The sequence below is a fragment of the Raineyella antarctica genome (assembly GCF_900092135.1).
Classification (GTDB): domain Bacteria; phylum Actinomycetota; class Actinomycetes; order Propionibacteriales; family Propionibacteriaceae; genus Raineyella; species Raineyella antarctica.
Map to the genome: position 1 here is coordinate 169,214 of NZ_FMYF01000006.1, position 56,773 is coordinate 225,986.

Sequence of the window (56,773 nt, forward strand, 5' to 3'; positions counted from 1 at the left end):
TCTCGTCGAGGGCCGGCGGTGCCACGGCGGGCTCCCCGTGGCTGACCCGCTGCACGGCGGTGGCGGTGGTGAGCTCGGCCAGGTCGGTGAGCAGGCGCTGCGGGCGCCCGCTGGTCGGCGCGTGCGGCAGCCGCCGCAGGGCGGCGTCGATCCGCTCGACCTGGAAGGCCACCGAACGGGGATTGGTCCGGTCGGAGACCAGCAGGTCCAGCGCCGTGGACAGCTCGGGCCGACCGCCATGGCGGCGTCGGTGGGTGACCACGCTCTCGGCGGCCGTCATCGCCGCGGCCAGCACCATCTGGTCCGGCGGTGTCGACCAGCGGCCCTGTTCGTCGGCGGTGACACCGCGGCGCAGGGCGGGCACGGTGAAGCAGGTCTGCAGCAGCCCGACGACCTGGATCGCCCGTTCCAGGGCCCGGCCGGTGTCGAGCAGCTGCCAGCCGGCGTCGCGGACCATGTTCTCCGCGGTGATGCCGTTCAGCGCCAGCAGGGCCACCAGGCTGTGCTCGGCCGCATCGCCCAGGGCACTGGAGTCGTCGAGGCCGCGGCGGCGCAGCTGGTCCAGGGCCCGTTCGGCACCGGCCAGCACCACCCAGACGTCGGAGGACAGCTGGTCGCGTACGCCGTCTGCGGCGTGGCTGAGCCGGGCCAGCGAGCGGGCCACCGTCCCGCGACGGGAGCGGTTGACCAGCAGCGTCCGCAGTTGGCGCAGCACGCTGGTCGCGTCGGCAGGTCGCGGGGTGGTGGTCATCGCGTACAGCGAGTCCAGCAGGGTGTCGACCGGCGAGCCTGGTCGGGAGACCATGTTGAGCTCGACCAGCACGTGGTGGGTGGCACTGACCAGCCGGACGGTGTCCTCGGCGCGCTCGGCGTAGCGGCCCATCCAGAACAGGTCGTCCAGCACGCGCGGCATCATCGCCCGGGTGCCGGCGATCATCTCGGCGACCATGTCGCCCTCGTCCCCGGAGGCCGGCGGCAGGTCGTCACCGGAGACGATCCACAGGTCCTTGGTCGGTCGGCCCGAGACGGTGTGCGGGCCGTACGAGACGGCGACCGGCTCGGTGCGGATCTCGCCCAGCCCGCCGGGCAGGGCGGCGTACGTGCTGCCGTGCCGGATCAGGTAGCCGGTCAGGTGGAAGCGTTCGGGCACCAGGCGCCCCTCGCGCACCGACGGGGTGGTCGAGAGCGGCAGCGGTTCGTGCCCGACGTACAGGTGCGGGTCGGCCTCCACCCGGCGGCGCAGGGTGTCGCGCTCCTCCGCCGACAGCAGAGACCCCTCCCAGACCTCGCCGGAGCCGATCTGGGCGACGCGGAGCCGGTCGAGCTGGGTCACGACGTGGCTGCGGGAGGCGGCCTCCCCGCACCACCAGGACGGCAGGGAGGGCAACCGGAGCGGCTCCTCCAGCAGGTGGTGGCAGATCCGGTCGTCGAAGGCCATCAGGCCGGGGTTCTCCAGCACGCCGGTGCCCAGCGAGTTCACCACCGACACCGCGCCACGGCGGACCACCTCGGTGAGTCCGGCCACCCCCAGCCGGGACCCCGGCTGGAGCTCCAGCGGGTCGGTGGCCCGCGCGGACACGTGGCGGAAGATCACGTCGACCGGCTCGAGCCGGCCGAGCGATCGCAGCCAGACCCGGCCGTCCCGGACGACCAGGTCGTTCCCCTCGACCAGCGGAAAACCCAGCCGGCTGGCCAGGAAGGCCTGGTCGAAGGCGGTGGCGGCATGGGTGCCGGGGGTGAGGACGACCACGTGCGGGTCCTCGACGCCACGGGGCCCGGACTCGACCAGCGCGGCACGCATGGCCTGGTAGAAGGGTGTCAGCCGGACCAGGTCGGCCTCGCGGTACAGCTCGGCATGAACCCGGGACAGCACGCGACGGTTCTCCATCGCATAGCCCGCGCCGACCGGCGCCTGGGTCTGGTGCGCGCCGACCAGCCAGCCGCCGTCACCGGCGCGCCCGAGGCTCGCCCCGACCATGAACAGGCCCCCGGCCTGCCGGGCCCCGACCAGCGGACGCAGGTAGCCGGGGTGGCCGAGCACCAGCTCGGGGGGCAGCACTCCGTCGGTGAGCAGGCGGCGGTCGCCGTACAGGTCGTGGAAGATCGCCGACAGCAGCTCGGCGCGTTGCACCAGGCCCCGCTCCACCTCGCGCCACTCCCGGGAGTGCAGCACCAGGGGCACCGGGTCGAGCCGCCACGGCTGGGGCTCGTCGACGTCATCGTCGTCGTCGAACCGGGCCTCGCCGGCCTCCCCGTCGTCCTCGTCGGTGGTCCAGGGCCGGAACGTCACGTTGTCGTCGGCCAGGCGGCGGTCGACCTCGTCCTGCAGCCGCGCCCAGTCCAACGGCGCCTCGACGAGGGCTGCCAGCTCGTCCCAGCCGACCCGCAGGGTGCCGTCCGGGGTGCGCAGCTCGTCGAATGTCGGGCCGGGAACGGCCCCCGGTACGGGACCGGGGGCCGCCGGCGGCAGGCTCATCGCCAGGTCCTCAGTATCGGTAGAAGTCCGGCTTGTACGGTCCCTCGACGGGCACGCCCAGGTAGGCCGCCTGCTTGGGGGTCAGCTTGGACAGGCGGACGCCGAGCGAGTCCAGGTGCAGCCGGGCCACCAGCTCGTCCAGGTGCTTGGGCAGGCGGTGCACGCCGACCGGGTAGGTGTCGTGCTTGGTCCACAGCTCGATCTGGCCGAGTACCTGGTTGGTGAAGGAGTTGGACATCACGAAGCTGGGGTGGCCGGTCGCATTGCCCAGGTTGAGCAGGCGCCCCTCGGACAGGACGAGGACGCCGTGGCCGTCGGGGAAGATCCACTCGTCGACCTGCGGCTTGATGGTGATCCGCTTGATGCCGTCCCAGGCGGCCACGCCGGCCATGTCGATCTCGTTGTCGAAGTGGCCGATGTTGCCGACGATGGCCTGGTGCTTCATCTGGCTCATCTGCTCGGCGGAGATGACGTCCAGGTTGCCGGTCGCGGTGACGAAGATGTCACCGATGCCGACGACGTCGTCGAGGGTGGCGACCTGGTAGCCGTCCATGGCCGCCTGCAGCGCACAGATCGGGTCGATCTCGGTGACGATGACGCGCGCACCCTGGCCCCGCAGGGACTGGGCGCAGCCCTTGCCGACGTCGCCGTAGCCGCAGACGACGGCGACCTTGCCGCCGATCAGGACGTCGGTCGCCCGGTTGATGCCGTCGATCAGCGAGTGGCGCACGCCGTAGATGTTGTCGAACTTGGACTTGGTGACCGCGTCGTTGACGTTGATCGCGGGCCACAGCAGGCTGCCCTCCTGGGCGGCCTGGTAGAGGCGCATCACACCGGTGGTGGTCTCCTCGGTGACGCCCTGGATGCTGCCGGCGACGGCGACCCAGTCGACGATGCCCTCCTCCAGCGAGGTGCGCAGGGCGCCGAACAGGGCGCGCTCCTCGTCATTGGTGGCATCGGCCGGGTCGGGCAGGGTGCCGGCGCCCTGGTGCTTGGCGGCCAGGTGCACCAGCAGCGTGGCGTCACCCCCGTCGTCCAGGATCATCGTCGGCAGCTGTCCGTCGGGCCAGCGGAAGGTCTGGGTGGCGGCCCACCAGTACTCGTCCAGCGACTCGCCCTTCCAGGCGAAGACCGGCTGGCCCTTGGGGGCGTCGGTGGTGCCCTGGCCGACCGCGATCGCGGCGGCGGCGTGGTCCTGGGTGGAGAAGATGTTGCAGGATGCCCAGCGGACCTCGGCACCGAGCTCGACCAGGGTCTCGATCAGCACCGCAGTCTGGATGGTCATGTGCAGGGAGCCGGCAATCCGGGCACCCGCCAGGGGCTGCTGGGGACCGTACGTCACCCGCATCGCCATCAGCCCGGGCATCTCGTGCTCGGCGAGGGTGATCTCGCGGCGGCCGAAGTCGGCCAGGGAAAGGTCAGCGACGCGGTAGTCCATGGTGGGCAATGCTACTCGGTGTCGGCGACCGGTTCGGGGCACAGCCGCGGGCGCGGTCACGGCGGTCGGGTCGGGACTCGTGTGCTTCATGGTTGGTGCGCCTCTCGGCTCGGGACGGACAGGGCGATGGGCCCCCGGGGCATCCGGAGGCCCATCGCCCATCGGCATGCGGGTCAGTAGCCGGGGCCCTGACCGCCGGTCACGTTCCCCTTGGCCCGGGCCGCGTCCTGCTTCACCGTGTCGGCACTTGACCGGGCGTCCTCACGAACCGTCTCGGCTCCGGACCTCGCGGTCTCCTGCACGGAGCTCATCGCGTCCTGGGCGACGGGCTTGACGTTCTCCACTGCCTCCTGGGCGACAGCCTTGGCCTCCTCGACGAGGGGGGCGGCCTGCTCCTTGACCCGCTGCGCCGCGCGGCGCTCGGGCTCGGAGGCCGGCATCAGGGCTGCCACCACCCCACCGAGGCCGAACGCGACCAGCCCGAGGGCGAGCGGGGCACCCTGGGTGCGGCGCCGCAGCTGGCGGGGTGCATCGGCAGCGGCATCACGTACGCCGTGGGCGACGTCGCTCACGCCCTCGCGGGCCTGGTGGGCGATGCCCGACACCCCGGACGAGGTGTCACCGGAGCCGAATCCGGTGTCGTGGTAGCGCTCGTACCCGTACGCGTCGTAGTAGATGTCGTCATCGTCGGAGCCGAAGAGGCGCTCGCGCAGCGAGCCTGCGCCGGAGCGGACCTTGCGGACCTGTCGTCGGGCGATCTGTCGGGGGCTCGCCTCGTCGGCCAGCGCGTTCACGTCGTAGCTGAGGTTCGCCCGGGTCCGGTCGATGTCGCGGCGGATCTCGTCGGGATCGTTGGTACTCATCGGTTGTTCTCCTCGTGGCCCTTGAGGGCATCAGGGATCTGGGTCAACGTTTCCTTGGTCTGCGGAACGCCCGCCGCCTTCTTCATCTGGGACCGGCCTACAACCGCGAGGATCGCGGCCACCACGGCCCAGATCGCCGCCACGATCAGGCCCGAAGGGGCCAGGGCGGGGGCATCGGCAGTGCCGATGGCGCGTCCGATGACCCACCACAGGGCCAGGGAGACGAACGTGGCCACCATCAGGGCTGCCACCGCGGCACCGGCGAACATCCCGGCGCCGGCACCCGCGCGCTTGGCCGTCTCGCTGGCCTCCGCCTTGGCGAGGGCCACCTCCTGGCGCAAGAGCGTGGACAGGCCCTCGCCCAGGTCGCCGACGATCTCGCCGATCGACCGGTCGTCCCCGGGCACGCGGGCAGGCTCCACTGTCGCGCCGGACGGCGTGACGCCCGAGGCCGCTCGCGGCGGTGGGCTGCTGTACTGGCTCGGCTGGCTCATCGTCGGGTGTCTCCGATCGAACCGGGATCCATGGGACCTGTCCCCATCGAACCGGTACCCATCGAACCGGTACCCATCGAACCGGTACCCATCGAACCGGTGCCGAGGGAACCGCTCTCCCCGGTCAGCCCGCTGGCCGAGGCCGGGCCGGTGGTCGGTTCCACCAGCCGGTCGTACGGCTCGGTCTGGGCACGCACCGGTCCCTGCTGGAGGTAGCCGGGCTCGCCGTACGCAGACCGTCCGCGGAGCTGGGCGTTGCTGTCCTCGGCCGGCGAGCCCGCCTGCAGTGCGCGGGCGAAACGGCCGACGACCAGCCCGGCCCCCGCGGCGGCCGCGAGGAAGCTCACCGGGTTGCGCCGGGCGTAGCGGCGGACCGCTGCCAGCGCCTCGTCCGGGCCGTGCTGCTCCAACCAGTCGGCCGCCCGGCCCCCGCGCTCGGCGAGGTCGCCGGCGAACTGGGTGGCCGGTCCTGACTGGTCGGAGCCGGCAGCCATCTGCTGGACCTCGTCCGCCAGCTCTCGCAGCCGACCACCGAGGCGGGTCATCTGGGAATCGGCCTGGGTGCGGGCCTCGGTGACGCTCTCGTCGAGGAGTCGTCGGGCCTGCGCACCGGTCTCGGCCTTCACCTCCGATGCCTGGTCTCCGACGGTCGACATCACCTTCTTGGCCTCGTTCTGGGCGCTGTCTGCGGTCTCGCGCCCCGCGTCCGCCAGCGAGCCGCTGTCGCCGGACCGCGACCCGGTGCCTGCTGGTGAGCCTGTCCCGGCGAGCGAGCCGGTACCTGCCGGTGCGCCCATCCCGGCCAGCGAGCCGGTGCCGTCCGGTTGGGCGCTGGGGTCACCGAACGCCTGGGACTCGGTCGGATCGTAGGGAGCGGTGCCGGTCTGGTAACCCGTGGGGCGGGTGGGTTCATTCGGGGTCGTCATCGCGTCTCCATTCCTGCCGTCGGCACCGTGCGGTGCCGGGTAGGAACAGTTTGTCGATTCATGGACCCAACAAAAAACATCCCATCGGGTGTGTCTCCGGTCACATCATTGGGCCTAGGGTTACCCGGGCCGGTCGCAGCGGCTCAGCCGTCGAGGCTGGCACCCAGGCCGATGCCGAGGTAGGCGGCGACGAAGCGTCCCTTCTGCAGCAGCGTGACGTAGCGGGCCAGGTCCTCACCGTCGCCGGCCTGAAGGGTGTCGCTGCGTACGTCGACCCGGTCGCAGGCCACCCGCAGGGCAGTGGCCGCACGGGCGACGTCGACACCGGACTCGCCGTCGTCCATGATCAGCAGGCACGGGCGCCGGTCGGCCTTCGGGCCGTCCTCGAACGGGTCGGCGAACGGATTGACCGGCTCGGTCGCCCGGATGACGGCGATCAGGTCGTCGGCATCCGCGGAGAGCGCGGCCCGTCCGGTCACCGCCCGCAGGGCGGAGGCCACCCGGCGCGCGGCGCGGGCGGACAGCACGGATCCGCCCCACACCAGGGGTTGGGCGTCGGCGACGGCACAGGCCAGCCCCTTGGCCGAGTTGGACGACAGGTCCACGAACGGTGACGCGGCCTCGGCGACCATGTCGGCGGCGTCGGCGACCGACTCCACCGACACCGGGGGTCCCAGGTGCAACTCGTGCAGGGCAGCCAGCACCAGCATCGCGGCGGCGAGCGGGTCCCCGGTGCTGGTCCCGACCAGGGTCGTCGAGCGCGAGGCTGCGAACTCCGCCACCGAGGAGGCCTCGGGGGCGGCGATCAGGATCCGGGCGCCGCGACGGGTGGCCTCCTGGGCCGACTCGATCAGGGCCGGAGCCGATCCCTCCGTGGCGAGGATGAGGACCAGGTCGAGCGGTCCGACCCAGCCGGGCAGACCCGGCCAGGGCCAGGCGACGAACGGGACCGGGCAGACCGGCTCCAGCACGGCCCGGATCAGACGACCCTCCGAGCCGACGGCGATGACCGCACGCGGCCGGTCCTCCTCGCGCAGTCCGAACACGGTATTGGAGGCGCTGAACCACTCGGTGCGCAACCGGGCGCCGCACTCGGCCAGTCGGCGCAGCTCCGCGTCGTACGTCTGCAGGACCTCACGGTCCTCGAGTCGGGAGTCGTCGAAGTCTGCCATGGTGTCTCCTTGCGCCTGGGGGGACCGGTCGCGGGTGGCTAGTGGTCCTGGGTGCCCGGGGCACCGTGGCCGGTGTCGGCGCCATGGGGGTTGCGGGCCTCGTCGACCAGCAGTACCGGGATGCCGTCCCGGACCGGGTAGGCCAGGCCGCAGCCGTTGCCGGTGCACACCAGCTCGTTCTTGTCGTGGTCCACCGCCAGCGGTGCATGGCAGTTGGGGCAGGCCAGCACGTCGAGCAGTGCCGGGTCCAGGTCGACGGCCATCTGTTCCTCCTCGGGGCCCGCCGGGGTCGGCGGGCGGTTCGTGTACGTCAGTGTAGGAGCATTCCCGGCACCGTGCCCCTGCCAGGATGCGCACCTGCGGCGTCCCCGGGCCGGTCCGGGATCAGGAGCGAATCAGTGCGAGCACCTCGTCGCGCACGGACTCCATCGTGGTCCGGTCAGAGGCCTCCACGTTGAGCCGCAGCAGGGGCTCGGTGTTGGAGGGACGCAGGTTGAGGCGCCAGCCCGCACCGTTGACGGTCAGCCCGTCGATCCGGTCCGCGCTCCCGCGGCCGTCGAAGGCCGCGGCGACGACGTCCATCGAGGCCTGCTGGTCGACCACGTCGGAGTTGATCTCGCCCGAGGGGACCCGGCGGGCGAACTGCTCCACCAGCGCCGAGAGCGGCTGGTCGGAGTGGCCCAGCAGCGAGAGCACGTGCAGCCCGGCGAGCATGCCGGTGTCGGCGAAGTAGAAGTCGCGGAAGTAGTAGTGGGCCGAGTGCTCCCCACCGAAGATGGCGTTGTGCTCGGCCATCAGCGCCTTGACGTACGTGTGGCCGACCTTGGAGGTGACCGTGTGCCCGCCGTGCTCGGCGACCACCTCGGGCACGGAGGCGGAGGTGATGGTGTTGACCACGATGGTGCCACCGGGCTCGCGCTCCAACTCCTGGACGGCGATCATCGCGGTGATGGCCGAGGGTTCGACGACTGCACCGGTCTCGTCGATCGCGAAGCAGCGGTCGGCATCGCCGTCGAAGACCAAGGCCAGGTCAGCGCCGGTCTCGACGACCCGACGCTGGGCGTCGACGAGGTTCTCCGGCACCAGCGGGTTGGGCTGATGGTTCGGAAACGAGCCGTCGAGCTCCCCATAGAGGACGTCGAGGTCCAGCCCCAGCGGCCCGAGGACGCTGGGGGCGGTGTGACCTGCCATGCCGTTGCCGGCGTCGACGACCACCCGGAGCGGGCGGATGCCGTCCAGCGGAACCAGGGAGTGCAGGTGCGCGGCGTACTCCTGGAGGTAGTCCTGCTCGCGGTAGGAGCCGTTCCTGGCTCCGGCGGCGGCCACCGTGGCGAGGTCGGGACCGGCGGCGTCGAGGGCCATCGCCTCGGTCCTCAGCCGGGTGAGGAACTCGGCGGTCACCGGGCGCGCCCCGGACAGGCAGAACTTGATCCCGTTGTAGTTCGCGGGGTTGTGCGAGGCGGTGAACGTCACCCCCGGCAGGTCGAGATAGCCGGAGACGAACCACAGTTCGTCGGTGGAGGTGAGTCCGGCATCGATCACCCGGGCGCCCTCGCTGCGAGCACCCGAGACGAAGGCCGCCGCGAGCGCCGGACCGCTGTCCCGCATGTCGCGGCCGAGGACGAACTCCACCGGCCCGTCTTCCAACCCCTTCATCAGGCGGGCGTACGTGACGCCGAGCGCGGTGGCACCCGCGACATCCCACTCGGGGGTGTCCCCCGTGGTCACGCCGCGGATGTCGTTGGCCTTGAATATCTGTTCCTGGAGCATCGCCGTGATGCTATCGCCTGGCGGGACGCAGCGCAGCCGATCGTCAGCTGCGTCGCGGCTTGCCGCGATGCGAGCCGGCTTCGTTGGCGGCATCCTTGAGCATGGTCAGGTGGCCCTTGTGGGCAACCTCACGCACCCCGGAGCGCTCGGCATAGTCACCTGGCTCGGAGGGCTGGTCCTCGGCCAGGCCGACGCGGCGCACCGCATCCGCCAGGGCCATCAGGTCGTCACTGTCACGTTGGTCCGGCTCCCCGGACAACGGCAAGCGGATCACGTCCCACCCCCGGGGGGCGGACAGCCGCTGGGAATGCTCCTGGCACAGGTCGTACGCCACCGGGTCCGCCCGCGCCGACAGCGGACCGAGGACAACCTGCTGGTCGGAGTAGGCGAAGGTCAACGTCGCCACCGCCGCTCTGCCGCAGCCCGATCGCGTACACCGCCTGGTCGTCACCCCTGAACGGTACCCCTCCGAAACACGACCGGGTGGATTGCCTGGATCGTGTCGTCGCGCCTCCCCTGCCGGTGGTGGCAGCGGCTATCCTGCCGACATGCCCACCCCCCGCCGACGTGACCGCCACCAGCGTGGCCTGCGCGGGCCGATGGCGTTGCCGAACCGGTGGACCGGCCGCCCGGTCCGGGTGCCGCGCCGGCCCGACGACCGGGAGTTCTTCGCCCAGGCCCTGGCCGAGGCGATCGCCACGATCGCGAAGAGCTGCCCGCGGGCCCTGGAGGGGATCAGCGTGTCGATGGCGGACGTCCCCGACCTGCCGGCGGCCTGGCGCCACCACAGCGTCCCGCTCGCGGCAGCGGTGGAGTCACCCGACGGCCGGGCGGCCGAGGTGGTGGTCTACCGGCGTCCGCTGCAGCTGCGGGCGGCCTCCCGGGACGGCCTGCGGATCCTGGTCCGCCGCACCCTGGTCGAGCAACTGTCCGTCGTCACCGGACTCCCGACCGAGGAGATCGACCCCGAGGGCTCCCCCACGCCCGACGACAACGATTGAACCCGCCAGGATGAAGAACGACAACGATTGAACCCGCCAGGATGAAGAACGAGAGAGAGGCACCCGCCGGGGTGCCTCTCTCTGCTGGGGTCGTGCTGCGTTTCAGGTCGTGCCGTGCTTCAAGTCGATGTGTGCTGCGGGTCGTTCTGTCCTCGTACGAAGCCCTGCGGGGGGAAGCCGGCTCCAGACGATTCGTCCTTTCAGACGATGCACTTCTTCAAACGATGCTCTTCTTGAGCTTGCGACGTTCGCGCTCGCTCAGTCCACCCCAGATACCGAAGCGCTCGTCGTTCGCGAGCGCGTAGTCGAGACATTCGGAGCGGACGTCGCAGGACTGGCACACAGCCTTTGCCTCGCGAGTCGATCCACCCTTCTCGGGGAAGAATGATTCTGGGTCTGTCTGAGCGCAGAGGGCGCGCTCCTGCCAGCCCAGAATTCCCTCGTCCCCACCTCCGTCGAGGACGGTCAGCCACTCGTCCATGCGTTCCTCCTGGTTTCCCGGATGAACTGCCCGTGGGGGTCGGACAGCCGATGCTTTGTACAGATGGCCGGACGTCAAATCCGGCCATTGTGTCTGGATACACTGCGCCATTGCTCGGTGGTCCATCTGGTGCATCGCACTCGATGCCGTCAGAATCACAGGCATGTAGTTAACGGTGCCCTTCAGACATTACGACATCGGCCCGAGGCTCCGCAACGCCCATCCACAACATCTCGGCAACATTCCGCGTGTCGGATGGCCCTGACCCAGCAATACACCCTCGGATCCGACCGGATCCCAGTGCGCTGTCAGTCCTTGTCCCGGCCGGAGCCCTCCCAGAGCCCGCGATCCAGCTGGCCGGGGGCTGCCGAGGGGCGGTTCGGCGTGGTCGGGCCGGTCGGCCCTCCAGCCGGGGCAGACCCCGCGGCCGGCGGTCCTGCGGGCCCCTGCTCGAGCCCGGGCCGCGAGGTCGACGGCTCCCAGCCGAACGGCGTGCTGTCGTCACCCCAGGCCGCGCCACTGCCACGGGCTGCGTCCGCGGCGGTCGTCCAAGCGGCCCCCGATGCCTCGTCGGGCGCCCAGGTCGGAGCGGAGCCGTCCACGGCAGCGCCTGCGCTCCCGGCTGCGGACGCCTGCTCTGCTTCCGCTCCGGCCGTGACCGCGGGCGCGTCCGCGGAGGACTCGACCGCTCGCCCGGCCTGGGCACTCGCGCGCCGTGCGGCGCCGGTGACCGTCCCGAGCGCCACGCACAGCAGGACCGGCACGACCGAGGAGACGATGATGTCGGCCACCTCGATGGCCCGGTCGGGTCCCCGCAGCTGGGGGGCCCACAGGCCGGCGATGCCGACCCCGATCGACACCGCCACCGCCACCGAGGCCGCCCAGGTGGCCGCGACGGCCAGGGCGGGGGCGTTCTCGAGGCGCGGTCGGACCCAGACGTCGGCGACGACGAAGAGCAGCAGCACCAACAGCACCGGCACCGAGACGAAGTCCTGGGCATGGCGGCCAGCAGCCTCGAGCGGCCCCAACCCGCCCTGGATGGCGAAACCGATCCGGACCGCACCGAGCACCAGCCAGGCGACCACCAGCCCGATCACGATCCGGGTGAACGGTCCGCGGCGCTTGCGCACCTCTGTCAGGACATCGGGCATCAGCACTCTCCTGGGGGAAGGACGATCAGGGTGGGTCGGCGGCAGGTCAGACGAAGGACTCCCCTGCCTCCTCCCGTACGGCGGCGACGAGGCTCTTGATCCGCTCGGTGTCCCCCTTGGGGCACACCAGCGTGACGTCCGCGGTCCGTACGACCACCATGTCCGACAGGCCGACGGTGGCCACCAGGTGACCGTCCCCGGTCCGGTTGATCACCAGTGTGTCGCGACTGTCCAGGTGGACCACCGGCCCCTCGCCGGCGTTGCCCTCCGCATCGTGCGGCAGCTGGTCCGCCAGGGCCGGGAAGCCGCCGATGTCGTACCACTGGATCGGCAGCGACACGACCAGCACCCGGGAGGGACCTCCGGCTCGCGAGACGGGCTCCATGATCGCGTAGTCGACACTGATCTTGGGGGCCTGCAGGAACAGCTCGTCGACCCGCCCGGGATCCTCGGCGATTGCCGCGACGATGTTGTACGACTCAGGTGCCAGGACCCGGAGCTGGGCCAGGAAGGTGGCGGCCCGCCAGACGAACATCCCGGAGTTCCACCAGTACTCCCCCGACGCCAGGTAGCGCTCGGCGGTGGCCCGGTCGGGCTTCTCCCTGAACTCGCGGACCGTGGTGACCTCGGCGAAGCCGGGGACCGGTTCTCCGCGGTGCAGGTAGCCGTAGCCGGTGTGCGGGGTGGTCGGCACGACGCCGAACGTGACCAGGGCCTCGGGTTCGGCGTCGACGACCTCGAAGGCCACGTCGAGCCGCTCCCGGAAGGTGTCGTCCGGGCGCATGATCTGGTCCGCCGTCACCACGGCGACGGTGGCCTCGGGGTCGAGGCGGTCCAGCACGGCGGTCGGCCAGGCCATCGCGTTCAGCGAGTCCCGCCCGACCGGCTCACCCAGGATGTGGGAGGGATCGATCTCGGGCAGCTCGGCCTCCACCACGTCGCGGTAGGACCGGCCGGTGCAGACCCAGACGTGGTCCGCGCCGACCACCGGCGCGACCCGCTCGTAGGCGATCCGCAGCAAGCTCTTGTCCTCCACCAGGTGCAGGAGCTGCTTCGGCATCCCCTTGCGCGACAACGGCCACAGCCGTGTCCCCGACCCACCGGCAACGATCACCACATGACGCATGGCGCCAGCCTAGGGGATGTGGATACCGTGGCCGCATGCGCAATGCCGGTGAGCACCTGTCCTTCGACCACGCCCTGCGCGACCGGGTCCGCCGCCGAGGCGGGGACCCGCTGCTCACCTACTACGCCCCCTCGAGCGGGGTGCGCATCGAGCTGTCGCCGCGCACGTTCGTGAACTGGGTCGACAAGACCGCCAACCTGCTGGTCGACGAGCTGGACCTCGCCGAGGGCGACTCGGCGGTGCTGCCGCTCGCCGTCGCACACCCGGGCCACTGGACCACGCTGGTGTGGATCGCGGCGCTGTGGCAGGTGGGGGTGCTGGTCCGTGGTCCCGGGGCCGTGGTGGCCGCGGGATCCCCGGACCTGGTGGTGACCGGACCCGAGGAGTACGAGCACGACTTCCCCGGTGCCCGGGCGCTCGGGGCGCGCGCGGTGGTGGCATGCTCGCTGCACCCGTTCGGCCTGGGCTTCCCCGGTCCGACCTCCCCCGGCGTGCTGGACTTCGGCGCGGACGTCCCCTCGCAACCGGACGTGTACATCGCCGCCCCGGCCACCCCCGGAGCACCGCTGTGGCAGGACAGCGAACGGACGCTGGACTGGGCCGGCGTCCGGGACGCGGCGGGCTCCCTGCTGGCGGCCGACGGGACGTACGGGCGCCGGACGGTGCTGCCGACGGCGGCCTATCCGACCCTGCTCACGGCCCTGGTCGGGCCCGTCCTGGGCGACGGATCGGCGGTCATCATCGACGGACCGGTCGAGGACCGGGCCGTTGCGGAGATCTCCGCGGCCGAGCGCTCGGAGGCCTGAGGGGTCGGGTCAGAGCGGGCCGGACGGCCCCTCCGGGCGCTCCCCGGGACACAGGCCGACCAGGAAGCCCAGGCCCCAGCACATGTGCATGGTCGCGAAGACGAGAGGGAGCCGGGCCCGGACCGGCCAGGGCAGGTCCCGGCGCAGGGCGGCCGCTCCGGCCACGACCATCGCGAGGTAGCCGAGCGGGGCCAGCCAGCCCAGGCGCATCGGGCCGACCCGGTGGTAGCTGCCGTGGGCGCCGACGGCCACTCCGCCGACCACCGCTACGACGGCCAGCGGCGAGGCCAGGTACCGGGCATTCAGGGTCTCGGGGTGACGCCGGACGACCTCGCGGCGCCACTTGCCGGTCTCGTAGAACTGCTCCGCAAGGGCCCGCAGGGTCGATCGCGGCCGATAGGTGACCCGCAGCTCGGGGGTGAACCAGACCGTCTCGCCGTGCTGGCGCAGCCGGTAGTTCAGCTCCCAGTCCTGGGCGCGGTACAGCGTCTCGTCGTAGCCGCCGACCGCCTGGAGCGCATCCTTGCGGAAGCTGCCCAGGAACACGGTGTCGGCCGGTCCCTGCGGCGAGGTCCGCAGGTGGAAGGTGGAGCCGCCCAGCCCGAGCCTGCTGGTGTACGCCACCGCGACGGCCTGCTCGAAGGGTGTGACGCCCTGGGCGTCCATGATCCCGCCGACGTTGGCCGCGCCGGTGCGCTGCAGGGTCTCCACCGCTGTCGCGACGTAGCCGTCGGCGAGCTCGCCATGCCCGTCGACCCGGATCACGATGTCGTGGCCGGCCGCCGCGATCGCCATGTTCAGGCCGGCCGGCGTACGTCCGGTGGGGTTGTCGACCAGCCGTACGCGTGGATCGGTCGCGGCCAGCCGCTCGGCGATGGCATGCGTGTCGTCCGTGCTGGGCCCGACCGCGATGACCACCTCGAGGGTGCCGGGATACTCCTGGCCGAGGACGCGGGTGACGGCGTTCTCCAGATGGCGCGACTCGTTGCGCACCGGCATCACGATGCTCACCGGCGGGTACTGGGCCGGGGTCACCGGCTGCTGCGCGCTGTCGCTCATCATCGTCCTCACTCGTGGTGGCGCTGGCCGCGCCACACGCTACCCGGCCGAGGCTACTCGGCAGATGACGTCGAGATCGTCGGTCTCCGGAGCGGTGGACGCCGGCGCGCCGGCCTTCGCCGCCGCGGCCTTGGTCTGTTCGGGAGCCCCGCTCGTCCGGGTCGGCGCTACGGGGGCCGGAGCGGTGGAGTTGGGTGCGGTGGAGGCCGCTGCGACCGGTGCTGCCGCGGGGGCCGTGGTACGGGGAGCGGTCGAGGCAGCCGCCGAGGTGTGGTCGCGCTGGGCCTGGCGGTCCAGGTCCTCCGCCGTCCGGATGTGGTCCTTCACGGTGGTCCGGACCACGTCGAACTTCGGGTTGCCCGGATAGACCAGCGGTGGGACGAAGCTGACGCTGGTGATCGGCAGCGCCCGCGACTTCAGGGCCAGGTCGGAGAGGCGGCCGACGTCACTGCGCGGGACGTCTGTCACGACGATCCGGCCGCCGGCGGTGGCCAGCTCGTCGAACTTGGCGACCATCGTCACCGGGTCGGCCTGGTGCAGGACAGCGGCCATCACGCACTTCTGCCGCTGCATCCGCTCGAAGTCGTTGGACCCCTCGCGGGAGCGGGCGAACCAGAGCGCGTGGTAGCCGTCGAGGTGCACCCCCTGCCCGGCCCGGATCCAGCCCAGGATCGGGGAGCTCCCGCCGCCGATCGGTACGTCGCGGGTGATGTCGAGGGTGATCCCGCCGAGGGCGTCGACCAGGCCGCTGAAGCCGGCCATGTCGACCATGGCGTAGTAGTTGATGGTCAGGCCGGTGGTCGCCTCCACCGCCTCCTTGGTCGCCTGCGCGCCGGGATCGGCGACGCCCTTGTAGACCTTTGGGTCCTGCTCGGCGGCCTGCGTCGCGGTCGTGTACACGGCATTGAGCAGGCACGAGTGGTCCGGGCAGCTGAAGCCGTCGGGGTAGCGCTCGTGCATCGGCGAGTCCTCGGGGAAGGGCACGTCCTCCAGGTTCCGGGGCAGGGAGAACAGCACCGTCCGTCCGGTACGGACGTCCACGCTGGCCACGGTGATGGAGTCCGGCCGCAGGCCCACCCGGCTCTGGCCCGCATCGGCCCCCAGCAGCAGCACGTTCACCCTGCCGTCGGTGGCACGGGCGCTGCCGCCGCCGGTGAAGACCGCCCCCAGGGTCCGGGTCGAGCTGACGGCCGCCCGGGCGCCGAGCCCGTACGACGAGCCGACCAGGACGACCAGGGCCAGGGTCACGGCGGCGAAGACCTGCCGGTGGCGCCGGTCCATGCCCGGCGGGTAGCTGAGCCGCCACGCGTCGATGAACAGGACGATCCAGCCCAGGGCACCGCCGACCAGTACGACGACGAGCAGGGCCAGGACCAGCGGGTTGGCCACGACGGTGACCAGGGCGGACCAGGAGAGCAGGCCGATCAGGGCCAGTAGCAGGCCCAGTCCGAGGACGGCGCCCCAGATCCGCAGGGCGAGGCGTCCGACGCGCCGGTGTCCCACCGCCAGCTGCGCGGAACCCGGCGCGATGGCGCTGAGCAGCAGGAGTCCGACACCACGGCGCACCCGCACCGCCTCGGCGGCCCGATCGGGATCGACTGCACGCGCACTCGCTGGTGGGGACACTGCGGGGACTTTCCATGAGAGGACGACTGTCGGTGCCGGGGCACCGACGACGCTAGGGCAGGAGGTGGGGCCTCGCACGGCGCCACGCCGCTGAGGGGGCAAGTCGGGGTGACCGGGCACTCAGCAGGCCCTAGTACCCTCGTCGCCATGGCAGGACGCGACGACGACCTCGACTGGCTCTACGGCCGGGGCGAGGACCACGCGCCGGACTCCCGGCCCTTCGGGGAGGAGCCGGCGCCCTCTTCGGCGCCCCCGCCACCACCCGATCCGTACGAGCATCCCGCCCCTCGCCCGGAACCGTACGGCCGGGCGGAAGGGCCCTCGGACCCCTACGGCCGCTCGCAACGGCCCGATCGCTACGGGCGGGCGGAGCTGCCGCCGGACCCGCACGTCCGTCCGGTCCCGGCGCCCCGGGCCTCTCCCCCCCAGGGCGAGCGCCCCCCGGACGCCCCGCCGCCACCCCCGCCGTCGGCGATGCGCCGACCTCCCCGCCCGGCGGGCAAGCCGCGCGACGCCCGTCCGCGCAAGCACCCGCGGACCCGCCGACAGCTGCAGGTGGTCATCGCCGTGCTGCTGGTCTACCTGCTGGCCTTCCCGGCCTGGGCATGGTTCGGGTCGGGCCGCGTGGACGCCACCTCCGCCGGCAACCGGCCACACCTGCAGGCGGGCATCACCCTGCTGATGACCGGGTCCGATTCCCGGGCCGGGATGACGGACGCGCAGAAGCGTGCGCTGGGCACCGGCAGTGCCGCGGGCGAACGTTCCGACACGATCATGCTGCTGCACGTCCCGGTGCTCGGCGCCCCCACCTTGCTGTCCATCCCCCGCGACTCGTACGTCTCGGTCCCGGGCCACGGCAAGAACAAGATCAACGCCGCCTACTCCATCGGTGGGCCGGCGCTGCTGGCCCAGACCATCGAGGAGAACACCGGCGTACGCATCGACGGCTACGTCAGCCTCGGCTTCGACGGCTTCGTCTCGGTCATCGACGCGCTCGGCGGGATCAGGATGTGCCTGCCCGCACCGATGAAGGACGCCAAGGCGCACATCGACCTGCCCGCCGGCTGCCAGGTCCTGACCGGCGCCAACGCCCTGGGCTACGTACGGATGCGCTACTCGGACCCGCGCGGCGACATCGGCCGGGCCGAGCGGCAGCGCCAGATGGTCGCCGCCACGGCGAAGAAGGCGCTCTCGCCGCTGACACTGATCAACCCGGTGCGCTGGATCAGCCTGAACAACGCCATCCGTGGCGCCGTCTCGCGCGGCCAGGACACCGGCCCGCTGGATGCACTGGCGCTGGTCTACGGGGCCGGGTTCATCGGCATGGGCGGTGGGCACACCTTCGCAGTCCCGGTGTCCAACCCGGACTACAAGACATCTGTCGGCGAGGCCGTGCTGTGGGACCAGGCGAAGGCGAAAGAGGTCTTCCACGCGTTCGCCACCGGCAACACGATCGGCCTGGGCCGGTTCGACGCGGGCAACTGACCCGCGGCGAACCGGCCCGCACCGACCGAGCTGCCTTGGATCAGTGCTGACGGACTCAGTGCTGCCGGGCTCAGTGCTGCCGGATCTTCTCGCCCTTGGACTCGGCCGTGGCGCGCAACTCGTCCTGGAACTCCAGCATCCGGTCGGTCAGCTGCGGGTCGCCGGCCGCGAGGATACGGACCGCCAGCAGGCCGGCGTTGCGCGCGTTGCCGATGGCGACGGTCGCGACGGGGACACCGGCGGGCATCTGGACGATCGACAGCAGCGAGTCCATCCCGTCGAGGTACTTCAGCGGCACCGGCACCCCGATCACCGGCAGCGGCGTCAGGGCGGCGAGCATCCCGGGCAGGTGGGCGGCCCCTCCGGCTCCGGCGATGACCACCTCCAGGCCGCGGCGGTGGGCGTTGCGGCCATAGGACAGCATCGCCTCGGGCATCCGGTGCGCGGAGACGACATCGGCCTCGTACGGGATGCCGAACTCCGACAGCGCGATCGCCGCCGGTTCCATCACCGGCCAGTCGGAGTCAGATCCCATCACGATGCCGACGCGGGCGTGGTCACTCATTGCGGTTCCCCCTCATTGCGGTTCCCCCTCATTGCGGTTCCCCCTCATTGCGGTTCCCCCTCATGCCGTTCCCCCTCATGCCGTTCCCCATCAGTCCAGGTCTCCCATCAGGTACTGCGCGGCGTGCTGCGCGCGGGCGCGTACGTCCTCCAGATCCGGGCCGTACGCGGTGACGTGCCCGACCTTGCGGCGCGCCTTGACGGCCTTGCCGTAGAGCTCGACCTTCAGCTGCGGATCCCGGGACAGGACGTGCAGCAGGCCGTCAGCGAGGTCCTCGCGCGAGCCGCCGAGCACGTTCACCATCACCGTCCACGACGCTCGCGACGCGGGATCGCCCAGCGGCAGGTCGGCGATGGCCCGCAGGTGGTTCTCGAACTGCGAGGTGTGCGCGCCGTCGATCGACCAGTGGCCGGTGTTGTGCGGGCGCATCGCCAGCTCGTTGACCAGGATGCGACCGTCGCGGGCCTCCATCAGTTCCACGGCCAGCACTCCGACCACGCCGAGTTCCTCGGCGATCCGCAGCGCCATCTGCTGGGTCGCGACGGCACGCTCGTCGGTCAGCCCGGGGGCAGGGGTCAGCGTCTCGGCACAGATGCCGCGGTCCTGGTAGGTCTCGGAGACCGGGTAGGTGACGCCCTGGCCCGAGGGGGAACGGACGACCAGCGCGGACAGCTCGCGGGTGAAGTCGACGAACTCCTCGGCCAGGATCTGCACCTCCCCGCTGGTGCCGGACCCCGCGGTGGTGCCGCCCCCGGCCTCGCCGGAGGCCAGCGCCTCGAACGGCTCGCCGGCCTGCTGCGGCCCGTCGATCTTCCACACGCCCTTGCCGTCGTAGCCGCCGCGGGAGGTCTTGGCGATCACCGGCCACCCGATCCGCTCCCCGAAGGCGGCCAGCTCCTCGGCCGACGCGACCACCTGGAACGCCGGGCAGGGCATCCCGAGCGCGGACAGCCGCTCGCGCATCACGACCTTGTCCTGGGCGTGCACCAGGGCCGCCGAGCCGGGACGTACGGCGATGCCGCGCTCCTCCAGCTGCTGCAGCAGGGTGGTCGGCACGTGCTCGTGGTCGAAGGTGATCGCGTCACAGCCCTCGGCGAAGGCCAGTACGGTCGCCGGATCGGTGTAGTCGCCGTACTCGACGTCGTGGGCGACCTGGGCCGCGCTCACGCCGGGCGCCTCGGCCAGCAGCTTCACGTGCAGGCCCAGCCGGATCGCCGGCCCGTACATCATCCGGGCCAGCTGGCCGCCACCGATGATTCCCACCACGAAGGGTCGCGCGTCACTCACGGACGACAAGGCTACCCCGCGCCCACCGTCCTGCTCGGGACGTACGTCACGCGGTCCACCGACGTACGTCCCGGCCACTGCGTTCCCTCCGGGCCGGCCGCCGGGAACGGTGAACACCCCGACCGCCCCGGCACCGGGGTGTGAGAACATTCACCCGATGACCGAGAACATGTCGCAGACCGACGCACCTGCCCCCGATGCCGCCGCCCCCGAGGTGGACCGCACCGGCCTGATCGCGCGCGAGCAGGACGTGCTCGCCCACCCGGAGCGCTACCGGATCCTGACCGGTGACCGCCCGACCGGTTCGCTGCACCTGGGCCACTACCTGGGCACCCTGCAGCGCCGGGTGCAGTTGCAGGACGCCGGCGTCCCGACGGTCCTGGTCATCGCCGATTTCCAGGTGATCACCGACCGGGAGGACCCGGGCGACATCCAGCGCAACGTCTACGAGATCCTCAAGGACTACCTGGCCTGCGGCATCGACCCGATGAAGACGGTCGTCTTCACGCACTCCTCGGTCCCGGCGCTCAACGAGCTGCTGCTGCCCTTCCTGTCGGTGGTGAGCCTGCCGGAGATGGAGCGCAACCCCACGGTGAAGTCCGAGCTGGCCGCGTCGGGCCAGCGGGTGCTCAACGGCCTGCTGCTCACCTACCCGGTGCACCAGGCCGCGGACATCCTGTTCTGCAAGGGCAACCTGGTCCCGGTCGGCCGCGACCAGCTGCCGCACGTGGAGCAGACCCGGGTGATCGCCCGGCGGATCAACGACCGCTACGCCGGCGGCCGTGAGGTGCTGCCGGAGGCGCAGGCGCTGCTCTCCCCCGCCCCGCTGGTGCTGGGCATCGACGGCGACAAGATGTCGAAGTCCCGCAACAACTTCATCTCGCTGTCGCACACCGCCGACGAGACCGCGAAGCTGTTCAAGAAGGCCAAGACCGACGCGGACCGGCACATCTCCTACGAGCCCGACACCCGCCCCGAGGTCTCCTCGCTGGTCCTGATCGGCGCCCTGCTCAGCGGCCAGGAGCCCGAGGACTTCGCAGCCACGATCGGGGACAAGGGCGGCAAGGCCCTGAAGGACGCCGTCACCGAGGCGGTCAACGAGCACCTGGCCCCGATCCGGGCCCGCCGGCTCGAGCTCGCCGAGGACCAGGCCCACCTCCGCGCGGTCCTGCGCGACGGCAACGAGCGCGCCAACGCCCTCGCCGAGGCCACCCTGGCCGAGGTCAAGGAAGCTCTCGGGATGGTCTACTACTGATCGACCCCCGGCACGTACGTCCCGACTCGGGGGCGTACGACCGGGCTCAGGCCTCGGTGGCTTCCACCCCGGCGGAAGCCGTCCCGGCCGCGACCACTGCCTGCCCGGACGTCGGCCGGAAGATCAGCCAGCGTTGCAGGCTGAAGTTCGCGACGGTCGCGGCGCCCTGGCCGAAGACGAACGAGATCGCCTGGACCACGAACTGCGGCAGGTGCTCCGCGGCCAGCAGCGGGAAGAGCTTGCTGAAGATCCCGACCTGCAGCGCGAACGTCAGCACGTACGTGAGCATGGTCAGTACGAACCGTCGCCTGGACGGTTGCGCCTTGAACGTGAACCGGCGGTTGAGTGAGTACGCCGTCACGGTCCCGGCGACGAAGGAGACGGCCTTGGCCGGTGTGTAGCCGAGGCCGATCGCCATCAGGATGAGGAGCAGGCCGAAGTCGACGACGGCCGACATCACGCCGGTCCCGAAGTACCGGATCACCTGCTGGACCAGGCCGACCCGCTCGATGTCCGGTGCGGCCGGGGGTGCCTGCACAACCTCCTGTGCCTGGCTGCTCCCGGGATTCGTCACCGACCCAGCCTAACCCGGGCGCAAGCCTGACCCGTGTTGCGCCTGCCGCGGTCCCGGGCTCACCTCAGGTGGGTGACGTCCCCGGCGGCGAAGCCCTCCACCCCGCTCGGGGTCCGGACGAGCACCTCGCCGGTGGGTCCGATCCCCACCGCGACACCGGTCACCGTCCGGCGACCGCCGCCTGGCGCGTCCAGCAGGACGCTCACGTCGCGGCCGATGGTCGAGCAGCTCTCCTCGTACGCGGCACGCAACTCCTCGAGCCGCCCCTCGTCCCAGAGCCGGTACATCTGCGACCAATCGGCCAGCACCTCGGCGACCAGGTCGGCCTTGTCCACCTCCACCCCGCACAGCGCCAGCGAGGTGGCGGTCGGCACCGGCAGCTCGTCCATGTCCAGTGACACATTGATCCCGAAGCCGACGATGCAGCCCGCCCCCGCCTGGCCCTCCACCCGCTCGGACAGGATGCCGCAGATCTTGCGACCCTCGACCAGGACGTCGTTCGGCCACTTCAGGGTGGCATCGACCCCGGTGGCCCGCCGGATCCCCCGGGCGATGGCGACCCCGGTCAGCAGGGAGAGCCACATCCACTCCAGGATCGGGCGGCGCGGCTGCACCACGACCGAGACGGCCACCGCGGTCCCCGGGGGCGCCTGCCAACGCCGGTCGAACCGGCCGCGCCCGGCGCTCTGGTGGTCGGAGACGAGCACCAGGCCCAGGCCGTTCCCGGCCCGCCACCGTTGGCTCGCATCCGCATTGGTCGAGCCGGTACTCGCGACCACCTCCACGGTTCGCCACAGGCCGGCGCCGGATGTCGGGTCCGGGCCGGTGGCCGGGCCCAGCAGGCGTTCGCGCAGGCGGACGGGATCGGTCGGTGCTGAGAGGGGCATGTCGGCCAGAGTAGCGGCGTTCCCGATTGTCCAGAGGCCCTGCAGGCGAACCCTTGACACGATAGAGTCACCTCCAGTCCGCCCTCGGGGTCAGGCGCGGCGCGCCCGTGACCCCCGGAGCGGTTGCATACATCGGAGTAGGCACCTCGAGGCGAAGGTTTTTTACAGCATGGACGTCGACATCCACACCACAGCCGGAAAGCTGGAAGATCTCAAGCGACGCGTCGATGAGGCGGTTCACGCGGGATCTGCAGCGGCAGTGGAGAAGCAGCACGCCAAGGGCAAGAAGACGGCCCGCGAGCGGATCGAGGCGCTGCTGGACGAGGGGTCGTTCGCTGAGCTGGACCAGTTCGCCCGGCACCGCTCGACCGCTTTCGGCCTGGAGGCCCGCCGCCCGTACGGTGACGGCGTCGTCACCGGCATCGGCGCGATCCACGGTCGTCCGGTCTGCGTGTTCTCCCAGGACGTGACCATCTTCGGCGGCGCCCTCGGCGAGGTCTACGGCGAGAAGATCGTGAAGATCATCGACTTCGCGATGAAGACCGGCTGCCCGCTGATCGGCATCAACGAGGGCGGTGGCGCCCGGATCCAGGAGGGCGTGGTCTCCCTCGGCCTGTACGGCGAGATCTTCCGCCGCAACACCCTCGCCTCCGGTGTCATCCCGCAGATCTCGCTGATCATGGGTGCCGCGGCCGGTGGCCACGTCTACTCCCCGGCCCTGACCGACTTCACCGTGATGGTCGACCAGACCTCGCAGATGTTCATCACCGGTCCGGCCGTGATCAAGACGGTCACCGGCGAGGACGTGTCGCTGGAGGACCTGGGCGGTGCCCGGACGCACAACACCAAGTCCGGCAACGCCCACTACCTGGCCGCCGACGAGGCGGACGCCCTGGAGTACGTGCGCGACCTGATCTCCTACCTGCCGCAGAACAACCTGGAGGACCCGCCGTACTACGACGAGGACGCCGACCTCTCGCTGAGTGAGATCGACCTCTCCCTGGACACCCTGATCCCGGACTCCCCGAACCAGCCGTACGACATCCGACGGGTGATCGAGGCTGTCCTGGACGACGAGGAGTTCCTCGAGGTCCAGGAGCTGTTCGCCCAGAACATCGTGGTCGGCTTCGGCCGGGTCGAGGGCCGTACGGTCGGCATCGTGGCCAACCAGCCGATGCAGTTCGCCGGTTGCCTGGACATCGACGCCTCCGAGAAGGCCGCTCGTTTCGTCCGTACGTGTGACTGCTTCAACATCCCGATCGTCACCTTCGAGGACACCCCGGGCTTCCTGCCGGGCACCGACCAGGAGTGGCAGGGCATCATCCGCCGCGGCGCCAAGCTGATCTTCGCGTACGCGGAGGCCACCGTCCCCCTGATCACGATCATCACCCGCAAGGCCTACGGCGGCGCGTACGACGTGATGGGGTCCAAGCACCTGGGTGCCGACATCAACCTCGCGTGGCCGACCGCCCAGATCGCCGTGATGGGCGCCGAGGGCGCGGTCAACATCCTGTACCGCAAGCAGCTCGCCAACGACGCCGATCCCGAGGCGCTCCGCAAGACGCTGATCGACGACTACAACGACACGCTGGCCAACCCGTATGTGGCGGCCGAGCGCGGCTACATCGACCAGGTCATCCAGCCGCACGACACCCGCCAGGAGATCGTCCGCGTGCTGCGGCTGCTGCGCTCCAAGCGCGAGAGCCTGCCGCCGAAGAAGCACGGGAACATCCCGCTGTGAGCGCCGAGGAGACGACAGTGGCCGACCCGACGACGGTGGCCGACGCGACAACGGTGGCCGACCCGACGACGGCTGTCGAGGAGCCCAGGCAGGCGGCGTTCCGCGTGGTCGGCGGCGCGCCGACCGAGGAGGAGCTCGCCGCGATCACCGTGGTGTTCGCGGCCCTGTCCGGGCCGGGGGCCCGACCGGGCAACGCCACCCAGCCGCGTTCGTCGCGGTACAACTCGTACTGGCGGGCGGTGCGGCGCACCTTCGCCACCGGCCGGGAGACGTGGAACTCGGGGATCCGCCAGTTCTAGTCTTGCGGTCGTGAGCAACGACACCATCGGACGGGCCGGGGCGGCCTCCCGACGACCGAGCCACCGCTTGGTCCTCGGGTCGGCCTCCCCGGCCCGTCTGTCCACCCTGCGCGCCGCCGGCCTGGATCCGGAGGTGGTCGTGTCCGGGGTGGACGAGGACCTGGACGACGACCACTCCCCCGCCGAGCTGGCCGGAACGCTCGCGCGCCTGAAGGCGCAGGCCGTCGCGCCGGTCGTGGCGGCCGACCCCGTCGACCGGCCCACCATCGTGGTCGGGTGCGACTCCGTGCTGGAGTTCGGCGGGCATGCGTACGGCAAGCCGGGCAGCGCCGAGGTCGCCATCGCCCGGTGGCACCAGATGCGCGGGGCGACCGGCGTGCTGCACACCGGACACCATGTGATCGTGCTGCCGGCCGGCCCTGTCCCGCTCGGCCCGGGTGGTCGCGACGGCACGGGCCCGGCCCGCTCCGCTGCCGCCGTCGGCAGCACCCTGGTCCGGTTCGCCTCCCCCACCGACGAGGAGATAGCCGACTACGTCGCGACCGGCGAGCCGCTGCGGGTGGCCGGTGCGTTCACCCTCGACGGGCTCGGCGGCGCCTTCGTCGCGGGCGTCGAGGGCGATCCGCACAACGTGGTCGGCATCAGCCTGACCCTGCTGCGCGAGCTGCTGGGGTCACTGGGAATCGGTTGGACACGGCTGTGGCAGTAGGCTGACGCCATCATGAGCACCACATCCGACGCCGGAACGACCGCCTCACCCCTCGCACCGGACTCGAGGCCACGTACGTTCCTCCCCGCCTGGCTGCGCGCCATGCGCCCCAAGCAGTGGGTCAAGAACATCCTCGTCCTCACCGCCCCGCTGGCCGCCGGGCGGATCTTCGAGGGCGGGGTGATCGTCGCGACCCTGCTGGCGATGGTCGCCTTCATCGCCGTCTCCTCGGCGATCTACCTGCTCAACGACATCCATGACATCGAGGCCGACCGCCAGCACCCCAAGAAGCGGTTCCGCCCGATCCCGGCCGGGGAGCTGCCGATCTGGCTCGCCTGGCTGCTGGCCCTGGTGGCCGCCGGCGGTGGCCTGGCCCTGGGCTTCTGGGTCTCGGTGCCACTGGGCATCACCCTGGCCAGCTACATGGCGATCCAGTTCCTGTACTCCTACCTGCTCAAGGACTTCCCGGTCGTCGACCTGGCGGTGGTGGCCTCCGGCTTCCTGCTGCGCGCGGTCGCCGGCGGCGTGGCCACCGGTATCCCGCTCAGCCAGTGGTTCCTCCTGGTCGCCTCCTTCGGGTCGCTGTTCATGGTCGCCGGCAAGCGCTACTCGGAGATCCGCCACCTCGGCCCGGAGGCGGGCACCCGCAAGTCGCTGGCCTCCTACACCGAGAGCTACCTGAAGTTCGTCTGGGAGCTCGGCGCCGTCGCCGTGGTGATGTCGTACAGCCTGTGGGCCTTCGAGCAGCGGGTCGCCGGTGGCGGTCGGGCGCTGTGGGCGGCCATCTCGATCTTCCCGTTCACCCTCGCGATGCTGCAGTACGCCTTCCGCATCGACCGGGGCGAGGGCGGCGCCCCCGAGGACGTCGTCCTGCACGACCGCGCGCTGCTGGTGCTCGGCCTGACCTGGCTGGTCACCATCGGCCTGGCCGTCTTCCTCTGACCCCTAGGAGTCCGACATGCTGGATGCCACCGCCAACCCCCGCTCGCTGCTGCTGCTCGGCGGCACCTCGGACATCGCCCTGGCGATCGCCCGGGCGTACGCCAAGGAGAGCCCGGCCCTGGACGTGGTGCTGGCCGCACGACCCTCCCCGGGACGATCCGCCGCCGCCGACGCGTTGCGTGCCGAGGGCGTCCGGGTCCGCGAGGTGGACCTCGATGCGCGCGCCACCGACACCCACGCCGCGACCATCGACGCCGCCTTCGCCGAGGGTGACGTCGACATGGCAGTGGTCGCCTTCGGCATCCTCGGCGAGGCCGAGCGCGCCTGGCAGGAACCTGCCCATGCGCTGGAGATGGCCGAGGTCAACTTCACCGCCCCGGTGCACCTGGGGGTCATGCTGGCCGACCGGCTGCGCGCCCAGGGACACGGCCAGATCGTCGTCCTCTCCAGCGTGGCCGGGGAGCGGATCCGCCGCTCCAACTTCGTCTACGGGGCCACCAAGGCCGGCCTGGACGGCTTCTACCGCGGCCTGTCCGAGGCCCTGCGCGGCTCGGGGGTCAACGTCATGGTGGTCCGGCCGGGCTTCGTGAAGTCGAAGATGACCGAGGGCCTGCGCACCGCTCCGCTGGCCGTGGTGCCCGACCAGGTGGCCGTCGAGGTCGTCGAGGGCGTACGCCTGCACCGCAGCGTGGTCTGGGCGCCCAAGCTGTTCCGCCTGGTGATGCTGGTGCTGCGCCTCGTGCCGCAGCCGATCTTCCGCAGGCTGCCGTTCTGAGTCCCCTCCCCCTTGCCGCCAGGTCCGGCCCGGACCTGGCGGCAAGGGCGGGAGCGGACCCGGGGTATCCTCAGATGACCGTACAGGGCACGTCGCTGACGCGACTGGCCGGATGAGAAGGCTGATGCAGTGCAACTAGACCTCAACGCGAGATTCGGCGAGTCACTCCGCCCGGAGAACCTCCGCTCCGACGAGGCGGTGCTGCCGTATATCTCCAGCGTCAACCTCCCCGGATGCCTGCACGCCGGCACCCCGCGCAGCGTCCTCGCAGCGATCCGGCGGGCCCTGGCGGCGGGCGTCCAGCTGGGGGTGGCGGTGGGCTACCGCGACTTCCTCGGCGGCGGCGACCGCTACCTCGACGTGGCGTACGAGGACCTGTACCCCGAGCTGATCTACCAGATCGGCGCGCTGGACTCGCTGGCCTTCTCCGAGAACGGCCGGCTGTCCTTCGTCCGACCGACCGGGGCGCTGGCCCGGATGGCCGGCCGCCGCAAGGACCACGCCGAGGCGATCGTACGCGCCATCGCGGCGTACGACCCGGACCTGCCGCTGGTGCTGCACCACAGCTCTCCCATGCTGGAGGTGGCCGCCGAGGCAGGACTCAACGTGATCGTCGACTATCCGGCCACCTCGGTGGAGCGGATGCGTACGTCGGTGGGCCGGATCGCCGCCGACGGACGGCCCGAACACTCGGTCTCGCTGAACCTGGACCCGATCACCGCGCCGGTCGTGGTGAAGACGCTACGCGAGCTCGGTCACACCTGTGGCGCTCCCCAGCCCGCACGACGCGGTATGTGAGCCTCCACCCGCTAGTCTGACCTGGTAGAGGTCGGCTCCCGGTTGCCCAACCTGCCACGACACGGAGCTCGAGGCCATAGACTCTGGCCCGAGACAGTGCCGTCGCGGCTTGGTGTCGTGGGGCGGTTCAGAGTGGAACCCAGGAGGAATAGTGCCCATCAGTAAGGTGCTCATCGCTAATCGTGGCGAGATCGCTGTCCGTGTGGTCCGAGCGGCGCGCGACGAGGGAATCGCCAGCGTAGCGATCTATGCCGATCCGGACGCCGACGCACTGTTCGTGCGTCTGGCCGACGAGGCATACGCGTTGGGTGGTGCCACCCCCGCAGAGTCCTATCTTGACATGGGCAAGATCATCGACGTGGCCCGCCGCAGCGGTGCCGACGCCATCCACCCCGGCTACGGCTTCCTGGCCGAGAACGCCGACTTCGCGCAGGCCGTGATCGATGCCGGCCTGATCTGGATCGGCCCCTCCCCGCATGCGATCCGCAGCCTGGGCGACAAGGTGGCCGCCCGCCACATCGCCCTCAAGGTCGGCGCCCCGCTCGTCCCCGGCACCCCAGATCCGGTCGCCGATGCCAGCGAGGTGGTCGCCTTCGCGAAGGAGTTCGGCCTGCCGATCGCGATCAAGGCGGCCTTCGGTGGTGGCGGCCGCGGCCTGAAGGTCGCCCGCACCCTCGAGGAGGTGCCGGAGCTGTTCGAGTCCGCCACCCGTGAGGCCGTCACCGCCTTCGGCCGCGGCGAGTGCTTCGTGGAGCGCTACCTCGACAAGCCCCGCCACGTCGAGACCCAGTGCCTGGCCGACCAGCACGGCAACGTGGTGGTCGTCTCCACGCGTGACTGTTCCCTCCAGCGCCGCCACCAGAAGCTGGTCGAGGAGGCCCCCGCCCCGTTCCTGACAGAGGACCAGGTCGAGCGCCTCTACTCCGCCTCCAAGGCGATCCTGCTGGAGGCCGGCTACGTCGGTGCCGGCACCTGTGAGTTCCTCGTCGCCCAGGACGGCCTGATCTCCTTCCTGGAGGTCAACACCCGCCTGCAGGTGGAGCACCCGGTCTCGGAGGAGGTCTCCGGCATCGACCTGGTCCGCGAGATGTTCCGCATCGCCGACGGGGCCGAGCTCGGCTACGACGACCCGGAGCTGCGCGGCCACTCGATCGAGTTCCGCATCAACGCCGAGGACCCGGGCCGCAACTTCATGCCCGCCCCCGGCACCGTCACCGACTTCGTCGCCCCGCAGGGGCCCGGCATCCGCTTCGACGACGGCTACCGGACCGGCATGACCGTCCCGGGCTCGTTCGACTCCCTGGTCGGCAAGCTGATCGTCACCGGCTCCACCCGCCAGCAGGCGCTGCAGCGCTCCCGGCGTGCCCTGGACGAGCTCGTCCTCGAGGGGATGCCGACCGCCGTCCCGTTCCACCAGGCCGTGATCAACGATCCTGCCTACACCGCCGAGGACGGCCACTTCGGAGTCCACACCCGCTGGATCGAGACCGAGTTCGACAACCAGATCCCGCAGTACGAGGGCGCCCAGGGCCAGGCCCCGGAGGCCGGCGAGAAGCACACCGTCGTGGTGGAGGTCAACGGCAAGCGCGTCGAGGTCAGCCTCCCCGCAGGCCTCGGCTCGATGAGCGGTGGTTCCAGCGCGGCCAAGAAGCCGAAGCGGCAGAAGTCGAAGGCAGCCGTCAAGGAGGCCTCCGGCAACTCCGTCACCGCCCCGATGCAAGGCACCGTGGTCAAGGTCGCGGTGACCGAGGGCCAGGAGGTCACCGAGGGCGACCTGGTGGTGGTGCTGGAGGCGATGAAGATGGAGCAGCCGATCAACGCGCACCGCACCGGCACCATCAAGGGCCTGACCGTCGATGCCGGGCAGTCCGTGCAGTCGGGTGAGGTCATGTGCGAGATCCTCGACGCCGACTGAGTCGAGCGATCCGGTAGCGGACACGCGCCGCCGGAGCCCGTCCCTGGTGGACGGACTCCGGCGGCGTTCGCCGTCTGCCGGACCGCACGGACCGCTGTCCGCAGGCCCAGCGCGGACCGGCGTAGGCCAGCGCGACGCACGCCTCCCTGCCCTCTCTGGGCGCGTCGGAGATACCCGCGCCCCCCAGACACCCGAAGGGCCCTCCCGGTCGCGGGAGGGCCCTTCTCGGGGTCGTACGGGGACCAGGGTCAGTTGGTGAGCTCGGCGGTGGCCATCTTGCCGTGGTTGTGCAGGCGGCGGGCCGCCTCGGCGACCGATCCGGACAGTGAGGGGTACACCGTGAAGGCGTGCGCGAAGTCGTCGACGGTGATCCGCTGCGAGACTGCCAGGGAGACCGCGTGGATCAGCTCGGAGGCGGTCGGTGCGACGATCACGCCACCGACGATGATCCCGGTGATCGGCAGGCAGAAGAGCTTCACGAAGCCGTCGGTGAACTCCTGCATCTTCGCGCGGGCGTTCGAGGCCAGCGGCAGCATCAGGACGTCGGCGGTGGACCGGCCCTCGTCGACGTCCTTCTGGGTGACCCCGACGGTGGCGATCTCGGGTGCGGTGAAGATGTTCGAGGCGATGGTGTCCTGCTTGAGCTGGGGCACGGCGTCGCCGAGCGCATGCCACATCGCGATCCGTCCCTGCATGGCGGCGACGGAGGCGAGCGCGAAGACGCCGGTGCAGTCACCGGCCGCGTAGATGCCCCGGGCCGAGCTCCGCGAGACCTTGTCGACGGTCACGTAACCGCGCTTGTCCAGCGTGACGCCGGCCTCCTCCAGGCCGATGCCGGCGGTGTTGGGGATCGAGCCGACGGCCATCAGGACGTGGGAGCCGCGGACCTCGCGGCCGTCCTCCAGGCCGACCACGACGCCGTCACCCTCGCGACGGGCGGACATCGCACGGGCCTGGCTGATGATCTCGATGCCCCGGCGCTCGAAGACGTCCTGCAGCACCCGGGCGGCGTCGGGGTCCTCGCCCGGCAGCACCATGTCGCGCGAGGAGACCAGCACGACCGGTACGCCCAGGGCGTCGTACGCGTTGGCGAACTCCGCGCCGGTGACACCGGAGCCGACGACGATGAGCCGCTCGGGCAGGTCGGTCAGGTTGTACACCTGGGTCCAGTCCAGGATCCGCTCCCCGTCGGGGATGGCGTCGGGCAGTACGCGGGGGTGGGTGCCGGTGGCCACCAGGACCACGTCGGCCTCCAGCCGCTCCTCGCCGAGGCTGGTGGTGGCGACGATGGTGCCGACACTGACCAGGCGGCCACGGCCGCGGACGATCCGGACGCCCTCCTCGACCAGCCGGGTGGCGATGTCGCCGGACTGGGCCTGGGCGAGGTGCAGCACGCGGGTGTTGATCGCACCCAGGTCGGTGATCACCGTGCCGGAGAGGTCGTCGGCGCCGTTCGCGGGATGCAGCCCCAGACCGGTCGCCTCGCTCATCGCCGACAGGACGTCGGACGTCGCGATCAGGGTCTTGGAGGGCACGCAGTCGGTGAGGACGGCCGATCCACCGATCCCGTCGCTGTCGACCAGTGTCACCTCCCCGCCGAGCTGGGCACCTACCAGCGCCGCTTCGTATCCGCCTGGGCCACCGCCGAGAATCACAACCTTGGTCACATCGGGCATTCTTCCATGAGTGCGGGGTCGGTGCGTCCCGGTCGCCTGCCGCGTGCCACAAGGACGTGACAGACTCGGCCCATGAGCCGCGACACCTACGACGCCCGGGACGCGCTCACCGCCGCCGGGTCGCAGACCGCCCATGAGGCCGCCGTGACGGCGGCGGATGCGCTGCGCGAGGCCCTCGGGATCGAGCGGGCGGACCTGGCGGTCGTGCTCGGGTCCGGCTGGTCCGGTGGCCGCGACGCCATCGGCACCGAGATCGCCGCCGTGGCGCTGGAACGGGTGCCCGGTTTCAGCGCCCCGGTCGTCCCCGGGCACGGCGGCGAGGTCGTCGCGGTGCGTACGCCCGCCGGGGCGACCGCCCTGCTCTTCACCGGCCGGACGCACCTGTACGAGGGCCGCGGGGTGGAGGCGGTCGTGCACGGCGTCCGGACCGCCGCGGCCGCGGGGGCGACCACCCTGGTCCTGACCAACGGCTGTGGCTCGGTGCACCCCGAGTGGTTGCCCGGCACCCCGGTGGTGATCCGCGACCACATCAACCTGACAGGTGCCACGCCGCTGCTGGGCACGTCGTTCGTGAGCATGTCGGACGCCTACTCACCGCGGCTGCGCGCTGCCCTGGCAGCGGTCCGGACCGACCTGCACGAGGGTGTCTACGTACAGTTCCGCGGCCCCCAGTACGAGACCCCGGCCGAGGTGGAGTACGCCCGCCGGATCGGTGGCGACCTGGTCGGCATGTCGACGGCACTGGAGACGATCGCGGCACGCGAGGCCGGCCTGGAGGTGCTGGGCCTGTCCCTGGTCACCAATCCGGCGGCGGGTATCGCCGACCACCCGCTCGACCACGCCGAGGTGATCGCCGCCGGCCACGAGGCGGAGCCGCAGCTGCGCGCCCTGCTGGCCGACCTGGTCGGCGTGCTGGGATGAGCGGCCAGGGTCCAGGCCCCGCCCCGGACCGGGACCGGGAGCGGCTCCTCGCGCAGGCCACCGCCTGGCGGGCCGAGGATCCCGATCCGCGTACGGTCGGGCAACTCGACGACCTGCTGGTCCGGGTCCGCGATGGTGACGCCGACGCGCTGGCGGAGCTGGGGGGGGCCTTCTCCGGTCCGCTGGAGTTCGGCACTGCAGGGCTGCGCGGCCCGATGGGGCCCGGCCCGGCCCGGATGAACCGCGTGGTGGTGATCCGGGCCAGTGCCGGCCTGGCCCGCTACCTGCTCGACACGGGCCGTTCCGCCGGTCCGGTGCTGGTCGGCCACGATGCCCGGCACGGCTCCGCGGCGTTCGCCCGGGACACCGCCGCGACCATCGCCGGCCACGGCCTCGACGTCCTGCTGGTGGACGGACCGATCCCCACCCCGGTCGTGGCGTACGGGATCCGTGCCCTCGGCTGCGTCGCAGCCGTGGTCGTGACCGCCTCGCACAACCCCGCCCCCGACAACGGGTACAAGGTCTACCTGGGCGACGGCTCCCAGATCGTGCCGCCCGCCGACGCCCGGATCGCGGCCCGGATCGCCGAGGCCGGCGCCCTCCCGCTGGCGACACTCCCCCGGTCCGACGACTGGCGGGACGCCGGACCGGAGCTGCTCGACGGCTACGTCGCCCGCGCCGCCGGCCTGGTCGCCGCACTGCCCGCGGCGCTGTCCGCGTCCGCCTCCCGCCGGCTGCGCTGGGTCTATACGCCGATGCACGGGGTCGGGCTGGCCACCGTCCGCCGGGTGGTCCGGGCCGCCGGCCTGCCGGAGCCGGCCGTGGTCGAGGCGCAGGCCGATCCGGACCCGGACTTCCCGACCGTGGCCTTCCCCAACCCCGAGGAGCCCGGGGCACTGGACCTGGCGATGGGCCTGGCCCGGGAGGTCGGGGCCGACCTGGTGGTCGCCAACGACCCCGACGCCGACCGGTGCGCGGTCGCCGTGCCCCGCCCGGAGGGCTGGCGGATGCTGCGCGGGGACGAGCTCGGAGCGCTGCTCGGGGCGGACCTGCTGCGCCGTGGCGTTGCCGGCACGTACGCCAGTTCGGTGGTCTCCTCCACCCTGCTCGCCACGATGGCCCGCGCGGCCGGGGCCCCGTACGTCACCACGTTGACCGGCTTCAAGTGGATCGGCCGGGTGCCCGGCCTGGTCTACGGCTACGAGGAGGCCCTGGGGTACTGCTGCGACCCGGCAGCGGTCGCCGACAAGGACGGCATCACCACGCTGGTCCGGGTGCTCGACCTGGCCGGCAGGCTGGCCGACGAGGGTCGTACGCTGACCGACCTGCTCGACGACGTGATGCGCACCCACGGGCTGCACGCCACCGACCAGCTGGCCTTCCGGTCCGACCGGGTCGAGGTGATCAGCGGGGCGATGCAGCGTCTGCGGACCTCGATGCCGGCCACGCTGGGCGGTGAGCCGCTGACCGTCACCGACCTGGCTGCGGGTACGGCGGACCTTCCGGCGACCGATGCCGTCGTGCTCCAGGGCGGTACGCTTCGGGTCGTCGTGCGACCGTCCGGCACCGAGCCGAAGCTGAAGTGCTACCTGGAGGTCCGGTCGGCACCGGAGGCATCGGTCGACCTCGAGGCCGCACGGATACTGGCCGCCGGACGACTCCGGGTGCTGCGGACCGAGGTCGCGGAGGCGCTCGGCCTGGGCTGAGGACCCGCTCACCGTGCCTCAGGGGTGCCCGGAACCCGCCCGGAGGCGGCGCCGGATCCAGGCCGGAGCGACCCCGGCGGATCCGAGACTTGGGGGCATGGACATCCCGGCTCGCCCCGCCCTGCCCCCTTCCCTCGCCTCCTCTCCGCTGCGCCCGGATGGTCTGGGGCCCGACTCACCCTCCGGTTCGCGACGATTCCGGCACAACCCGGTGGTGCGGGCTGTGTTGATGGCCGTCCTCGTGCTGGGACTCATGCAGCTCTGTGCGGCGGTCGCATCCCGTTCCGGCTCGTCGGACGCCTGGCTGATCGTCCTGATGGTCGTCGGTGCGGTGCTCGGCTACCTCATCATGGCGCGTGCCGTCGACGGTCGACGCCGACCCTTCGAGCTCGACCCGGGTCGATGGAGCGGGGTGCTGTGGGGACTGCTGCTCGGGGTGGCGCTCTTCACTGTGTGCTTCGGGATCCTGCTGCTGACCGGGGTCTACCGGATCACCGGCACCGACACCGCCGGACCCTGGCTGGTCCCGGCCCTGACGATGGGCCTGATGGCCGGCGTCGTGGAGGAGATCCTGCTCCGGGCCGGGCTGCACCGGCTGGTCGAGCAGGGACTGGGCACCTGGGGGTCGGCGGTGGTGTCCGGCACCTTGTTCGGACTGCTGCACCTGGTCAACCCGGACGGCAGCCTGTGGGGAGCCATTGCCATCGCACTCGAGGCGGGGCTGTCGTTCGCGCTGCTCTACACGCTCACCCGTTCACTGTGGGTGGTGATGGGACTGCACGCCGCCTGGAACCTCACCCAGGGGATGCTCTTCGGCGCGGTGGTGTCGGGCAGCGGTGGCAACGAGCTCGGGCTGCTGGTCTCGGAGCCGGTCGGACCCGATTGGCTGTCCGGTGGCAGCTTCGGTCCGGAGGCGAGCCCGGTGACAGTGGCGGTGATGCTGGTGTGGACGGTCGGCCTGGCGGTGCTCCTCGTACGTCGCCGCCTGGTGGTGGCCCCGATCTGGGAGCGACGCCGCCGCTCTGCCTCGGCCCGGGACACCGCACCCCAGGCCGAGCCGTCGTACCTCACGCCCTGACCCGCCCGATACACCTGGCACCGCACGACAGCCGCGATCCAGACGACGCGTTGTGCACAGGGGCCGACACACTGGGGCCGACACGACACCGGGGCCAACACTGCATAGGGGCCAACACTGCATAGGGGCCAACACTGCATAGGGGCCGACACGACACAGGGGCCCGGACCGACGATCGGTCCGGGCCCTGTGGTCGGGGTTGTCGGGATCAGTGGACGAGGGCCTCGCCGGCGCCCAGACCGGTCATGGAGCGGACCTCCATCTCGGCCTGCAGCCTCGGGTCGGCCTTCTCCTTGGCGGTCATCGTGCCGATCCAGCCCATCAGGAACGCCAACGGCAGCGCCACGATGGTCGGGTTGGTCAGCGGGAACCACGCGAAGTCCGCGTGCGGGAAGAACGCCGACTTGGCGCCTGAGATCGCCGGGGAGAAAGCAATCAGCACGATCGAGGTGATCAGGCCGGTGTAGATCGACCAGACCGAGCCTCGGGTGTTGAACTTCCGCCAGTACAGCGTGAACAGGATGGCCGGCAGGTTCGCGGCCGCGGCCACGCCGAAGGCCAGCGAGATCAGGAAGGCGATGTTCTGGCCGTTGGCGAAGATGCCGCCGACGACGCCGAGGACGCCGATGATGACCGAGGTGATCCGGGCGACCCGCACCTCGGAGCCCGCGTCGACCTTGCCGTCCTTGAGGACGCTGTTGTAGATGTCGTGCGCGAACGATGCCGAGGCGGTGATGGTCAGACCGGCGACGACGGCCAGGATGGTGGCGAACGCGATACCGGAGATGATGCCCATCATCACCTCACCGCCGAGCTGGAGCGCCAGCAGGGGTGCCGCGGCGTTGGCCTTGCCCGGAGCACCGGCGATGATCTCGTTGCCCATCCCACCGGCGCCCTGGCCGACGAGCCAGATGGCGCCGTAGCCCAGGATGAAGGTGACGATGAAGAACAGGCCGACCATGTTGATCGCCCACACGGCCGAACGACGGGCCTCCTTGGCGGTCGGAACCGTGTAGAACCGCATCAGCACGTGCGGCAGGCCGGAGGGGCCGGTCACCAGCGCGATGGCCAGGGAGATGAACGACAACTTGGTCGCCCAGTCCTTGCCGTACTGCAGGCCCGGCCGGATGATCGCCTCACCACCGGTGTGGTGGGCGATCGCCTCACGCAGCAGGCCCGACACGTTGAAGTTCGCGTAGACGAGGACCCACAGCGCCATGATGGTGGCGCCCGAGACGAGCAGCACCGCCTTGATCATCTGCACCCAGGTGGTGCCCTTCATGCCGCCGATGAGCACGTAGGCGATCATGATGGCACCCACGACGACGATCACGAGGTTCTGGCCGATGGTGGACTTGACGCCGAGCAACAGGGCGACCAGTCCACCCGCGCCGGCCATCTGCGCCAGCAGGTAGAAGAACGAGATGGCGAGCGTCGAGATGGCTGCTGCCGTCCGGACAGGCTTGGGCGACATCCGGAACGAGAGCACGTCGGCCATGGTGTAGCGGCCGGTGTTGCGCAGCGGCTCGGCGACCAGGGTCAGCGCGATGATCCAGGCGACGAAGAAGCCCACCGAGTAGAGGAAGCCGTCGAAGCCGTTGATGGCGATGGCGCCGGTGACGCCGAGGAAGGCGGCCGCCGACAGGTAGTCGCCGGTGATGGCGAGGCCGTTCTGGCGGCCGGAGAAGCCTCCGCCACCGGTGTAGAAGCTGGAGGCGGCCTTCTTGTCGGCGTTGCGGCTGACGCCGATGACGACCGAGAGGGTCGCGATCACGAAGACCGCGAAGATGGAGATGTTGATGATCGGGTTGCCCGTCTGGGCGGTCTCGAGCAAGGTCAGCATCAGAGTTCGCCCTTCTCCAGGCGCTCACGCAGCGCGGTCGATCGCGGATCGAGGTTCTTGTTGGCGTGGCGGACGTACGCCCAGGTCACGAACCAGGTGGAAGCGAAGGCCAGCAGGCCCAGCGGCACGCCCCAGGGGATGTAGCTGTCGCCGATCCGGGCACCCACCACCTTGGGGGCGTACGTCGCGAGCAGCACGAACACGAAGTAGTAGCCGACGAAGATGGTCACCATCGGGAAGGCGAATCGCGTGAAGGAACTGCGCAGTTCGCGGTACTCCGCCGAGTTCTGCACCGCGACGAAGTCGATCCCGCTCGGGTCGTGGGCTCCCTCGCGATCCTTGTCCCAGATCTCCGGGAGGGGCGCATGGTGCTTGGGGAGGTTCGCCTCCACTTCCGGTGTTGGACCGGTGTGTAGCGGTGAATGGGTGTGCGGCGTCATTGTCGCTCCTCATGATCAGCGGGGAGAATTTCCCCGTTGTAGATGCTGCAAAATATCCCATCAGCTGGGTCTCAGGTCAATACACCTACGGACCCAATGCTTGTGATTCCGGTCACAAACATAAGCCAGGGGGCCGTGATAACCTCGGGGGGATTATCCACGGGAGTCCGCGCCATATGGCGGGCTGAGAGGGTCGAGTGCCGCAAGGCGGGTCGATCGACCGGACGAACCTGACCGGGTCATGCCGGCGTAGGGAGAAGAAGCTCCATGACTGTTGATTCGCAGCAATTGACGAGCCCGGACGCGGGACCCAAGGCCTCCGAGGCGCCGCTGACGCTGAGCACCGAGCCGCCCCGTACGTTCGGGGTCTGGGCGCAGACCGCACTCTGGGGCAACCTGGGCATTTCGCTCTTCGGGCCGCTGACCGGCGCCCTGATCGGCCTGTCGGTCGGGACCGTCGCCGGCGGCATCCTGGCCACGGTGGTCGGCTGCCTCATCGGCGCCCTGATCCTGGGGGGCTCGGCAACCTTCGGCGCCGTCACCGGCGCGCCCTCGATGGTCGCCCTGCGTGGCCTGCTGGGCCGGCGCGGTTCCGTCGTGCCGACCATCCTGAACATCCTGCAGAACATCGGCTGGGGAACGATGGAGATCATCGTGATCTCCACCACGGCCGCCTCCATCCTCGGCAGCGACTGGCGGTGGCCGTTCGTCGTGCTCACTGGCATCGTCACGACGGTGATGGCGATCCGACCGCTCGGCTCGGCCAAGCTGTTGCGTACGGTGATGGTCTGGCTCGTGCTGTTGTGCTCGGTCTACCTGTTCGTGGTGGTCCTGCGCCAGCCGGTGCACCCGATCGACCAGTCCGGCGTGATCGGCTTCTGGCCCGGTGTCGACCTCGCCGTCGCCGGTGTGGTCTCGTTCGCCCCGCTGGCGGCGGACTACTCGCGGCATTCGCGGTCCACCAGCGCCGCGTTCATCGGTGCGGGGGTGGGATACGGCCTCGCGGCGATCGCGTACTACGCCCTGGGCGTCCTCGCCGTCGCGCACCTGACCGGCGACCTGTCCGACGCGAAGCTGATCGGCGCCCTGGTCGCCCTGCCGGCCGGCGGGATCGCGCTGTTCCTGCTGATGGTCGACGAGGTGGACGAGGCCTTCGCGAACATCTACTCGACCACCATGTCCGTCCACAACATCCTGCCGAACCTCGACCGCCGGATCATCTCGGTGGTCATCGGAGTGATCGCCACGCTCCTGGCCGGGCTGATGGACTTCTCCCGCTACCAGAGCTTCCTGTTCCTCATCGGCTCGTTCTTCGTGCCGCTGTTCACCGTCGCAGTGGTGGACTTCGCCCTGATCCGCCGCGGTCAGTGGGACGTCTCCGATCGTGCCCCCTTCCGCTGGGTGCCTGTCGTGGCCTGGCTCGCCGGCTTCGTGGCCTACCAGCTGATCTACCCCGGTGACATCCCCGGCTGGTCCTCGCTGTGGGCCGGACTCGCCGCCGGCCTCGGCTTCGTCGCTCCCTCCTGGCTCGGCTCCTCGGTCGGCGCGATCCTGGTGTCCGGCATCGTGATGGCCGGTCTGGGCCAGCTGGAGCGCCGCCGGGCCTGAGTCCCGGCCCCACAGCCGGCACACCCGAAGGTCTGCGGGAGCCCCACGAAGGGTTCCCGCGGACCTCGGCGCGTGTTCCGGGAGCTTCTGGACAACTTCCCGCGGACCTTATGGCGTCGGCGCGGACCTCCCCCGTGCTCGAGTCCTTCCCGCGGACCTTCATGCCTAGCCGCGGATACCCTCATGTCCGCGGGAATCCACTAGCGTCCGCGTGCTCGAGCACTTCCCGGGTCGGAGGTGTCGGCCCCCCACCGCTGCTCGCCACGCAGGAAGGCCTGCCGCAGCTCCTGCTCCAATTCCTCCGGCCGGGCCAGCTCATCCCAGGTCCACCGCACCACCTCCCAGCCGGCCGCCCGCAGTCGGTCCTCGCGCCGCTTCTCGCGGAAGACGACCTCCCCGGGATCCTCACCGTTGGCTGCTGGAAGGCGTCGGTACTTCACCCGCCCGTCGAATTCTCCCAGCGTCCGGTGGCGTGGCCAGGCGAAGTCTGTTCGGCCAATGAGAGCGCCGCGAACCGTACGCACCTCGAACTGAAGCTCAGGTGTCGGGACGCCCAAGGACTCCAGGACGACCCGGCTCACCGACTCACCACCGCTCTCTGCGCGGGGGTCAGCAAAGCCCACTACCCACCGCGCTTGTCCCACACCCCTCCGGCCCTTGGACTGGCCCAGGATCCTCTGCATCTCGGTGCGGGAGGCATCCGCCCCGTCCTGTCTCAGGACACGATCGGCCAGGGCCACCGCCGGTTTCACCTCGCTGACTCGAGCAAGGTCGACCACTGTCCTCGCCACTGTCGTCACACGAAGGCCATCGATGACCGTCCACTGGTCATCGGGTACCTGCCCGGTATGGGTGGCCAAGCGTTCGCGGATGCTGCCGCCCGCAATCCCCCGCGTGACATGGACCCGGTCGTCGATCATCGCCCACGGCACGTCGAGGCCACGCCAGACCGCAGCTGATACGTGACTGAGAACGGCCGACTCGTCGAGCAGGTCCTTGGCAGCCAGGATGCGAAGATGATGACGTTGGACCGGGTCGAGGTCTGCCGTCTTGGCATAGACCCCGCGCCGGAGCCGCACCATCTGGCCCAGGCGGTGTGCTGATCGCAGCTCATGGGCCGTGAGCCCCAGCGGTGCAACGGTCCGCGGTGTCAGCAGGCGCCCTGAGGGCAGATCTGATGTCCGTCTCGACGCGGTCTTCTCGGTATCCACGCGATCATCCCACCTGCTCTGCGGGCACGACACGCCCATGACAACACCTCCCACAACACGTCGGGGCGAACGGACGACACTGTCGGGATCGCGGACAACACCGTCGGGGTCCCGGACAACACCTGCGGGGGTCCCGGACAACACATGCGGGGGTCCCGGACAACACATGCGGGGGTCCCGGACAACACCCGTGTGGCCGATGGGGGCGCGTGCGGTCGCTCAGCTCGGCACACATCGTTAGCCACTGGCCATTTCAGGCCCGCCAACCCACCAAGACCCTGGTGCTGGCCCCGTTCCGTTCCCCGGCCCTGCTACGGCCGCGGACGTTCGTAAGTCCCCGCGGATACCTGCCGATCCGCGGGTGCGCAACAACGTCCGCGGGGGCGTTGGTACGGGCACGGGCACCGGTACTGGTCCACCCGAGCAGACGCCGCCCCCCACCCCAACCAGGCGCGCCGCAGCCGCCAGGGCTCAGTCGTGCAGGATCGGGGCCCAGTCGGGGCCGGTCTCCCCCAGCTTGTCGTCCAGCTTGGTGAACAGCGGCTCGGGCTTGGTCAGCGGGATGCCCGCCGCGAGCGGCTGGGAGGCCCAGACCGCCTGCGCGGACGCGTAGTCGCCCATCAGCACCGGATAGTCCGGGCCACCCTCCTCGGAGACCGTACGGATCTCGGGCAGTGCCGCCCAGACCCCCTCGCCGCCGAGCATCTCGAAGATCTTCTGCGAGGCGTGCGGCATGAACGGGGTGAACATCACGTTGCAGTCCGACACCACCTGCAGCACCGTCCACAGGATCGTGTCGCGGCGCGCCGGATCGTCCTTGAGCTTCCAGGGCTCGGTCTCGGACAGGTACTGGTTCGCCAGCCCGACGATCCGCATCACCTCGGAGATGCCCTGCTTGAAGTGGCTGTGGGACAGCGCCTTCCCGACGGTGTCGAAGGCCGCCTTCGAGGCGTCCAGGATCCTGCGGTCCACGTCGGCCAGCTCACCGGGGGCCGGGACGGCACCGACGTTCTTGTGCGCCATCGACACCGCACGGTTCACCAGGTTGCCCCACTGGGCGGCGAGCTCGGTGTTGTTGCGGCGGACGAACTCCTCCCAGGTGAAGTCGGTGTCCTGGTTCTCCGGGCCCGCGACGGCGATGAAGTAGCGCAGCGTGTCCGGACCGAACTCGCGCAGGAAGTCACCGACGTAGATCACGTGGCCGCGCGAGGAGGAGAACTTCGAGCCGCTCATCGTCAGGTACTCCGAGGAGACGACCTCGGTCGGCAGCTCCAGGATCCCGAACGCGCCGGGCTCACCGCCACGGTCGCCCTGGCCGTTGTGCCCGAGCAGGATGCCCGGCCAGATCACCGAGTGGAAGACGATGTTGTCCTTGCCCATGAAGTAGGAGGCCACCGTCTCCGGGTCCTGCCACCACTTCTTCCACGCCTCGGGGTCACCGATCCGCGCGGCCCACTCGACCGACGCCGACAGGTAGCCGATCACCGCGTCGAACCACACGTACAGCCGCTTCATCGGCTCGTCGCGCCAGCCCTCCAGCGGGACCGGGACGCCCCAGTCCAGGTCGCGGGTGATGGCGCGCGGCTTCAGGTCGTCGATCAGGTGTTGGGAGAACTTGATCACGTTGGGACGCCAGTCCTCGCGGGTCTTCAGCCACTCCGACAGGGACTCGGCCAGCGCGGGCAGGTCGAGGAAGAAGTGCTCGGTCTCCACGAATTCCGGCGTCTCGCCGTTGATCCGCGAGCGCGGGTCGATCAGGTCGATCGGGTCCAGCTGGTTGCCACAGTTGTCGCACTGGTCGCCGCGGGCCCCGGTGTAGCCGCAGATCGGGCAGGTGCCCTCGATGTAGCGGTCGGGCAGCGTACGACCGGTGGAGGGGCTGATCGCGCCGCGGGCGGCCTTCGCCACCACGTACCCGTTGCGGTGCAGCGAGAGGAACATCTGCTGGGTCACCCGGTAGTGGTTCAGCGTGGTCGTACGGGTGAAGAGGTCGTACGACAGCCCAAGGCCCTGCAGGTCCTCGACGATGACCCGGTTGTACTTGTCCGCCAGCTCGCGGACCGGCACACCCTCGTTCTCCGCCTGGACCGAGATCGGGGTGCCGTGCTCGTCGGTGCCGGAGACCATCAGCACGTCGTGGCCGCTCATCCGCATGTACCGCGAGTAGACGTCGGCCGGGACGCCGAACCCGGACACGTGTCCGATGTGACGAGGACCGTTGGCGTACGGCCAGGCAACAGCGGTGAGCACACGGGAGGATGTCATGGGGACAACCCTATCGCCAGCGCGCATCCGCTCGCGCCGCCGGAACACCCTCGCGGGCGCACCGGGCCCATCGGTACCGGGGCGCCTGACATACTCGGCACATGGACAGCTTCGTGGTGCACATCGACCGCAGGCGCTGGGCGGACATGCGGCGCAACAGCCGCATCGGCCTGATCGGGTCCATCCTGATCGGGATCGGAGGCGGCGCCTGGCTGATCTTCGCCTCGTTCCTCGGTGACAGCCACACCAGCGTCGTACCCGGCATCCTGCTGGTCGTGCTGGGCATCGGCGCCGGGCTGTCCTTCCGGTCCAAGCGCGAGACACCGATCCACGAGGACGGGCCACCGGTGCTCTTCACCCTGGACCGCACCGGCGTACACCTGGATCCCGGGGCCGGCACAGATCGGATCGACCGTGAGTGGGGCGACTTCGAGCTGAACTGGCTGCACAGGTCCGCCAGCTACCTGGAGCTGTCGTCCTCCGGCTCCCCTGCCATGCAGTGGCCGGTGGTCGTCACCGACGCGAACCGGGGCGACCTCGGCCAGGCCGTGGTCGAGCTGTCCGAGGGCCGGGCCAGCCTCGGCAACGGCACCCGGCCGCGTCACCGGCCTGCGGCCTGAGCCTCGCCACCCTGGCTCACCTGGGCCAGGTCATCTCCACGTGCTCGGCGATCCGGTCCTTGGTGTCGGCGTCCACGAACGCCGCCCGGACCCCGCGGTCGACGGTGGCACGGATGTCGCCGAGGGTCCATCCGAAGGTGTCCACCAGCAGGGCGTACTCACGGCTGAGCGTCGTACGACTGACCAGCCGGTTGTCGCAGGAGATGGTCACCTCGAACCCGAGCCGGTGCAGCGCGTCGACCGGGTGGTCGGCCATCCGCGCCGCAACACCGGTCTGCAGGTTGGACGAGGGGCACACCTCCAGCGGGATCGCGCGGTCACGGACCATCGTCGCGGTCTCCCCGAGCACCGGGACCGCCCCGGCCAGGTCGATGTCCTCGATGATCCGGACCCCGTGGCCGATCCGGTCGGCGTGGCAGACCTCGACGGCCTCGCGCACCGACTCAGGCCCGACGGCCTCACCGGCGTGGATGGTGTAGGGGATCCCCCGCTGCTCCAGGTACCGGAACGCCTCGAGCTGGCGGCTGGGCGGGAACCCGGCCTCGGCGCCGGCGATGTCGAAGCCGGCGACCAGGTCGTCCTCGTGCCTGGCGGCGAGCTCGGCGATCTCCAGGCCGCGGTCGGCATGCCGCATCGCGGTGACCAGCTGCCGCACGATGATCGGGTGGCCGTCGCGCCGCGAGGCAGCCATGCCGTCGGACAGTCCCCGGCCCACCGCCCGGACCGCCCGGTCCAGGGTCAGGCCGCGCTGCAGGTGCTGTTCGGGCGCCCAGCGCGCCTCGGCGTACACCACGCCGTCGTCGGCCTGGTCCAGGACGAACTCGTACGCCACTCGGTGCAGCGCCTCCTCGGTCTGCATCGCGGCCACGGTGTGGTCGAAGGTCTCCAGGTAGCGCTCCAGCGACCCGGAGTTGGCGGCGTCGAAGAACCAGTCGGCCAGTGCGGCGGGTGAGTCGGCCGGCAGCCGGTGGTCGACCGCGGCGGCGAGTTCCGACAGCGTACGTGGACGCAGACCGCCGTCGAGGTGGTCGTGCAGGGCGACCTTGGGCAGCGCGCGCAGGTGTGCGGGGTCGAGGGCGCGGGTCGCCGCGGTCGTCGTCATCGAAGGTCCTCAGGGTCGAAGGTGTCGGGCGACGGTGAGGCTACCGCCCGGTAGAGCGCGGCAGTGTCGCGCGGATCGGGGTTACGCGGGTCCCGGCCGATAGGGGCCTGACCCTGCTCGTGGCGGGCGTCAGTGCTGCCGGCCCCGGCGGCCGCGACCCGGTCAAGGTCGGAACGGCCGAAGGCGCGCGGCAGCAGGTCGGCCATCGGGATCGGTCCGTCACTGCTGTCGACCAGCATGTCTTCAGCGGCATGTTCCCAGAGCAGCTGCCGGCAGCGACCGCACGGCATCAAGGGCCCACCGGTCGCGTCCACGCAGGCCAGGGCCACCAGGCGGCCGCCGCCTCCGGCGACCAAGGCGGACACGAGGCCGCACTCGGCGCACAGTCCGATCCCGTAGGACGCGTTCTCGACGTTGCAGCCGGCCACGATCCGGCCGTCGTCGACGAGCGCGGCGGCCCCGACGGGAAACGTCGAGTAGGGCGCGTACGCCCGGGCACAGGCGGCCTGGGCGGCCCGGTGGAGACCGGCCCAGTCGACGGCGGTCATCTCTTCCCGCCGGAGGGGGCGGCGGCATGGTCGGCGACGCCGCGTTCGGCGGGCGTACGCGGCGCGGGCAGCGGGTCGTGGTAGTGGATCGGCGTGGCCGCCAGGCGGCTGAGCACCCGGACACCGACCTGGATGCACTCCTCGTCGACGTCGAACCCAGGCTGGTGGATGTCGGGCCAGTCCGCCTCGGCGACGCCGCGGGGACGGACGCCGAGCCGCGCCATGGCGCCCGGGACGGCCTGCAGGATCCAGGCGAAGTCCTCACCACCGAGGGACTGGGCGGTGCGGGCGACGGAGTCGGCGCCGAGCTGGCGCTCGGCGGCGTCGACGAGGCGGGCCACGCCCCGCGGGTCGTTGACGGTCGGCGGGATGCCCGGGTCGATGTCGATGTCCAGTTCCGCCCCGAACGGCGCGACGATCGAACTGATCAGGTCCGGGAGCACGGCGACCGCCTTCTTCCAGCCGGGCACGTCCAGCACCCTCAGGGTGCCGCCGACCTCGCCGGTGCGCGGGATCGCGTTCTCGACGCTGCCGGCCGCGATCCGGCCCCAGATGAGCGAGGCTCCGCTGCGCGGGTCGATCCGCCGCGACAGCAGGAACGGCGTCTGGGTGACGATCGAGCCCAGGGCTCCGATGATGTCGGCGGTCAGGTGCGGGCGCGAGGTGTGCCCGCCGGTCCCCCGAAGGTTGACGTTCACCTTCACCGCGGCGGAGGTGATCGCACCGCGTTTCACCGCGATCTGCCCGACGGTCGTACGGGGGTCGCAGTGCAGGGCGTACGCCTCGCGGACCCCTTCCAGCGCACCGGCCCGGATCACGTCGGGGGCACCGCTGGGCGTCGACTCCTCGGCCGGCTGGAAGACCAGCCGGACCGCGGTCTTCAGCAGGCCCCTGTTCCGCAGGTCCACCAGCACGTGGCCGACGCCGAGCACCACGGTCGTGTGCACGTCGTGGCCGCAGGCGTGGGTGACGCCGGCGTACTTGGAGGCGTACGAGACGTCCTTGGCATCGGTCAGCGGCAGGGCGTCCATGTCGCCACGCAGCGCCACCATCCCCCTGCTCGGGTCCCAGCCGTCGCCGATGATGTCACAGGTCAGTCCGGTGCCCACCGGCAGGACCTGGGGCTCCAGTCCCAGCGCGGCCAGCGAATCAGCCACCCGCTGGGTCGTACGCCGCTCGGCGTGGCCCAGTTCGGGGTGCGAGTGCAGGTCCCGGCGGAAGGCGATCATCCGCTCGCTGAGCGCCGCGGAGGCCGCGGCGATGGCGGGACCGGGATCGCCCTCGTGCGTGGTGGGTGCGGCTGTCATTGGGCCAGCCTAGCCCCGTGGATACGTGGCGGGCAGGGCCACTGGGCGGGTCGGGCGTACGAAAGCGGGCCGCCATCGCATGGATGACGACCCGCCTCGTGTGTCCGGTGGCCGCCGGACGGCCGGGATCAGGAGCCAGCGGCGTCGCTGGGGGTGTAGGTGCCCCAGACGTCGCGCAGGGAGTTGCAGACCTCGCCGATGGTGGCCTTGGCCTGCAGGGCCTCCTTCATCGGGTAGAGGAGGTTCTCGTCACCCTGTGCGGCGGCCTTGATCTTGGCCAGTGCCGCCTCGACTGCCGCGCTGTCGCGGTCGTCCCGCAGCTTCTTCAGGCGCTCGGCCTGCTGGGCGCCGATGGTCGGGTCGACGCGGAGCGGCTCGTACTTCTCCTCCGCCTCGATCGTGAACTTGTTCACGCCGACCTGGACGCGCTCGCCGGAGTCGATGCCCTGGGCGTACGCGTACGCCGAGTCCTCGATCTCGGCCTTCTGGAAGCCCTGCTCGATCGCCTTGACCGCGCCACCGATCTCGTCGATCTTGCCGATCAGCTTCCAGATCTCGGCCTCGAGGTCGTCGGTCAGCTTCTCCACCACGTACGAACCGGCCCACGGGTCGACGGTCCGGCAGATGTCGGACTCGTACGCGATCACCTGCTGGGTGCGCAGGGCGAGGCGGGCCGCCTTCGGCGTCGGCAGCGCGATCGCCTCGTCGAACGAGTTGGTGTGCAGCGACTGGGTACCACCGAAGACGGCACCGAGGGCCTGCACCGCGACACGGACCAGGTTGACCTCGGGCTGCTGGGCGGTGAGCTGCACGCCGGCGGTCTGGGTGTGGAAGCGCAGCATCTGCGACTTCGGCTTCTGGGCGCCGAAGCGCTCCTTCATGATCTTCGACCACACGCGACGGGCCGCACGGAACTTCGCGACCTCCTCGATCAGGGTGGTGCGGGCCACGAAGAAGAAGGACAGTCGCGGCGCGAAGTCGTCGACCTGCAGACCGGCCTTGAGTGCCGCCTCGACGTACGCGATGCCGTCGGCCAGGGTGAACGCGACCTCCTGGGCGGGCGTCGCGCCGGCCTCCGCCATGTGGTACCCGGAGATGGAGATGGTGTTCCACTTCGGGATGTTGTCGTGGCAGTAGGCGAAGATGTCGGAGATCAGCCGCAGCGAGGGCGACGGCGGGAAGATGTAGGTGCCGCGGGCGATGTACTCCTTGAGCACGTCGTTCTGGATCGTGCCGGTCAGCAGGTCGGCCGAGGTGCCCTGCTCCTCGGCGACGAGCTGGTAGAGCAGCAGCAGCACGGCGGCGGGGGCGTTGATCGTCATCGAGGTGGAGACCTTGCCCAGGTCGATGCCGTCGAACAGGATGCGCATGTCGTCGATCGAGTCGATCGCGACGCCGACCTTGCCCACCTCGCCGCGCGAGATCTGCGCGTCGGAGTCGTAGCCCATCTGCGTCGGCAGGTCGAAGGCCACCGAGAGGCCCATCGTGCCGGCCGCGATCAGCGACTTGTAGCGCTCGTTGGACTCCACGGCCGTACCGAAGCCGGCGTACTGGCGCATCGTCCAGGGCCGGGTCGTGTACATCTTCGGGTACACGCCACGCGTGTACGGGTACTCCCCCGGGCTACCCAACTGGCTGGCCGGATCCCATCCGTCCAGCGACTCAGCCGTGTACAGCGCCTCGAAGGGAGTCCCGGATTCGGTCTCACCAATTCCACTCATGCGGCTGAGCCTACCGTCGGGCGGTCCAGGTCGTGCGGCCGCTCCCCCCACTTCTCAACACCGTGCAACAGGGTCCTGACGGCCGGTGACCCAGGTCACCCGCTCTGCCGGACGAGGGCCTCCGCGGCGCTGATGATGGCGATGGTCTCCTCGCGCCACTGGGCCTCCTGGCTGCGGTGCGGGCCGGTCGCCAGGCTGATCGCCACCCCTGCCGCACGCAGCCGCAACTCGGTCGGGTCGACCCGGCGGTCGAACACCGGGGTCCAGGCCTCCAGCAGCCCCTGCAGGTGGGCCGCCTGGGCGGCGTCCATCCGCTGGATCGTCGACAGGTGGGCCAGCAGGCAGCCGAGGTCGTCCGCCCTCCGGCCGGGGCCGATCGCGTCGATGTCGAGGATGCCGCACACCCGGCCGCCGGACACGTGCACCTGGCCCTCGTGGAAGTCCCCATGGGTGGCCTCCTCCCCCGCCGGGAGGCCGGCCAGCCCCTGGCTGACCTGGTCGGCCAGCCACAGCAGCCGCGGCTCGAGCTCCGGCAGGGCGCGGGCCACCACGCCGACGTAGTAGTGCACCGACTCGGTCCACGGCAGTCGCCGCGGCAGCCGGGCGACCACGGGCGGGAACGCGTCCAGGACGGCGATCAGCTCCTCGGCGGAGCAGGGGAAGTCCTCCCGGAACAGCGCACTGGTGAGGGGACGACCAGGCAGCCCCTCGAGCACCACCACCGAGTCCTCGGTCAGGGCGAGCACCTCCGGGGCCGGGATCCCCGCCCCGCGCAGCAGCCGGTGCTGGCCGACCGTCTGGATCGCCTCCTCGGCCGTCTGCACCTTCAGGTAGAAGCGGCGCATCTCCTCCCCCACGTGCACGTCGGCACGCAGCACCGCGCGCTGGCGAGGACGGTAGCCGACGACGTCGAGGCGGATGTCGCCGGGCGAGACGTACGGCCGTTTCCCCGCCAGCGCACCGCCCTGCGGGATCCACAACCCGTGGTCGTTCACCAGTTCGGCGACGCCCTCGGCGTACGCGGCGCTGGCCAGTCCGGGCAGCTCGGGGTCGGCCGGGTAGATCCAGACGGTCACCTCGTGGCCCTCGGCATCGTGGTACACCCGCTCGCTGGCCCGGTCGCCGGCGTCCGCGCCACCCACCCGGGCGGTCACCCCGACGATCTCGGTCGCCTCGCCCCAGTCCCAGGCGACGTGGGCGCGGTACGTGGCGGTGGTGCCCCGTCCGGGCTGGTGGTCGACGTGGTCCATCCGCCAGCGCAGCAGGGTGCCGCCGGCCTCGTGGACCGCGGCGACCAGCACGTCGCCCACGGCACGGGAACTGAGCAGCAGCCCGCCGTCCTCGTCCATCGTCATGGCGTCGATCCTTCCCCATCGGGCTGGGCGGGACCCTGGGTGGGCTGGGTCGCGACGGGCTCGTCGCCCGCGGCGACCCGGGCCGCGCCCGCACCCTTCGGCTTGGTGGGGGCGAGCAGGAAGCGGGCGGCGCGGCGGCCGTCCATCTCCAGCACGCTCAGGGTGACCGGGCGGGTCTGGCTCGGGTCCTCGACGGGGTGGAGCACCGCGTCGTAGCTGTCTCCGACCTCGGGGATCGCCCCGATGCAGGACATGAACCAGCCGGCGAGGGTGTCGTACGGCCCCTCCGGCAGGCTCAGGCCCGTCTCGTCCTCGAAGTCCTCCAGTGAGGTGAGTCCGTCGATCTCCCTGGTGTCGGGCGAGATCGGCCCCTCCTTCTCGACGATGTCGTACTCGTCGGTGATGTCGCCGATGAGTTCCTCGACCAGGTCCTCCATCGTGACGATGCCCGCGGTTCCGCCGTACTCGTCCCGGACGATGGCCATGTGGCTGGACACCCGGCGCATCTCGGCCAGGGCATAGAGGACGTTGACGGTCTGCGGGAAGTTGGCGATCGGACGGACCAACTCCTCCACCGGGGTGGCGCGCTGCGACCAGCCGGGGTCGAACAGGTCCCGTACGTGGACGAAGCCCAGCACGTCGTCGGCGGAGGCGCCGGTGACCGGGTAGCGCGAGTGCGGGGCACCGCTGAGCTCCCGGACCGCCTTGTAGGTCGGGGTGTCGCCGGGCAGGAAGTCGACCTCCGTGCGGGGCACCATCACCTCGCGCAGGGACCGGTCGCCGGCGTCGAAGACGTCGTCGAGGATCCGGCGCTCCTCGGCGCCCAAGGTCGAGGAGTCCGAGACCATCGAGCGGATCTCCTCGTCGGTGACCTCCTCGCGGGAGGCGTCCGGGCGTCCGCCCAACAGCCGCATGACGGCGTTGGTGGAGACCTCGAGCAGCCAGATCACCGGCGTCAGGGCCCGGGCGATGCCGTCGACCGTGGGGCCCAGCGCCATCGCGAAGGTCTCCGCGCGCTGCATGGCGAGCCGCTTGGCGGTGAGCTCGCCCAGCACGATCGAGAGGTAGGAGATCAGGATGGTGATCACGACCAGGGCCGCGGTGTCCGCCATCCCGTCGGGCAGGCCCAGCCGCATCAGGAGCGGGGAGAGTCGCCCGGCGATCGTGGCACCACCGAAGGCGGAGGACAGGAAGCCGAACAGGGTGACGCCGATCTGCACCGCCGACAGGAACCGCTGCGGATCGGCTGCCAGCTGGCCGACCCGCTGGCCACGGCGTCCCCTGGTGCGCAGCCGCTTGATCTGGCTGTCCCGCAGCGAGATCAGTGCCATCTCCGCAGCGGCGAAGAACCCGCCGCAGATGGTGAAGAAGAGGACCAGCAGTATCTCGCGGGCGAGTGGGCTCACAGGAGACTGCCCCTGTCGTGAACGGCATGCACGCGCCCATCATAGGGATCAGGCCCCTCCGACGCGGTGGACGTTCTGCCTGCCGCTGCCGGACGCACCGCCGATCTGGCGGGGATTCTGTTTGAATCAGGGCGTGACGACTCTCCCGCGGTTCGGCCGCCGCACCATCGGACGCCGCGCGTTCGACTTCGACCGCCAGGCCGCGGTGATGGCCGTGGTCAACCGCACCCCGGACTCCTTCTGGGACCGCGGCCGTACGTACGAGCTGGACGCGGCCGTCTCCGCGGCGCTGTCGGCGGCGGACGCGGGGGCCGACTGGGTGGACATCGGCGGCATGCCGTTCAGCCCGGACACCCCCGAGGTCAGCGAGGCGGAGGAGGTCGACCGGGTGGTCCCGGTCGTCGAGCGGGTGGCCGCCGCCAGCGACGTGGTCATCTCCGTCGACACCACCCGGGTCGGCGTCGCCGAGCGGGCCCTGTCCGCGGGCGCCTCGGTGATCAACGACACCTCCGGGCTCGCCGATCCCGGCCTGGCCGAACTCGCCGCCGACACGGGTGCGACGCTGATCATCACGCACAGCCTCGCCGCGCCCCACGTGCACCATCCCCGACCTCGCTACGACGACGTCGTCACCGAAGTGGTCGCGTTCCTGGCCGATCGGCTCGAACGGGCCCGTGACCTCGGCGTACGCGACGAGCAGGTCATCCTGGACCCGGGCCACGACCTGAACAAGAACACCCGGCACACCCTGGAGCTGACCCGGCGGTTCGGCGAGGTGGTTGCCCTGGGCCTGCCGACGCTCGCCGCGGTGTCCAACAAGGACTTCATCGGCGAGGCCCTGGGCCACGACCGTGAGGAGCGCACGTTCGGTTCGGTGGTGGCCGCGACCTGGTGCATCCAGCAGGGGGCCCGGGTGATCCGGATGCACGATGCGCGGGCCGCGGTCGACACCGTACGGATGTGTGCCGCGATCGCCGGGACGCGCGAGCCGGCGTACGAGCGCCACAACCTCTGACGGCCGGGCCCGGGAGAAGCGCAGGGACCGCAGCCGACAGCGCGGACCGCTGCCGGTGACAGCAGCCCACGGCGACGGCGCGGACGACGAGGGCGGGTGACCGGGATCGCTCCCGGCCACCCGCCCCAGGTGGCGATCACTCCCGGGCCGCCGTGGCGGGCCCGGGGCGTGGGTCAGCTGCGACCCGGGCGGGTCGGCTGCAGCCCCTTCGCCCGACCCTGGCCGTTGGCCGGGGTCAGCGAGGCGATGGTGCCGTTCTGCTCGTCGAGCAGGACCTTCGGGGCCAGCGCATGCCCGAAGTTGAACATGCCGTCGATGGCGTTGGCCTTCGCGTCGAAGGAGCTGTCGCCGATCCGGCCGGTCTGCCAGTTGTCCTCGACGAAGCGCAGGATCGAGGTCTGGTCGGTCAGGGTGTGGTCGACGTAGTTCGTCTTCGCGTACGGGGAGACGACCAGCAGCGGCTGGCGCGGCCCGTACCCGCAGCGGTCCTGGTAGCCACCCATCACCGCGACGCCGTTGGCCGCGGCGTCCTTGCACCAGGCCGCGTCGTCGGCCGAGGTGGAGGCGTTGACGACCGGGGCCTTGGCGTGGTCGTACCAGCCGTCCGAGTCGTCGTACGCGATGACGACGGCGGTGTCCTTCCAGTTCTTCGACTGCTGGATCTCGTTGACCGTCTTCGCGATGAAGGTCTGCTCGTCCAGCGGATCGGAGTAGCCGGCGTGGCCGTCCTGGTACATCCCCGCCTTGAGGAAGCTCACGGCCGGCATGTCGTCGGTGTTGACCACGGCGTTGAAGTCGGTCAGGTCGTACTGGTGGTTGGCCTGGCCGTTGTGGCCGATCTCCGCCGGGCTGGCCGGGGGGAGGTGGTGCGGGTTGGACGTCGACCGGTAGTACTGGAACGGCTCGTGGTGCGGCGAGTAGTCGGTCACCGTGTTGCCGGCGACGTTGGTGTGCGAGTCCAGGCAGGCGGCCGGTGAGCTGGAGGTGGCGGGGCTGGTGGGCCGGAAGCCGCCCTGGAACCAGCCCCAGCTCACGCCCTTGTCGTTCAGCAGGTCGCCGATGTTCTTGCCGTCCATCGACGCCAGGGTGTGCCCGGTGGCGTGCGAGTTGTTCGAGCAGTCGTCGTAGACCGGGTCGGGGTCCCCGGTCACGGTGCCGACACCGTTGGCGTTCGGGACGCGCACGGTGTAGTCGCTGGCGGTCGGCTTGACCTCGGTGGCGCCGTCGGTGGACCACTCGTGCACCCCGTGGGTCTGGCCGGAGACGAGGTTCAGTGCACCGGGCGTGGAGGGGCCGAAGGTGGTGCTGTACGAGTTGTCGCTCATCGCGTACTGCTGGGCGTAGTTCCACAGCCCGGTGACGGCGTTGCCGTCGTAGTAGCCCATCACGAGGCCATTGCGGCCGTACGCGTGGGGGGTGGAGCTGCAGTTGTCGCGCGTGGTGTTCTCGACGAACTTGTCCATCGCGCCGCCGTTGTAAGCCTTCTGCTCGGCCAGGTAGTTGTGGTCCTGGTCGCAGGTGACTGCCTGGGACGGGGACAGCCGGAAGGGCTGGACGGAGTTCGGGTTGTTCGGCGCCAGCATGCCGGCGGACTGGAGCGTGTCGATGTGCTTCGAGGTGCCGGGACGGGCCTGGAAGGAGGGTGCCGCCGTGCCGGAGCCCTGCAGGGTCTCACCCGCGGTGTTGGCGGCGTTCGGGTAGGTGGCGAAGTAGTGGTCGAAGGAGACGTTCTCCTGGAAGATCACCACCACGTGCTTGATCGGGGTGGTGGTGGCGCCGCCCCCTGCGGTTGCCGGGGAACCGGTGGTGGCAAAGGCCTGGGCACCGCCGAACGCGGTGGCCGCCAGGCAGATCGCCCCCGCACCGGCCAGCATGCGCTGCCGTCGAGTGGACATGGGTTGCTCCTCGTGTCACGCGGCCGGAATGTCCGGCCGGGCGCGAAGTTACGCTCCGCGCCCTCCCCGGCGGCAGTCCCCGGAGGGATGATTGGGCAGGAGTTCATGCCTCGTTCCCCGAACGTTGCCGCAACCCACAGGGTCCGGAGAATCTCTCAGTCCATCCTCTGGCAATCTTCACCTACGTTTCAGGGTCGACGATTTCTTCGTACGCCCCGACGGGTCGTACGGATCCCCTCGTCCCCGACCGCGCCTGCACCCGGACCGGTCGGCTAGCCTGTCCGGGTGACCGATCGGATGCATGTGCCAGCCCTCGACGAGATCGCCGACCAGTGGGTGATCACCCTGAGCTGCAAGGATCGCCCCGGCATCGTGTACAAGATCAGCGGCGCCGTCGTGGCCGCCGAGGGCAACATCACCGAGTTGCAGCAGTTCTCCAGCCTGGACACCGGCAACTTCTTCCTCCGACTCCAGTTCGCCACGGCGCTGCCGCAGGACGCCATCCTGAGCCAGATCGCGCCGGTCGCCCGCGAGCTCGACGCCACCTGGCAGATCGACGTGGTGGGGCGCCCGGTCCAGACCCTGGTGCTCGCCTCCAAGGCCGGGCACTGCCTGCAGGACCTGCTCTACCGCCGCCACAGTGGGCACCTGGCGATCCAGGTACCGCTGGTGCTGTCGAACCACGAGAACCTGCGCGAGCTGTCCGAGTTCTACGGCGTGCCGTTCGAGTCGCACTACGTGGTCGCCGAGAACAAGACCGACTTCGAGCACCGGGTGATGCAGGTCGTCGAGGAGCAGGGCATCGAACTGGTCGTCCTCGCCCGCTACATGCAGATCCTCTCCCCCGAGCTGTGCGACTTCCTCAAGGGCCGGGCGATCAACATCCACCACTCCTTCCTGCCGGGCTTCAAGGGCGCCAATCCCTACCGCCAGGCGCATGCCCGTGGCGTGAAACTGATCGGCGCGACCGCCCACTTCGTGACGGCCGACCTCGACGAGGGCCCGATCATCGAGCAGAACGTGGTCCGGGTGAACCACTCCGCCTCCCCCCACCAGCTGATGGCGATCGGCCAGGACGAGGAGTCGCGAACCCTCTCGGAGGCCGTCCGGCTGTTCTCCGAGCATCGCGTCCTGCTCGACGGGGTCCGTACGATCGTCTTCCAGTAGCGCCTCGGGGTCGCAGCCGCACCCTGTTGCAGGCCTGCCGGGTGAGGGGCCCCTGGGTCGTCGGGCCCGGTCCCCCCAGTGCTAGCGTCGGTCGTGCGGACCACCCGGATCCGCACGAACTCCGACGAGGGAGAAGACAGTGTCCCAAGCCCCAGTGAAGGTGGCCGTCACCGGCGGTGCCGGTCACATTGCCTACAGCTTGCTCTTCCGCATCATCCAGGGCCAGCTTGTCGGCCCGGACACCCCGGTCGAGCTGCGCCTGCTGGAGATCGCCCCCGCGATGAAGGCGCTCGAGGGCGTGGCGATGGAGATCGACGACTGTGCCTCCCCGCTGGTGAGCAACATCGTGATGAGCGACGACCCGAACGTCGCCTTCGACGGAGCGAACATCTGCCTCCTCGTCGGCGCCCGTCCCCGCGGCAAGGGAATGAACCGCTCCGACCTGCTCGCCGCCAACGGCGCTATCTTCGCCCCCCAGGGGCAGGCGATCAACGACCACGCCGCCGATGACGTCCGCATCCTGGTGACCGGCAACCCGGCCAACACCAACACGCTGATCGCCCGCACCCACGCCCCGGACGTCCCGGCCACCCGCTTCACCTCGCTGATGCGCCTGGACCACAACCGGGCCCTGTCGCAGCTGGCGAAGAAGACCGGTGCGGCCGTCACCGACATCCGCAAGCTCGCGGTCTGGGGCAACCACTCGGACACCCAGTACCCCGACATCACCCACGCGACGATCGCCGGCCGTCCCGCCGTCGAGGTCGTCAACGACACGAACTGGATGGAGAACGAGTTCATCCCGACCGTCGCCAAGCGTGGCGGGGCGATCATCGACGCCCGCGGCGCCTCCTCCGCCACCTCGGCGGCGAACGCAACGGCCGACCACATGCACGACCTGCTGGTCGGCTCCCCCGCCGGCGACTGGGTCACCATGGGCGTGACGTCCGACGGTTCGTACGGCATCCCCGAGGGCCTGATCTGCGGTATGCCGTGCACCACGAGCAACGGCGAGTACGAGATCGTCCAGGGCCTGGAGTTCAGCGCCTTCGGCAAGGCCAAGCTGGCCGCGACGATCGCGGAGCTCGAGAACGAGCGCCAGGCGGTCCACGAGCTCGGGCTGGTCTGACCCCCGATCCGGCACACGAGGGGGCGGGTACCGATCGATGATCCGTACCCGCCCCCTCGGCGTTCCTACTGGGTATTCCGGTTGTGGCGCAGCTCGCCTTTCGTGCCCGTCGCGGGTGGAACCGCTCGGTCAGAGCCTCGAGATGACCATGACGATGATCCCGACCCCGACGACCAGCATCCCCGTCACGTCGATCGGCCGGTTCCGTACCCGGAGCAGGCCGGCCTGGGAACTTGGAACGATGGCCCGGATCACCGCGCCGACGATCATGCCCCCACCCACGATGCAGGCACCGACCTGCCAGTGACCGAGGCCGATCACGACGACGCCGGCGGCCATGATGGCCACCACCACTGCCAACCAGCGCAGCCGGAGCCCAGGATCGGCGCGGAGGCGCTCCGGCCCGGACCACGGCACCCCGGCCGGCGGAATCGTGCCGAGGGCAGGCGGATCGGGGACCACCCGGACCTCGTCGGGACCGAGGGTGCCCAGGAGCTCGGCCCGGGAAGCGGCCCGGAGCTCGGCCCGGGAGTCGCGGTCCGGAAGGTCCTGGCGGTTCGCTCGACGTCCGATCCTCACTTCGCGAGCTTCTCCGCACGCTCGACGACGTTCATCAGCAGCATGGCACGGGTCATCAGGCCGACGCCGCCGGGGGTCGGGGCGACCTTCGAGGCGACCTCCCAGACCGAGCGGTCGAAGTCACCGACCAGGCCCTCGTCCGTACGGGTCATGCCGACGTCGACCAGTACCGCGCTGGGCTTGATCATGTCCGCGGTGATCAGGCCAGCGGTGCCGGCAGCGCCGACGACGATGTCGGCCCGGCGGGTGTGCTCGGCCAGGTCACGGGTGCCGGTGTGGCAGAGGGTGACCGTGGAGTTCTCGGTGCGACGGGTCAGCAGCAGCCCCAGCGGACGGCCGACGGTGGTGCCACGGCCGACGATGCAGACCTCGGCGCCCTTGAGCTCGACATCGTTGCGGCGCAGCAGGTCGACGATCCCTCGCGGGGTGCACGGCAGCGGAGCCTCGACGCCGAGCACCAGGCGACCGAGGTTGGTCGGGTGCAGGCCGTCGGCGTCCTTGTCGGGGTCGATCTGTTCCAGCGCCCAGTTGTCGTCCAGGTGGGCAGGCAACGGCAGCTG

The 56,773-nt window shown here is 70.8% G+C and carries 50 protein-coding genes and 1 pseudogene (2 of these 51 cut by a window edge); 19 read left to right on the forward strand and 32 right to left on the reverse strand.

The genetic code is table 11. The features are described from left to right. The 9 genes from GA0111570_RS10925 to GA0111570_RS10965 all read right to left on the reverse strand — a co-directional run. Window positions 1-2,476 carry the 5' portion of a circularly permuted type 2 ATP-grasp protein gene (locus tag GA0111570_RS10925; protein WP_092610694.1) on the reverse strand. 200 nt of this gene lie to the left of the window's left edge, so 2,476 of the gene's 2,676 nt are visible here — the first part of the coding sequence; the start codon lies at window positions 2,474-2,476; its stop codon lies beyond the left edge, outside the window. A gap of 10 nt (window positions 2,477-2,486) precedes the next feature. Further along, entirely contained in the window at window positions 2,487-3,914 is a 1,428-nt protein-coding gene (gene ahcY, locus GA0111570_RS10930; RefSeq protein WP_092610697.1) for an adenosylhomocysteinase, read from the reverse strand. Window positions 3,915-4,087: 173 nt separating this feature from the next. Continuing rightward, the gene (locus GA0111570_RS10935) at window positions 4,088-4,777 is read right to left on the reverse strand and encodes a DUF3618 domain-containing protein (RefSeq protein ID WP_092610700.1); all 690 of its coding nucleotides are present in this window, start codon (window positions 4,775-4,777) and stop codon (window positions 4,088-4,090) included. Next, window positions 4,774-5,271 carry a phage holin family protein gene (locus tag GA0111570_RS10940; protein ID WP_092610703.1) on the reverse strand — a complete coding sequence of 166 codons (498 nt, stop codon included), beginning with the start codon at window positions 5,269-5,271 and terminating at the stop codon, window positions 4,774-4,776. The genes GA0111570_RS10935 and GA0111570_RS10940 overlap by 4 nt, the downstream gene beginning before the upstream one ends. Then, window positions 5,268-6,197 carry a F0F1 ATP synthase subunit B family protein gene (locus GA0111570_RS10945; protein WP_092610706.1) on the reverse strand — a complete coding sequence of 310 codons (930 nt, stop codon included), beginning with the start codon at window positions 6,195-6,197 and terminating at the stop codon, window positions 5,268-5,270. Before GA0111570_RS10945 ends, GA0111570_RS10940 begins: the two co-directional genes overlap by 4 nt. A gap of 143 nt (window positions 6,198-6,340) precedes the next feature. Then, window positions 6,341-7,369: an SIS domain-containing protein gene (locus GA0111570_RS10950; RefSeq protein ID WP_092610709.1), complete on the reverse strand. Its 1,029-nt coding sequence runs from the start codon at window positions 7,367-7,369 to the stop codon at window positions 6,341-6,343. A gap of 38 nt (window positions 7,370-7,407) precedes the next feature. After that, window positions 7,408-7,632, reverse strand: coding sequence for a Trm112 family protein (locus GA0111570_RS10955; RefSeq protein ID WP_092610712.1), 225 nt, complete (start codon window positions 7,630-7,632; stop codon window positions 7,408-7,410). A gap of 121 nt (window positions 7,633-7,753) precedes the next feature. Further along, on the reverse strand, window positions 7,754-9,139 hold the full coding sequence (locus GA0111570_RS10960; RefSeq protein ID WP_092610715.1) for a phosphohexomutase domain-containing protein: 1,386 nt from the start codon (window positions 9,137-9,139) through the stop codon (window positions 7,754-7,756). Window positions 9,140-9,182: 43 nt separating this feature from the next. Further along, window positions 9,183-9,590 carry a DUF3499 domain-containing protein gene (locus GA0111570_RS10965; protein ID WP_092610718.1) on the reverse strand — a complete coding sequence of 136 codons (408 nt, stop codon included), beginning with the start codon at window positions 9,588-9,590 and terminating at the stop codon, window positions 9,183-9,185. A 97-nt stretch (window positions 9,591-9,687) separates the two neighbouring features. Here GA0111570_RS10965 and GA0111570_RS10970 point away from each other — a divergent pair, with 97 nt between their 5' ends. After that, window positions 9,688-10,140: a metallopeptidase family protein gene (locus GA0111570_RS10970; RefSeq protein WP_092610721.1), complete on the forward strand. Its 453-nt coding sequence runs from the start codon at window positions 9,688-9,690 to the stop codon at window positions 10,138-10,140. Window positions 10,141-10,357: 217 nt separating this feature from the next. Here GA0111570_RS10970 and GA0111570_RS10975 read toward each other — a convergent pair whose 3' ends face one another. From GA0111570_RS10975 to GA0111570_RS10985, 3 genes are all read right to left on the reverse strand, one after another. Continuing rightward, entirely contained in the window at window positions 10,358-10,621 is a 264-nt protein-coding gene (locus tag GA0111570_RS10975) for a WhiB family transcriptional regulator (RefSeq protein WP_092610740.1), read from the reverse strand. Between the two features lie 308 nt (window positions 10,622-10,929). Further along, window positions 10,930-11,772: a hypothetical protein gene (locus tag GA0111570_RS10980; protein ID WP_092610743.1), complete on the reverse strand. Its 843-nt coding sequence runs from the start codon at window positions 11,770-11,772 to the stop codon at window positions 10,930-10,932. Window positions 11,773-11,818: 46 nt separating this feature from the next. Continuing rightward, window positions 11,819-12,898 (reverse strand): mannose-1-phosphate guanylyltransferase, encoded by a 1,080-nt coding sequence (locus tag GA0111570_RS10985; RefSeq protein WP_092610746.1) that lies wholly within the window; start codon window positions 12,896-12,898, stop codon window positions 11,819-11,821. 35 nt (window positions 12,899-12,933) lie between these two features. Between GA0111570_RS10985 and GA0111570_RS10990 the strand changes: the two genes are divergently transcribed. Further along, window positions 12,934-13,704, forward strand: a complete 771-nt coding sequence (locus tag GA0111570_RS10990) for a TIGR03089 family protein (RefSeq protein WP_092610749.1) — start codon at window positions 12,934-12,936, stop codon at window positions 13,702-13,704. 9 nt (window positions 13,705-13,713) lie between these two features. On the opposite strand, the gene GA0111570_RS10995 is transcribed toward GA0111570_RS10990, so the two are convergent. Then, window positions 13,714-14,763: a glycosyltransferase family 2 protein gene (locus GA0111570_RS10995; RefSeq protein ID WP_092610752.1), complete on the reverse strand. Its 1,050-nt coding sequence runs from the start codon at window positions 14,761-14,763 to the stop codon at window positions 13,714-13,716. A 39-nt stretch (window positions 14,764-14,802) separates the two neighbouring features. After that, entirely contained in the window at window positions 14,803-16,389 is a 1,587-nt protein-coding gene (locus GA0111570_RS11000; protein ID WP_139283219.1) for an LCP family protein, read from the reverse strand. A gap of 147 nt (window positions 16,390-16,536) precedes the next feature. Between GA0111570_RS11000 and GA0111570_RS11005 the strand changes: the two genes are divergently transcribed. Beyond that, window positions 16,537-17,874 (forward strand): LCP family protein, encoded by a 1,338-nt coding sequence (locus tag GA0111570_RS11005; protein WP_092610758.1) that lies wholly within the window; start codon window positions 16,537-16,539, stop codon window positions 17,872-17,874. A 70-nt stretch (window positions 17,875-17,944) separates the two neighbouring features. Here GA0111570_RS11005 and purE read toward each other — a convergent pair whose 3' ends face one another. Further along, window positions 17,945-18,439 carry a 5-(carboxyamino)imidazole ribonucleotide mutase gene (gene purE / locus GA0111570_RS11010; RefSeq protein WP_092610761.1) on the reverse strand — a complete coding sequence of 165 codons (495 nt, stop codon included), beginning with the start codon at window positions 18,437-18,439 and terminating at the stop codon, window positions 17,945-17,947. A gap of 90 nt (window positions 18,440-18,529) precedes the next feature. Beyond that, window positions 18,530-19,726: a 5-(carboxyamino)imidazole ribonucleotide synthase gene (locus GA0111570_RS11015; RefSeq protein ID WP_281245202.1), complete on the reverse strand. Its 1,197-nt coding sequence runs from the start codon at window positions 19,724-19,726 to the stop codon at window positions 18,530-18,532. Between the two features lie 157 nt (window positions 19,727-19,883). Between GA0111570_RS11015 and trpS the strand changes: the two genes are divergently transcribed. Further along, window positions 19,884-20,981, forward strand: coding sequence for a tryptophan--tRNA ligase (gene trpS, locus GA0111570_RS11020; protein WP_092610767.1), 1,098 nt, complete (start codon window positions 19,884-19,886; stop codon window positions 20,979-20,981). 46 nt (window positions 20,982-21,027) lie between these two features. Here the strand turns inward: trpS and GA0111570_RS11025 are convergent, their stop codons facing one another. Further along, window positions 21,028-21,555 carry a GtrA family protein gene (locus GA0111570_RS11025; RefSeq protein ID WP_245703140.1) on the reverse strand — a complete coding sequence of 176 codons (528 nt, stop codon included), beginning with the start codon at window positions 21,553-21,555 and terminating at the stop codon, window positions 21,028-21,030. A gap of 59 nt (window positions 21,556-21,614) precedes the next feature. Beyond that, on the reverse strand, window positions 21,615-22,442 hold the full coding sequence (locus GA0111570_RS11030) for a biotin--[acetyl-CoA-carboxylase] ligase (protein WP_092610770.1): 828 nt from the start codon (window positions 22,440-22,442) through the stop codon (window positions 21,615-21,617). A 169-nt stretch (window positions 22,443-22,611) separates the two neighbouring features. On the opposite strand from GA0111570_RS11030, the gene GA0111570_RS11035 reads away from it, so the two are divergent. From GA0111570_RS11035 to GA0111570_RS11065, 7 genes are all read left to right on the forward strand, one after another. Then, window positions 22,612-24,183 carry an acyl-CoA carboxylase subunit beta gene (locus tag GA0111570_RS11035; protein ID WP_092610772.1) on the forward strand — a complete coding sequence of 524 codons (1,572 nt, stop codon included), beginning with the start codon at window positions 22,612-22,614 and terminating at the stop codon, window positions 24,181-24,183. Beyond that, entirely contained in the window at window positions 24,180-24,482 is a 303-nt protein-coding gene (locus tag GA0111570_RS11040) for an acyl-CoA carboxylase subunit epsilon (RefSeq protein ID WP_092610775.1), read from the forward strand. Before GA0111570_RS11035 ends, GA0111570_RS11040 begins: the two co-directional genes overlap by 4 nt. 10 nt (window positions 24,483-24,492) lie before the next feature. Continuing rightward, a complete protein-coding gene (locus tag GA0111570_RS11045; protein ID WP_245703141.1) occupies window positions 24,493-25,191 on the forward strand; it encodes a Maf family protein in 699 nt (232 codons plus the stop codon). A gap of 12 nt (window positions 25,192-25,203) precedes the next feature. Continuing rightward, window positions 25,204-26,133, forward strand: coding sequence for a decaprenyl-phosphate phosphoribosyltransferase (locus tag GA0111570_RS11050; protein ID WP_092610778.1), 930 nt, complete (start codon window positions 25,204-25,206; stop codon window positions 26,131-26,133). A 16-nt stretch (window positions 26,134-26,149) separates the two neighbouring features. Next, a complete protein-coding gene (gene dprE2, locus GA0111570_RS11055; protein WP_092610781.1) occupies window positions 26,150-26,908 on the forward strand; it encodes a decaprenylphospho-beta-D-erythro-pentofuranosid-2-ulose 2-reductase in 759 nt (252 codons plus the stop codon). Between the two features lie 129 nt (window positions 26,909-27,037). Beyond that, window positions 27,038-27,706: a LamB/YcsF family protein gene (locus tag GA0111570_RS11060; RefSeq protein ID WP_092610784.1), complete on the forward strand. Its 669-nt coding sequence runs from the start codon at window positions 27,038-27,040 to the stop codon at window positions 27,704-27,706. A gap of 148 nt (window positions 27,707-27,854) precedes the next feature. Further along, on the forward strand, window positions 27,855-29,621 hold the full coding sequence (locus tag GA0111570_RS11065) for an acetyl/propionyl/methylcrotonyl-CoA carboxylase subunit alpha (protein ID WP_217634128.1): 1,767 nt from the start codon (window positions 27,855-27,857) through the stop codon (window positions 29,619-29,621). 248 nt (window positions 29,622-29,869) lie between these two features. On the opposite strand, the gene GA0111570_RS11070 is transcribed toward GA0111570_RS11065, so the two are convergent. Beyond that, a complete protein-coding gene (locus GA0111570_RS11070) occupies window positions 29,870-31,288 on the reverse strand; it encodes an NAD(P)H-quinone dehydrogenase (protein WP_217634116.1) in 1,419 nt (472 codons plus the stop codon). Between the two features lie 81 nt (window positions 31,289-31,369). Between GA0111570_RS11070 and GA0111570_RS11075 the strand changes: the two genes are divergently transcribed. The 3 genes from GA0111570_RS11075 (at window position 31,370) to GA0111570_RS11085 (ending at window position 35,002) form a co-directional block, all read left to right on the forward strand. Continuing rightward, window positions 31,370-32,218, forward strand: coding sequence for a purine-nucleoside phosphorylase (locus GA0111570_RS11075; RefSeq protein WP_092610793.1), 849 nt, complete (start codon window positions 31,370-31,372; stop codon window positions 32,216-32,218). Further along, window positions 32,215-33,924 (forward strand): phospho-sugar mutase, encoded by a 1,710-nt coding sequence (locus tag GA0111570_RS11080; RefSeq protein ID WP_092610797.1) that lies wholly within the window; start codon window positions 32,215-32,217, stop codon window positions 33,922-33,924. The genes GA0111570_RS11075 and GA0111570_RS11080 overlap by 4 nt, the downstream gene beginning before the upstream one ends. A 97-nt stretch (window positions 33,925-34,021) precedes the next feature. After that, window positions 34,022-35,002 carry a CPBP family intramembrane glutamic endopeptidase gene (locus GA0111570_RS11085; RefSeq protein WP_092610800.1) on the forward strand — a complete coding sequence of 327 codons (981 nt, stop codon included), beginning with the start codon at window positions 34,022-34,024 and terminating at the stop codon, window positions 35,000-35,002. 208 nt (window positions 35,003-35,210) lie between these two features. Here the strand turns inward: GA0111570_RS11085 and GA0111570_RS11090 are convergent, their stop codons facing one another. Then, window positions 35,211-36,845, reverse strand: coding sequence for a solute symporter family protein (locus tag GA0111570_RS11090; protein ID WP_092610803.1), 1,635 nt, complete (start codon window positions 36,843-36,845; stop codon window positions 35,211-35,213). Beyond that, entirely contained in the window at window positions 36,845-37,237 is a 393-nt protein-coding gene (locus GA0111570_RS11095; RefSeq protein WP_175557455.1) for a DUF485 domain-containing protein, read from the reverse strand. Before GA0111570_RS11095 ends, GA0111570_RS11090 begins: the two co-directional genes overlap by 1 nt. 315 nt (window positions 37,238-37,552) lie before the next feature. On the opposite strand from GA0111570_RS11095, the gene GA0111570_RS11100 reads away from it, so the two are divergent. After that, window positions 37,553-38,893, forward strand: a complete 1,341-nt coding sequence (locus GA0111570_RS11100; protein WP_092610809.1) for a purine-cytosine permease family protein — start codon at window positions 37,553-37,555, stop codon at window positions 38,891-38,893. 200 nt (window positions 38,894-39,093) lie between these two features. Here GA0111570_RS11100 and GA0111570_RS11105 read toward each other — a convergent pair whose 3' ends face one another. Both GA0111570_RS11105 and metG read right to left on the reverse strand, forming a co-directional pair. Continuing rightward, complete coding sequence (locus GA0111570_RS11105; RefSeq protein WP_139283220.1) at window positions 39,094-40,104, reverse strand: hypothetical protein; 1,011 nt, start codon at window positions 40,102-40,104, stop codon at window positions 39,094-39,096. Between the two features lie 471 nt (window positions 40,105-40,575). Then, a complete protein-coding gene (gene metG / locus GA0111570_RS11110; protein WP_217634117.1) occupies window positions 40,576-42,396 on the reverse strand; it encodes a methionine--tRNA ligase in 1,821 nt (606 codons plus the stop codon). 74 nt (window positions 42,397-42,470) lie between these two features. Here metG and GA0111570_RS11115 point away from each other — a divergent pair, with 74 nt between their 5' ends. Then, window positions 42,471-42,989: a hypothetical protein gene (locus GA0111570_RS11115; protein WP_092610817.1), complete on the forward strand. Its 519-nt coding sequence runs from the start codon at window positions 42,471-42,473 to the stop codon at window positions 42,987-42,989. Window positions 42,990-43,005: 16 nt separating this feature from the next. Here GA0111570_RS11115 and GA0111570_RS11120 read toward each other — a convergent pair whose 3' ends face one another. The 6 genes and pseudogenes from GA0111570_RS11120 to GA0111570_RS11145 form a co-directional block, all read right to left on the reverse strand. Further along, a complete protein-coding gene (locus GA0111570_RS11120; RefSeq protein WP_092610820.1) occupies window positions 43,006-44,091 on the reverse strand; it encodes an adenosine deaminase in 1,086 nt (361 codons plus the stop codon). Window positions 44,092-44,243: 152 nt separating this feature from the next. Beyond that, window positions 44,244-44,639: pseudogene (locus GA0111570_RS11125) on the reverse strand (cytidine deaminase); the annotation flags it as partial. Next, the gene (locus GA0111570_RS11130) at window positions 44,636-45,946 is read right to left on the reverse strand and encodes an amidohydrolase (protein ID WP_092610826.1); all 1,311 of its coding nucleotides are present in this window, start codon (window positions 45,944-45,946) and stop codon (window positions 44,636-44,638) included. The pseudogene GA0111570_RS11125 and the gene GA0111570_RS11130, both read right to left, overlap by 4 nt. A gap of 128 nt (window positions 45,947-46,074) precedes the next feature. Then, window positions 46,075-47,667 (reverse strand): acyl-CoA mutase large subunit family protein, encoded by a 1,593-nt coding sequence (locus GA0111570_RS11135; RefSeq protein ID WP_092610828.1) that lies wholly within the window; start codon window positions 47,665-47,667, stop codon window positions 46,075-46,077. Between the two features lie 95 nt (window positions 47,668-47,762). Continuing rightward, window positions 47,763-49,022, reverse strand: coding sequence for an aminoglycoside phosphotransferase family protein (locus GA0111570_RS11140; protein WP_092610831.1), 1,260 nt, complete (start codon window positions 49,020-49,022; stop codon window positions 47,763-47,765). Further along, a complete protein-coding gene (locus tag GA0111570_RS11145) occupies window positions 49,019-50,428 on the reverse strand; it encodes a hemolysin family protein (protein WP_281245203.1) in 1,410 nt (469 codons plus the stop codon). Before GA0111570_RS11145 ends, GA0111570_RS11140 begins: the two co-directional genes overlap by 4 nt. Before the next feature lie 133 nt (window positions 50,429-50,561). On the opposite strand from GA0111570_RS11145, the gene folP reads away from it, so the two are divergent. Next, window positions 50,562-51,443, forward strand: a complete 882-nt coding sequence (folP, locus tag GA0111570_RS11150; protein WP_245703143.1) for a dihydropteroate synthase — start codon at window positions 50,562-50,564, stop codon at window positions 51,441-51,443. Window positions 51,444-51,616: 173 nt separating this feature from the next. Here folP and GA0111570_RS11155 read toward each other — a convergent pair whose 3' ends face one another. Then, window positions 51,617-53,338, reverse strand: a complete 1,722-nt coding sequence (locus tag GA0111570_RS11155; RefSeq protein ID WP_217634118.1) for a phospholipase C — start codon at window positions 53,336-53,338, stop codon at window positions 51,617-51,619. Between the two features lie 297 nt (window positions 53,339-53,635). Between GA0111570_RS11155 and purU the strand changes: the two genes are divergently transcribed. Both purU and GA0111570_RS11165 read left to right on the forward strand, forming a co-directional pair. Further along, window positions 53,636-54,505, forward strand: a complete 870-nt coding sequence (gene purU / locus GA0111570_RS11160; protein ID WP_092611006.1) for a formyltetrahydrofolate deformylase — start codon at window positions 53,636-53,638, stop codon at window positions 54,503-54,505. A 139-nt stretch (window positions 54,506-54,644) separates the two neighbouring features. Then, on the forward strand, window positions 54,645-55,634 hold the full coding sequence (locus GA0111570_RS11165) for a malate dehydrogenase (protein WP_092610837.1): 990 nt from the start codon (window positions 54,645-54,647) through the stop codon (window positions 55,632-55,634). Window positions 55,635-55,763: 129 nt separating this feature from the next. On the opposite strand, the gene GA0111570_RS11170 is transcribed toward GA0111570_RS11165, so the two are convergent. Then, entirely contained in the window at window positions 55,764-56,213 is a 450-nt protein-coding gene (locus GA0111570_RS11170; protein WP_092610840.1) for a DUF3017 domain-containing protein, read from the reverse strand. Next, a protein-coding gene (locus GA0111570_RS11175) for a bifunctional methylenetetrahydrofolate dehydrogenase/methenyltetrahydrofolate cyclohydrolase (RefSeq protein ID WP_092610843.1) crosses the window boundary here: on the reverse strand, window positions 56,210-56,773 show its 3' portion. 288 nt of this gene lie beyond the right edge of the window; 564 of the gene's 852 nt are visible here — the last part of the coding sequence; the start codon falls outside the window, past its right edge; it ends in the stop codon at window positions 56,210-56,212. Before GA0111570_RS11175 ends, GA0111570_RS11170 begins: the two co-directional genes overlap by 4 nt.

Excerpts from the sequence above, each read along its gene's own strand:
- ahcY (WP_092610697.1), bottom strand. The coding sequence starts at position 3,914 with ATGGACTACCGCGTCGCTGACCTTTCCCTGGCCGACTTCGGCCGCCGC.
- GA0111570_RS10935 (WP_092610700.1), bottom strand. The coding sequence starts at position 4,777 with ATGAGTACCAACGATCCCGACGAGATCCGCCGCGACATCGACCGGACC.
- GA0111570_RS10940 (WP_092610703.1), bottom strand. The coding sequence starts at position 5,271 with ATGAGCCAGCCGAGCCAGTACAGCAGCCCACCGCCGCGAGCGGCCTCG.
- GA0111570_RS10945 (WP_092610706.1), bottom strand. The coding sequence starts at position 6,197 with ATGACGACCCCGAATGAACCCACCCGCCCCACGGGTTACCAGACCGGC.
- GA0111570_RS10950 (WP_092610709.1), bottom strand. The coding sequence starts at position 7,369 with ATGGCAGACTTCGACGACTCCCGACTCGAGGACCGTGAGGTCCTGCAG.
- GA0111570_RS10955 (WP_092610712.1), bottom strand. The coding sequence starts at position 7,632 with ATGGCCGTCGACCTGGACCCGGCACTGCTCGACGTGCTGGCCTGCCCC.
- GA0111570_RS10960 (WP_092610715.1), bottom strand. The coding sequence starts at position 9,139 with ATGCTCCAGGAACAGATATTCAAGGCCAACGACATCCGCGGCGTGACC.
- GA0111570_RS10970 (WP_092610721.1), top strand. The coding sequence starts at position 9,688 with ATGCCCACCCCCCGCCGACGTGACCGCCACCAGCGTGGCCTGCGCGGG.
- GA0111570_RS10975 (WP_092610740.1), bottom strand. The coding sequence starts at position 10,621 with ATGGACGAGTGGCTGACCGTCCTCGACGGAGGTGGGGACGAGGGAATT.
- GA0111570_RS10980 (WP_092610743.1), bottom strand. The coding sequence starts at position 11,772 with ATGCCCGATGTCCTGACAGAGGTGCGCAAGCGCCGCGGACCGTTCACC.
- GA0111570_RS10985 (WP_092610746.1), bottom strand. The coding sequence starts at position 12,898 with ATGCGTCATGTGGTGATCGTTGCCGGTGGGTCGGGGACACGGCTGTGG.
- GA0111570_RS10990 (WP_092610749.1), top strand. The coding sequence starts at position 12,934 with ATGCGCAATGCCGGTGAGCACCTGTCCTTCGACCACGCCCTGCGCGAC.
- GA0111570_RS10995 (WP_092610752.1), bottom strand. The coding sequence starts at position 14,763 with ATGAGCGACAGCGCGCAGCAGCCGGTGACCCCGGCCCAGTACCCGCCG.
- GA0111570_RS11005 (WP_092610758.1), top strand. The coding sequence starts at position 16,537 with ATGGCAGGACGCGACGACGACCTCGACTGGCTCTACGGCCGGGGCGAG.
- purE (WP_092610761.1), bottom strand. The coding sequence starts at position 18,439 with ATGAGTGACCACGCCCGCGTCGGCATCGTGATGGGATCTGACTCCGAC.
- trpS (WP_092610767.1), top strand. The coding sequence starts at position 19,884 with ATGACCGAGAACATGTCGCAGACCGACGCACCTGCCCCCGATGCCGCC.
- GA0111570_RS11030 (WP_092610770.1), bottom strand. The coding sequence starts at position 22,442 with ATGCCCCTCTCAGCACCGACCGATCCCGTCCGCCTGCGCGAACGCCTG.
- GA0111570_RS11035 (WP_092610772.1), top strand. The coding sequence starts at position 22,612 with ATGGACGTCGACATCCACACCACAGCCGGAAAGCTGGAAGATCTCAAG.
- GA0111570_RS11050 (WP_092610778.1), top strand. The coding sequence starts at position 25,204 with ATGAGCACCACATCCGACGCCGGAACGACCGCCTCACCCCTCGCACCG.
- dprE2 (WP_092610781.1), top strand. The coding sequence starts at position 26,150 with ATGCTGGATGCCACCGCCAACCCCCGCTCGCTGCTGCTGCTCGGCGGC.
- GA0111570_RS11075 (WP_092610793.1), top strand. The coding sequence starts at position 31,370 with ATGAGCCGCGACACCTACGACGCCCGGGACGCGCTCACCGCCGCCGGG.
- GA0111570_RS11080 (WP_092610797.1), top strand. The coding sequence starts at position 32,215 with ATGAGCGGCCAGGGTCCAGGCCCCGCCCCGGACCGGGACCGGGAGCGG.
- GA0111570_RS11085 (WP_092610800.1), top strand. The coding sequence starts at position 34,022 with ATGGACATCCCGGCTCGCCCCGCCCTGCCCCCTTCCCTCGCCTCCTCT.
- GA0111570_RS11090 (WP_092610803.1), bottom strand. The coding sequence starts at position 36,845 with ATGCTGACCTTGCTCGAGACCGCCCAGACGGGCAACCCGATCATCAAC.
- GA0111570_RS11100 (WP_092610809.1), top strand. The coding sequence starts at position 37,553 with ATGACTGTTGATTCGCAGCAATTGACGAGCCCGGACGCGGGACCCAAG.
- metG (WP_217634117.1), bottom strand. The coding sequence starts at position 42,396 with ATGCGCGCTGGCGATAGGGTTGTCCCCATGACATCCTCCCGTGTGCTC.
- GA0111570_RS11115 (WP_092610817.1), top strand. The coding sequence starts at position 42,471 with ATGGACAGCTTCGTGGTGCACATCGACCGCAGGCGCTGGGCGGACATG.
- GA0111570_RS11120 (WP_092610820.1), bottom strand. The coding sequence starts at position 44,091 with ATGACGACGACCGCGGCGACCCGCGCCCTCGACCCCGCACACCTGCGC.
- GA0111570_RS11130 (WP_092610826.1), bottom strand. The coding sequence starts at position 45,946 with ATGACAGCCGCACCCACCACGCACGAGGGCGATCCCGGTCCCGCCATC.
- GA0111570_RS11135 (WP_092610828.1), bottom strand. The coding sequence starts at position 47,667 with ATGAGTGGAATTGGTGAGACCGAATCCGGGACTCCCTTCGAGGCGCTG.
- GA0111570_RS11140 (WP_092610831.1), bottom strand. The coding sequence starts at position 49,022 with ATGACGATGGACGAGGACGGCGGGCTGCTGCTCAGTTCCCGTGCCGTG.
- GA0111570_RS11155 (WP_217634118.1), bottom strand. The coding sequence starts at position 53,338 with ATGTCCACTCGACGGCAGCGCATGCTGGCCGGTGCGGGGGCGATCTGC.
- purU (WP_092611006.1), top strand. The coding sequence starts at position 53,636 with ATGCATGTGCCAGCCCTCGACGAGATCGCCGACCAGTGGGTGATCACC.